Origin of the sequence: Legionella saoudiensis, assembly GCF_001465875.1 — a bacterium.
Classification (GTDB): domain Bacteria; phylum Pseudomonadota; class Gammaproteobacteria; order Legionellales; family Legionellaceae; genus Legionella; species Legionella saoudiensis.
The window spans coordinates 115343-156548 of the sequence record NZ_LN901321.1; the positions used below are offsets into that span (position 1 = coordinate 115343).

Genomic DNA, 41206 nt, shown 5'->3' on the forward strand with positions numbered 1-41206 from the left:
TAGGATGCCCATGGTACTACTACTTAAGCTCCAAGCAGGAAGTGTAGGCTGGTGCTGTGCATCGCGAAGCCCAGCATGGATGGGGCATTGAGCCTGGGCGCTGGGCTTCGTTGCACTCAGCACCAGCCTACAAAATCCCTTAAGTAAGTGCCATTAGGCTACAGCCAATGCCCTTTCTTTCGTGCTGTTCTATCCTCAGGAATGGCTTAAGGTTTCTCTGAAATTACCAATCACAACAATGTTGAAATAAATGCCAGCAGCAGTATAATCCTAGGATAATTTCAGTTATTCTGAGAGGAAAAATGCCGATTCCTCTGTAGTTTTAGCTACAGAAATTGGTGGCTTTGTTCAACTCAATAATCTAGTAACGACATTGTTGAATGTATGGATTTAGAACAAGTTACTATGAATCAGGTAAATAGGAGTTTTGTTTTTGGAGTATCTAGCCCAGCAATAATTCTTTGCTTATGCTTATAAAACAAGGCGAATTAGGGCTTTATTGAGTAGAGATTTATGAATAAAATGCATAATGCTAAAGTAGAAATCTATAATCGCAAGAGTTATCTAGGAGTTGCTTGGTTAGTTTGGGGTTTAGCTGCTGCTTTTTATTTTTCCGATTACATGGCGCGTGTTGCTCCAGGGGTTATGCACCGCTACCTACAAATGGATTTTGGAATAAATGAGGCTGGCTTTGGGATTTTAACCGCTTCGTTCTATATTCCTTATATTCTCATGCAAATTCCAGTGGGTCTTACTGTTGACCGTCTAAGTATTCGTGGATTATTAACCGTAATGTCTCTAGTTACTGCCTTTGGTTGCTGTGTTTTTGGCCTAGCTGATGGACTACTTATGGCATCAGTAGGACGAATGCTAATTGGTTTTAGCGCGGCATTTGCTTTTGTTTGTTCATTACGATTAGCAACTTCATGGTTCCCACCCACTATGTTGGGATTATTAGCTGGTTTGACTCAATCTTTGGGAATGTTAGGGGCTGCAGCAGGGGAAGCTCCAGTATCCTTTTTAGTAAGTAACGTAGGTTGGCGTCACAGTATGCTTATTATTGCCTTCTTATTTATTGCTCTGGCTGGTCTTCTTTATCAATTCGTGCAAGATACTCCGGCGGGACACCGCAGTGACGCCCATTCAGTTAATCGAATAAGTATTTTGCAAAGCTTAAAAATTATTTTATCCTGCCGCCAAACCTGGTTTAATGCATTATATGCCGGGTTTTTATTTGGACCTACAGCAGTAATCGGTGAGTCAATTGGACCTGCTTATTTGCAATTTGGTCATGGCTTAGGGGCTCATGCTGCAGCTTTTGCTACAGGTCTGATTTTTATTGGCTGGGGGATTAGTGGTCCTCTTTCTGGTTGGCTGTCTGATAAAATGGGCCGCCGTAAACCGCTAATGATTATTTCTGCCTTATGCGGAATAGTTTTGACTTCTATCTATGTTTACAGCCCCTCTTTAAGCCAGAATTACGCGTATTTTATCTTTTTCCTTTTCGGTTTGACTAATACTGGGGTTGCTATTGCTTACGCAGTATCCACAGAAATTCATCATCGTAATGTAATTGGTACTTCGATTGCCTTTACAAATATGATCTCTATTTTTGTCGGTGCATCCTTACAGCCCTTGGTAGGACGTTTAGTGGATATGGTATCAGGTGTTCGTGCCTATAACGTAGAAACCCTCTTGTTGTCTGATTTTCAAGCGGGTTTAAAAATATTACCTCTATGTTCTTTAATCGCGCTCATCTTAGCGCTACTGGTCAAAGAAACCTATTGTAAGCCTATGGAGCACGCTTAATCTCCAATTCATAAGCCTGGTTGTTTGCAAACCAGGCTTTCTTTAATGTCAAAAATCAAGAACAGATCCGGGTTGTAAACTACCCAGCTTCGTTACTTCTTAGGGTTCTATTTTATTCTTTATTTTCAACCACTAGTTTGTCGCACAATAAGACTATTTACTGTTATACTCTAGGCTGTAATTCGAATTACTAACATGGAGAGCACAATGAAAAAATTGGCAGGATTAATAATTATCCTGGCCGCTTTGGTTTTAGGCGGATATTATGGTATGGGCGTTCTAACTGAAAAAGCGATTAGAAACAATATTGAAGTAATTGACCAATCGAATGGGTTGCGAGCAGAAATCAAGCAATATAATCGAGGTTGGTTTAGCTCAGAAGCTCAGATCCAATGGCAGCTACATATTCCTGAACACGTAGTAGACACAAATGGGACTACGCAAACTGTTCCTGCACAAGATTATTCAATGGAAATGCCTTTAACGATTCATCATGGTCCCGTTATTTTTGCTAATAACTCAGTACGATTTGGACTTGGATATGCTGAGGCAGTGTTTCCATTCCCGAAACAATATGCGGATCAATTTAATGCCAATTTCACGGCAGAATCAACTAAACCACAATTAGATTTAAGTATCTTTGTAAATTATTTTAATCAAAGCACATTGGATTTTCACGTTCCTACGTTTAATTTAGTTTCCAAAGAGGGTGGTCGTGTTAACTGGTTGGGATTAAATGCGACAACAAAAATATCCCCAGGAATGAAAAAAATTGATGGTACTGTAGTTGTCGATGGTGTTCGTCTGACTAAAGATGATGCTCAAGTTGATTTAGGTAAAGTATCTAGTGATTATGACTTACATGAAACAAATTCTGGCTTGTATTTAGGTGATGCGAATTTTAACTTGCCTGCATTTAATATTCAGGTTAAAGGACAAAAAATATTCGAAATTGCTGATTTATTCTTTAAATCAAAAAGTGATATTGAGCAGCATTTATTTAATACAAGTTTTACCATGACGATTAAGTCAATTTTAGCGAATGCGAAAAATTATGGTCCAGGTGAGCTTGAAATTTCTGTAAGGAATCTTGATGCAGATGTATTGGCAAAAATTAATCAGCAAGCCAATGCAATGCAAAATGGTACCGAAGAACAGCGTCAACAAGCAATGATTGCCTTGCTTCCTGAACTGCCTAAATTATTCAACAAAGGTGCTGAACTTGAGATTTCTAAACTCAACTTCAAGATGCCGGAGGGGACAATTAATGGTACTTTGCTTCTTTCCTTGCCTAAGGATGAAAATGCTAATCCATTTGAATTAATCCAAAAAATTCGTGGTAATGCTAAATTGAGCGTTCCTGCTGCTACAGTAAGAGAGCTAATGAAGCAGGCAGTAGCTCAGCAAATGGCAAAACAACCTAATGCTCAGCCATCAGTTGCTAAACAGTTAGGCGCTCAACCAACTACTACGCAACCAGGTCAAGCGGCAACACCACAGCCAGCTCAACCTGCATCAGTGGATCAGCAAGTTGAACAACAGTTAAATACGTTAAAACAAGCTGGTTTAATTGTTGAAAAAGGCACTGATTATTTCATTGAAGTAACTTTAGAACAGGGCAAATTTATTGTTAATGGTAAGCCCTTTAATGAATCAATGTTAAAGTTTTAATTTGAATTCATTTTGTCAAAAGAGGGGAAATTGTCACTTCAATTTCCCCTCTTTATTTTTAAACGAGTCACTAGATGCCCCGCGTTTTAAAGCTCCCTTATCTATTACAATGAGTTTAGGATATTAAGAGCCAAAGGATTCGTATTCTATATTGATTTAACGTAGTTTTTTCAATTCGACCCTTGTCTGACAGGGTTTGATTCGGTAATATACTGTTTTTAAAAGGAGGAGCTAATAATAATGACAACAATCAGTAATGAAGTAGTGGATAACACCGCTTCACTAGCCGAGAGCGTAACACATTCAGTACAAAAATATTTTTCAGAGCTTAAGGGAACTGATCCTGTTGACTTATACCAGTTTGTACTTGAAGAAATTGAGACACCTTTATTTCGAGCAGTAATGGAACACTGTAAGTACAATCAGTCACGAGCTGCAATTATGCTGGGAATTAGTCGTGGAACATTAAGAACTAAGTTACGACGTTATTTTGACGACAAATATGTTGGTACGCGTGATTAATTGCGCAAGAGCAAATGAAAAAGGGAGCTGAGGCTCCCTTTTTCATTTGCTAAGTTTAGTGGCTTGTTGCTTGCAAGCGAGATAATTGTACACATTCACGCTGTATGTATTCTATTAAAATTAAATAAAAAACTGCTGTCATTGCGGACAAAGTGAAGCAACCCAGTACTGAGTCTTAACGAAGCATCGTTCTGGGTTGCTTCGCCATGGCTCGCAATGACGAAATTTACATATCTCATGAACGCTTACAGATAATTTCACGAGGTATGTTGAATTGCCACCATTGCTTTTCGTGAGCATTCATGAGAATCCCATGTTTATAACTTAGAGCCCTTTCGAAACTACTAAAGGATTACTTTCAGTATGCTCAGATGAGCCGAAGGGGCCGATATTTTTCCCAGTGATGCGGTACTTAAGGTAATCAATAAGGTGTAGGATAATATTTAATAAGTTTTTAGTGTTATGCTTTTCAAATTGTACCCAAGTTCTTTTCCTACCCTCAGCATCTTCGGTTACCCCAAAAAGAACTTCTTTTGAAATTGGATAAGAAAGAGAATATTGCTGGGTTACTGAATGGTGGGAGGAAACTCGTTTGCTAATGCTTAAGCTAAAATGTGTGACTAACTCGTCATAAAATTTACCATCATCGTCTAAATTCAGATGGCCACCGTTTAACATTTCTTGTAATACATCCTGAGCATGAGCAGGGTCTGTTGCATAATCAGAATTAAGGTGTAATGCAGCAATTAACCGCAGCAAAAAGTTAATCTCTTCAAAACTAGTCTCAATATGATACTGTTCCTTTTGTAATCCTGCATGGATGTATTTGAGCATATCCTTATACTTAGTTTCAATTTTGTCGAAAAATCTAAATAGATTAGAATAATTGGACATAGTGCTCTCTTTTTTATTAGCTGTGCCAATTGTAGCAATGCTAAATTAAGAGAATATTAATTATTATCCTGGGAAAAAATAGATTGTTTGATAAAGATCCTGGTTGCAAGCAACCAGGAAATAGGAGAGATTACTCGGCAAACATAGAACTAACTGATTCTTCTATATTCACGCGTTTCATAGCCTGCGCTAACATGTCAGAAAGGCTGACAACACGAATTTTATCGCAAGTACGAGCTTCTTCTGATAAAGGAATCGTATCGGTAATTACAACCTCATCAATGTGTGAATTTTTAATGTTTTTGAGTGCGGGGCCTGATAAAACGGGATGGGTAATATAGGCTCTAACACTTTTGGCCCCGCTTTTCTTTAATTCATGAGCTGCCGAGCAGAGTGTTCCTGCGGTATCAACAATATCGTCAACAATAATGCAGTTTTTATTGGCTGGATCACCAATAATATGCATTACTTCAGATTTATTAGGTCCGCTACGACGCTTATCAATAATTGCCAATTCAGCAAGTTCAATACGCTTAGCAACAGCGCGAGCTCTGACCACACCACCTACATCCGGTGATACAACCATAACATTTTGTAAATTTTGGGCGGCAATGTCTTCAAGCAGCATTGGCGTTGCATAGACGTTATCTACTGGCATGTAGAAAAAGCCTTGAATTTGATCCGCATGCAGGTCGACTGTAAGAACACGACATATACCTACAGAAGCCATCATATCGGCAACAATTTTTGCCGTAATAGGGACACGTGCAGAACGTACTCGTCTATCTTGTCGTGCATAACCAAAGTAGGGTACTACTGCAGTAATACGCGATGCAGAAGATCTTCTTAAAGCATCGGCCATAGCAAGCAACTCCATCAAATTATTATTTGATGGGGCACAAGTCGACTGAATAATAAATACATCCCGTCCGCGAACGTTCTCAAGGATCTCAACCATGGTTTCGCCATCGCTGAACGTGCCAACCGTAGCTTTGCCTATGGGGATCTGTAAGTGGGAAGAAATTTTTTGTGCTAATTCCGGATTCGCGTTACCGGCAAATATCATCATTGTGGACATGTGTAAAAAGCCTTAGATCTAGGTTCATCGTTTAACTTAAACACATAGCAGAAGACAGCCAAAAAGATATTATTATTATTTGAGCACCAACGAAATGCATCCTTCCAGGTTATCTTCTGCTGTCTGTTTACTTGTGAATCAACAAGAAAGTGGCAGGGGTGCTAGGATTCGAACCTAGGTATGCAGGGATCAAAACCCTGTGCCTTACCGCTTGGCGACACCCCTAAAAAATTGCAGATTCTATATAAAAACTTCCATAAATTATAAAAGCTTCCATCCTTGCGATGTGGGGGTATTTTGCAGTGGTTTTATTAACATGTCAACTTTGAAAGCAATAATTTTTATAATTTTTTTTTATTTATATCTTACATAGGCTCTTGCTTGTTAAATTAGTTCAATTTGAATTCAATGCGCGCGTCAATGAAGCCTAGAACTAAGGATTTCCCGAAGAGGATCCATGTTATTGTGTATATCTTCTTCAGGAAATTCTTTTATTACGAGATAAGGGTCTCGTTTGTTTGAGAGGAGCTTATTTTAAATAGCCCAATTTTTAATAACAACTTTTACCATCACACCATTCCCGTCTAAACGAACCATGCCAGGAAGAGCAACTCCTTTTACGGAAGTATAGTTGCCAAAGGTAATGGTATAACCGCTTTGCCTTAACATCACCAGATTATTAGCTGCATCACGTTTTTCGGAACTTACTTTTCCAGGGGCTGGGAGACCTCTAACCCAATAATAGAGGTTACTTACAGGAAGCCTTACCCCTGTTTGTTTTAGTAATAATTCATCGGCATTGGTGGATGTAATTCTCTTAGGGCCATCTTGAAAGGTAATCGTGCCTCCCTTTTTATTAATAAGAACTGCTCCTGCTCCTAAAGGGCCCATCAAACGGATTTGATAGGAGTTAGGCCCGTTTTGTGTCCAATGCATTGCTGCAGACCAACCTTTTGATTTATTTTTTGCTGCTAAGGCACCACGAATTTCCCAAGAGGAAACGGTTTCGGCTTTTGCGGCATGCTGCTTTTCTACAGGAGCTTTTTCTGCGGGCGCTTTTTCTGCTGGTGCTCCTTTAGGTAGTGCTTTGGTTACTTTGCTTGGCTGCTCTGGCATCATTACCGGTGGCCTTGGGGGCGCACAGGCGGTTAATAGAAAAATAGGAAGCACAATAAAACGTTTTAAATTATCCATACTCACCTCGGTCCGTGATCTGGTAAAGCATTGCATCCTACTGTTTTACCAGGATTATTATAGTTTTTTGTACAACAATACGCTAGACTGGTCGTCTTAGCAATCAGTCTTAAATCATATGAAAACAAAAGCAATATATCCAGGCACCTTTGATCCGGTGACTAACGGTCATGTGGATATTATAGGACGAGCCGCGAAAATTTTCCCTGAACTTATTGTTGCCGTTGCCAGTAATAAGGTAAAAAAACCATTTTTCTCCTTGGAAACCCGAATACGTCTTTTACAGGAAGCGGTAGCAGACTTTCCCGGGGTGCAGGTTATGGGGTTTGATAATTTATTGATCGAGTTCGCCCAAGAACAAAAAGCGACAGTTATTTTGCGTGGTTTACGTGCTGTTTCCGATTTTGAATATGAGTTTCAGCTTGCGGGGATGAATCGTAAGTTACATCAGAATATTGAAACTATGTTTTTAACACCATCAGAACATGCTATGTTTATTTCCTCCAGTCTCGTTCGTGAAATTGCGAATTTAAATGGAGAGGTTTCTCAATTTGTTCCTCCCTGTGTGGCGAAAGAATTACAAAAGAGACAGAAAGAATAATGATTTACAATAGAAAAAAGCCAAAGCATTTGCTGTGGTCTGCAGTATTAGTTGTCAGTTGTTTACTTCCTAGTTTTAATACCCATGCGAAAAAGACGCACAGTCACCCGCCTGGATATGCCGTTGCTACAGCTAATCCTTTGGCGACTAATGCCGCGCTAGATATTTTAGCTCATGGTGGAAATGCTTTTGATGCCGGGATTGCCGCAGCAGCGGTATTGGCCGTTGTTGAACCTTATCACTCAAGTTTAGGTGGTGGTAGTTTTTGGTTATTGCATCAAGAAAGTACCCGCTCCAATGTATTTATTGATGCACGTGAAACAGCACCGTCCGCCGCTCATAAAGACATGTATTTAAATGCCGCTGGAGAGGTTGTTCCTGATTTATCCTTAAATGGAGGTTTGGCTGCCGCAATCCCTGGGCATCCAGCTGCGTTGGCTTATCTGGCAAAGCATTATGGTCGTTTACCATTGAGTAAAACATTGGCCCCTGCAATTAAATTAGCTCAAGACGGTTTTTTAGTTGATAAGCAACTTAGTCATTTTTTCAACATGGAAGGTCGAATTGAACAGCTTAGAAAATACCCTGCAACAGCAGCAATATTTTTAAAAAAAGGACAACCTTATGAAATTGGTGAGCGTTTAGTGCAAACCGATTTAGCTAATACGTTGAAGCGTATTGCTGAGCAAGGCGAGAAGGGCTTTTATACTGGAGAAATTGCGCAGCGCCTAGTAAAAGGTGTTAATGCCGCGGGAGGGCAATGGACCTTATCCGACCTGGCTAATTATCAAGTAAAGCTTCGAGAGCCCCTAGTCGGTGCTTATCACAATATGCTTGTTATTACGGCTCCGCCTCCTTCGGCAGGTGGAATTGCTTTATTAACAATGTTAAATATTTTATCGCATTATTCGTTATCTTCTTTGCCTAAGGTGCAATGGGTGCATTATTTGACGGAGTCTATGCGTTTGGCCTATTGGCAACGTGAAGAGTTTTTGGGCGACCCCGATTTTGTGTCTGTGCCTGTAGAAAAATTAATCTCTGCTGAGAATGGGAAACAATTAAAAGCATTAATTCCTGAGAATAAGGCAATCTCAAGTAAGGTATTACAGGGAGCCGCCCAAAGTTCTACTAAAGAAAGCAATACTACTCATATATCTATCATTGATGCAGAGGGTAATCGTGTCGCAGCAACGATGACGGTCAATTTCATTTTTGGTTCCAGCGTAGTTGCTGAAGGAACAGGGGTGCTACTTAATGATGAAATGGATGATTTTACCTCTAAGGTAGGAGCACTAAACGTATTTGGTGTCGTAGGAAGTGAGAAGAATAGTATTGCTCCGGGCAAACGGCCGGTATCTACCATGACACCAACATTTCTTGAATTGCCAGGGCGGGTTGCCATTTTAGGCACACCTGGAGGGAGTCGCATTGCTACAATGGTTTTGCTTGCTTCATTGGTCTTTCACGATGATTTTGGGGCAATTAGTATGGTTTCCGCAATGCGTTTTCATCATCAATTTCTTCCTGATTTATTGCAGTTTGAGCCAGATACTTTTTCACCGGCAACCCAAGAAGCGCTTAAGGCTATGGGGTATATCTTGAAGCCTTTAGGACAATATTATGGTGATATGCAAGCAATTACTTGGGATAAGGATACTAATATTCTTACTGCGGCATCTGATCCTAGAGCGATAGGTTTAGCAGCCAGTGTAGTTACTAGTGCTAGTGGGTATGGGGTGAAGTATTAGGCGGCTATTTAAATTAGCTAGCCTGGTTGCGAGCAACCAGGCTGTGTCTAAATTTTTTACTCACCAAGCAATGCCTTAATCGAATCATAAGTCTGCTGAATTAATTCCGCTTTGTTTTCTATGTTAAATGCGGTTGTATCAATAGGCTTACCTATATGTATTTCTGCTTCTTGATTTAAATGGATATTAAACGTGCGTGCTGGAAGGATATTATTAGCACCGCGAATGCCAATAGGAATAATCGTCGCCTGCGATTCAATGGCTGTAATAAAGGCCCCTTTCTTAAATTGAGCCAATGTGCCATCTTTAGAGCGAGTTCCTTCAGGAGCTACCCAAAGAACAATACCACTTTCCATTAATTTTTTGGCATAAGCTAAATCTTTAATCGCCTGATAACGATTTTTACGATCAATAAATGGAAACTCCGCTGCATGCATGGCTTTACCCATTAACGGAATTTTTGATAATTCTTTTTTTGCCAGCATTCGAATGGAGTGGTTAGGAAAAGCTTTAAAACCAAGAGGGATATCATAGGCACTGGAATGATTGCACATAATAATGGTGGCTTTTCCTGCCTCCGGTTGCACCTGATGGGGGTTAACCACTTTATATTTTACTTGGACACTATTGAGTAATTGATCAACCCAATGATGCAGTGCTTTATCAGTCCATGCTCGGGTAATGGTACTGAAATAGTATTTGTAAATACAGCGAATGCTGGTTACCGCTGTATAAAAAAACAAGGAACCAACGACCCATGCTGTTCTTATCTGGTTTATTTTCATTATCATTATGCTAAGTTAAATTAGTCGCTAATATAACTTAAGTCGTTACAATTGCCCAGATACCTTGTTCTCCGGAGGTACTATTTGGCAGTTGGGGCAAAAAGCAGAGCTGCGGCCTCCGATCATAACGGTTTGGATCGGATGTTGACATTCTATGCAGGGTTGATTTTTACGACCATAAACTTTAAGCGAAATACTGAAATAACCAGGTTTCCCATCAAACGCATAAAAATCACGCAGAGTAGTGCCGCCACTTTTTATGGCTTGCTGTAACACGGATTTAATGTGTTTTGCCAACAGATGATAGGAGGTTTCGCTAATGTTCTTGGCTGGAGTGGCGGGGTGAATATTCGATAAGAATAAGCTTTCTGTAGCATAAATATTACCTACGCCCACAACAATTTCATTATCCATGACCAATGATTTTATGGGTTTATTTTTATTGCGAGCCCGTTGATATAAATAATGACCATCAAAGGCCTCAGAAAGTGGCTCGGGGCCTAAGTGCATCAGTAATTTATGCTGATGCGGGCTTTCATCTATATAGATAAATAAACCAAAGCGTCGAGGATCGCAAAATCGCAATGCGTTTCCGTTGGCTAAATATAAAGTAATATGATCATGCTTATCGGGTAAACTGTTATGGGGAACAATCCGTAAGTGCCCTGACATTCCTAAATGAATTAAAAGGTATCCTTCACTTAATTGCAGCAGAATATATTTTGCTCGACGTGTGACCGCAAGAATTTTCTTTTTGGCACATAGCTCATTAATATTGAGGGGCACAGGAATTCGAAAACCATGGTTACGGACTTCGATGTTCCGGATGATTTGCCCTTCGAGGTGAGGTTTAATACCTTCTTTGGTGGTTTCAACTTCGGGTAGTTCAGGCATTATTTTTTATCGTCATGTTCAATAATCCTGCCCTGAGTTTTTTTTATAATGGTAGTTTTTTTAGGGCTGGGAAAAAGTAATTCTTTAACAACAGAGATGAGCCAAAGAGCGCCACCAATAATTAATCCCCAAATAACAACATAGGAAAACATAAACAACAGACCGATAAATAGAGCAATAGCAATTCCGGCAATAATAAATGGAATTAAGGTCTCAAAGATCTTTGGTACTTGAAATTTATTGTTCATAGCATTTTTCCAAAAAGTGTATATGATGAGATAAAGTTAATTATCGACTACATCAAGAAATGTTGCAACGGAATGAGTAAAAATGTGTTATCCTTATACTATACTTGAAGGATCTTATGTAAAACACTGCCACAAGCCATGTGTTTTGCCTATGGAAATGGCTTTTTTTCATAAACTAGCATTTGACGCGGAGTGATTATGCTTTTTGGTTATCTAAACCTGTCTTTTTGGGGGTATGTGGTTGCGGTCCTTGTTTTGACGCAAATTACTATTGCCGCAGTAACACTGTACCTACATCGCTATCAAACTCACCGAGCCTTAACGTTACATCCTATCGTTAGCCATTTTTTCCGTTTATGGTTATGGTTAACTACCGGAATGGTTACCGCTGATTGGGTTGCTATTCACCGTAAACATCATGCAACGACTGATGTTGAAGGAGATCCTCATAGCCCCGTAGTTATGGGCATTAAAAAAGTATTTTGGGAGGGGGCTGAGCTTTACCGTGCTGCGCGTAAAGATCGAGACATGGTTGCTAAATACTCCCATGGCACGCCAACTGATTGGATAGAACGAAATATTTACTCGCGTTATTCTGCTAGTGGCGTTGCTTTAATGTTTCTTATGGATTTATTCTTTTTTGGTCTGCCGGGAATAACAATTTGGGCACTCCAAATGATGTGGATTCCGTTCCATGCTGCAGGCGTGATTAATGGAATTGGTCATTACTGGGGTTATCGTAATTACGAATGTCGTGATGCCGCAACCAATATAATTCCCTGGGGATTTTGGATTGGTGGTGAAGAGCTGCATAACAACCACCATACTTTCGCATCCTCAGCCAAGTTTTCTGTGAAATGGTGGGAGTTTGATATTGGTTGGATGTATATTCGTATTTTATCGTTCCTTGGTTTAGCAAAAGTTAAAAAATTACCGCCTAAATTAGCGATGGATGCAGGTAAATTAAATGTAGATATTGATACGGTAAAAGCAGTTATTTCTAATCGTTTCCAAGTTATGTCTAATTATTACAAAGGCGTGATTCGTCCTATATTAAAGCAAGAGCGCATTAATAGTGATGACAGTAAAGAAACAAAAAAAATGTTTGCTCGTGCCGGCAGCTTATTACGCCGTGAAGACTCTTTATTAAGCTCTAAAGCGAAAGTGCGTTTGTCTGCTTTATTAGAAGCACGAGAGCAATTACGTTTAGTGTATGCTTACAAACAATCGCTACAAAATGTTTGGTTAAAAACAGCCGCAACTCAAAAGGAGTTGATTGAAGCACTGCAACAATGGTGCCGTCAGGCTGAGGAGTCTGGCCTTGAAGTACTCAAGCAGTTTGCGCAGCAGTTAAAAGGTTATGTTCCTGTTTATCAAACACATTAGTTTGATTTCCTCTGCAGCCTGGTTGCCCGCAGCCAGGCTGCAAAATTCTTTATAATCCATTTGCTTACCTCTAAACTTCTTCTATACTCAAAATCCTTAGAAAGGTATTTTGCGGTTTTTAATAATAGTAGTAATATGCTAATTGGAGTAATAACAGGGAGTTATTTATGACTAAGAGTGTTGCAATTGTTACGGGTGGTACTGGAGGAATTGGTACTGCAATTTGTCAGCGTCTTGCTGCAGATTATCAAGTAGTTGCGTGCTATTTTAAACATGGTCGGCATGAAGAAGCCAAGCAATGGCAAGAAGAACAAAAAAAATTAGGTTTTGATATCGACATTATCTATGGTGATGTAGCGCAATTTGCTGATTGTGAAAAAATAACGGCGCAAATGATTGAGCGTTATGGACGCATTGATGTATTGATTAATAATGCAGGCGTTACACAAGATTGCAGTTTAAGAAAAATGTCCCCGGAACAGTGGCAGCAAGTTCTCGATGCCAATTTAACCAGTGTTTTTAACATGACTCGTAATGTGATCCCCCATATGTTGGATAAGGGATATGGCCGTGTCATTAGTATTTCTTCTATTAATGGACGTAAAGGCCAGTTTGGTCAATGTAATTACGCCTCGACCAAAGCGGCATTATTTGGTTTTACTAAGAGCTTAGCTTTAGAAGTAGCCAGTAAAGGGGTTACCGTAAATACCATATCGCCTGGATATATAGAGACGTCAATGCTAACTGGGCTTAAACCAGAGGTTCTTGATGCAATTATTGCTAATATTCCTGTTGGACGTTTGGGCAAACCTCAGGAAATTGCTGACGCCGTTGCTTTTTTTGCCTCTCCTGCCAGTGGTTTTATGACTGGAGCAAATTTGGACATTAATGGCGGTCAGTACATGTAATTTCTCTTCGCAAAATCTTGCAGTGAAACGCCTCAATTAGAAAAGAATGACTCCCAAAGTTGTTACTCTTGGGAGTTAAGTCTATGCTTAATTTAAGTAAACCAACAGTAGAGAGTCCTATGCACAGTCACAACGTTGTATTAATTACTGGGGGTACCGGTGATATCGGTACTGCAATCGCAAAACAATTAAATGCATCTTCTAAACATGTATTTGCCCTCGATCTTGCTTCTAAAGAGCATGGTATCGCCTGGGAAGAAGAACTGCGAGAAGCAGGTTATCGAAATATAGCGTTTCGGCATATGGATGTAAGTGATTATGATCAATGTGAAAAAACCATCCATTCCATTATGAAGGAGTTCGGTGATATTGATGTCTTAGTGAATAATGCCGGCATCACTCGTGATGCGGTATTTACTAAAATGACAAAACAGCAATGGGATGAAGTGCTGCGGGTCAATCTTGATGGGATGTTTAATGTAACTCGTCAGGTCGTAGAGAATATGAGAGAACATGAATCAGGAAGAATCGTTAATATTTCTTCGGTAAATGCGCAAAAAGGTCAGTTTTCTCAAGCAAACTATGCCGCCTCCAAAGCAGGTATCTATGGATTTACCAAAAGTTTGGCACAAGAGTTAATGAGTAAAAATATTACCGTAAATAGTATTTCTCCTGGCTATGTTGATACGCGTTTAATGAAGGGGATTCGCCCTGACATTTTGGAATCAATTATTGCGCAAATTCCTGCAAAACGCTTAGCACAACCTGAGGAAATTGCATGGGTAGTTGAGTTTTTAGTTAATGAGAAGAGCAAATACATTACAGGTGCCAACCTGAGCGTTAATGGTGGACTTCATATGTATTAGAAATTGTTCTTTAATTAGTATTAACAAGTTACCTGTTCTTCCCAATACAACTTTTTGATAAGATGGAGTATTGGGCTGAGAACAGATAACTCAGACTAGATCAATATTCATGAGAACGCTATGACTCGATTAATAAAAAAATATAAAAATCGTCGACTTTATGATACAGAAACCAGCCAATACATAACTCTCGAAGAACTGCAACGTTATGTTGTGGATGGGGTTCAATTTAGCGTTGAAGATTCTATGACTGGAAAAGATTTAACAAATACCATTTTGCTCCAGATTATTGTCGAGATGGAAGCCGGGGCAAATCAATTCTTATCCTCAGCCATTTTGCGCCAAATCATTTCTTTAGCGAATCATCCAATGCATGCTTCATTAAAAAAAATGATGGAGCAAATGTTTATGGTTATGGAAAAGCCATTACAAACTAACCCTTATACTCAAGCTACGGAAAACTGGAATCAGCAAATGCAAACGATGATGCAGCAGTGGCAGTCTTTATTTAAGTCTTAAGATATTTTTCCACCATTATTGCTGGAATCTGTCATTGCCCGCATTGCTAAGACATAGGATGCGCTAATGACTATCTTAAATCTTTTCGATAGGCAGGCCTTTCCTAAATGGGGCACGAATTAATACGCGCTATTCTTCGCGCTCCTTTCTCGAAAAACCTCGCCGGTGATGTTTTTAAGAAGCTTAGGATGGTGTTACTAGGCCGGCTTAATTCCTAATTATGTTGCACTGCAAAAAATAATTTTCTAAGGCATTGACAACAATGTTTACAATATACTATTATTAAATTGTGCGATGCAACATAATAGTGGAGAATATCATGAATCAACCTAATTTTGAAAAATGGAGCGATATGGCTAAAAAGTTACAAGAGCCTTTCCAAGCCATCGCTGAATTAAATGTTAAAACATTACAAGGTATTACTTATATTAAACCAGAAGAACTTGCTAATATAAAAAAGCCTGAAGAATTATTAGAAAAACAAATTAATTTGGCTGTTGAAAACGGTCATAAGGCTTTGGATTACATGCAAAAATCTTTTCAAATTGTTGAAAAGGCAATGTTAAGTCTGGTAGAGGAAGCTAAAAGAACAACATCTGATAAGCACTAATTATAAGTTTGTATCTTCTTGAAAAGCCGCTGTTAAGCGGTTTTTTTTGAGTTTAAACACTAGCTTATTATTAAGGCTCTAATAAACCACCTCATGCTGCGTTGCAGCAAAATAATTAGTTAATTAGTTGACAGAAAACGAGATCATATACTATTATTAAATTGTGCAATGCAACATAATGTGGAGACTATTATGAACCAACCTAATTTTGAAAAATGGAGCGATATGGCTAAGAAGTTGCAAGAGCCACTTCAAGCCATCGCCGGGTTAAATATAAAAACAATGCAGGCAATGACTTACCTAAAGCCAGAAGAACTTGCTAAGATTAAAAAGCCTGAAGAGCTATTTGAAAAGCAAATTAATTTGGCTGTGGAAAATGGTCATAAGGCATTAGAGTACATGCAAAAGTCTTTTCAAATTTTTGAAAAAGCGATGTTAGGCTTGGTTGACGAAGCTAAGAAAGCTTCATAGATTAAAAAGACGTAGCCTTGATTACGATATGTGCATCAAGGCTATGCTTTTAATACTACACTTATAACCCCCAATAACGAATATCTTTTCTTAGCTCTGAAGAATGAGCAAATACTCCTGGAATATCAATAAACACACCGTTTTCAACGAGTTTATTACTCATCTTGTACGCACCAAATTGAATAAACTCTTCATGGGCTTGGCAAAGGACAATTGCATCACATTGCTCTAACTCGTCTAAATCAATCCAATTCATATCCATTTTTTCATGAACGACTAAAGGGTCGCAGGCGAGAACATTGATGCCCATAGTTTTAAGATTATCGTATAAGTTAATTGATAAACTATGGCGTATATCATTAACATTTGCCTTAAAGCTCATGCCTAAAATCGCAATTTTAGCATTAGATACCAGTATTTTTTGCTTAATGAGCAAGGTAGTTAATTTATTAATTATAAAATAATAAAATTGTTGATTCGTTTGATAGGCACAGCTTATTAAATTGTGAATACAATCGGAGGTGCTGGCTTGGTAAATCAAATAATAGGGGTCTTCAGGAATGCAATGTCCTCCAACTAAACCTGGAGTATAGGGGTGGAAGTTGGATTTGGTTTTTGCAGCCTCCAATACATCATGAAATGGGATTTCCAGCTTATCCATGATCTGAGCAAATTCATTCATCAGAGATATATTAACACTGCGTTGGATATTTTCCAGGAGCTTACTAGATTCAGCCACTTCAAGGCTTGAAGCGCTATGCAGTTTTATCCCAGGAATTGATTGGTAGAATTGTTCTACTTTTTTCAACGCTTGTTCGTTTTGTCCTGAGATGACACGGACTGAAGTATTGAGTTGGGTCAAATGTTCATCCCCAGGAACGATACGTTCTGAGGCGTAGCCCACAAAAAAATCAGTACCGCTTGTTAATCCGCTGCGTGCATTAAGAATGGGGATTAATAATTCGCGAGTTGCACCGGGGAATACCGTTGATTCTAAAATAACGAGATCTCCCCTTTTTAAAACCTTAGCAACAAGTTTTGACGCGGTTTTTAATGGACGCAGATCGGGAATTTTGTGTGAGTTTATGGGGGTGGGTACAGAAATTAAATAACAATTTGCTTCTGTTAGTAGTTCTGGGTTGTAGGTGAAATTTATATTTTGGCTCTGAACTTCTGTAATTTCCATATTTTGGTCAACTCCAGAAGCAAGTTCCTTAATACGTTGCTCATTGATATCATAAGCAATCACTTTTATTCCTGCATTGGAGAGGGTAAGCGCACTGTGTAGACCGACATAACCAACCCCTATTATTGCAACGATTTGCGTCATAATGTCCCTTCCGTATGGCGTTCGTCTTATAGAAAGTATAGATTATATTTTATTAATTCTGTTTAACATTTGTTCGGCTACTGGTTTTATCAGATTACCAGGCGATATTTCATTAGGCACCATCCTCGGCGGCCTTACTATATTTACAATGCTCTATATAATACCTCTCATGGCAAATGTAAGTTCTAATAAAGCATTGCTAAGTCTCATTTAGTTAAGAAAAAATCGATAGTCTCTTGCAATCCTTCGGAGAATTTGGAGGTTGCTTCAAAGCCAAAAGCATGCATCTTTTCAACAGAGCCTAGCGAATGCATAATGTCGTAAGAACGTTTCGGGGCGTGTGTTGGATTAATATTTTTCCCCATTAGCTTGGTTATTTCCAATGCTAATTGACTGATGCTAATTCCTTTGCCTGTACATATATTAACAACCTCGCCATCAGCACTTACTTTATTCATTGCCTTAACTAAGGCATTAACCACATCATTGACAAAAATAAAATCTCTCGTTTGCTCACCATCACCAAAAATTACCGGAGACGAATTGCTTTTCAGCGCATTAATAAATTTAGTGATTACTCCGGAATAAAGCGAGGTGGGTGATTGTCTTGGTCCATATAAATTAAAGAGGCGCAGGCCCAGAGTTGGTAATTGGTAATTTTTCCCTAAAGCATAAGCATTTAATTCAACGGCCAATTTATCGCAACCATAAGAGGAAAGGGGCTTCACTAATTGGTTCTCTTTAAGGGGCAGTTGAGGCGTCTCACCGTACACAGCACAGGAAGACGTATAAACGACTGGAATATTACCCGCTTCAATGGCTAATTTAAAAACCACTAAACTTCCTTTCATGTTGGTGGCATGAAAGTGAAACCAATCTTCCATAGTCATAATTACTGAAGGAATGCCAATTAAATGAAAGCAACCCTCAATATTTTGGAAATAAGGGCGAACTTGTTCTTCATTAAGTATGTTAGTTTTAATTGTTCTTGCTTGTGGGTGTTCATAACTTCCCGTAGAGAAGTCATCGATGACTGTAACTTCATGTCCCGTTTTAATTAAATCATCAACCAAATGCGACCCAAGAAAGCCTGCACCACCGGTCACTAAATAGCGTCCCATTTTGTTATCCTTATATCGGGGTTATATAAGGGGGAGTATAGCCTAATCAACCATCATAAATATTTTAAAACTCGAGACTCTAAAGTTCCGATTTAAAAAAAAGAGTGCTGGTCTATGGTAAAAGCACGCTAGCAGATAGAAATAAAATTGTTATTACTAACGATTCTCCCCATGCTGCTAGCGTATTCTCATTTGTCATTCCATTTTCCACGCAGGCAATTTGTTTGGTATAAGCCTTTGAGTAATGAGTTTATTAACTCTTGTGCTGCGGTAGTCACGGCAATACGACTTCCTCGGCTTGAACTGCCTACTGCAGTCCATACGACGCGTTCTGTTTTCAGATCAATTAGTTGCAAGGCAATCCCGACAACCGGTTCCCCATCAAGGCCGATTTTGTAAGTCCATTCGTTAACGCTTCCGGTCATGGCATAACGAGCATGAACGCGGCGAGCCCATTTGAGTAGAGCTGCTCTTGTTTGGACCTGATTCATCCCAGGAAACAAAACTCTTCCTGACATGCTATTTTGATAAATCGCAAGGTGGCAAATGCCTTTGGATTCTAAAACCGAAGCGGTTATGGACATGGCTCGCTCATCGGCAAGCGGAGTTTCGGTATTATTTACAAAGGGAATAACGGCTATTTTTTCACTCAGATTAATAGGAACGCATGAGCTGTAATTGACGATACTTTTGGTGCATGAAAAAAGAAAAGGCAAAGCCAAAGTTAGTACAAAAATCCATTTTTTTGTCACAATAAAAACTCCTGTTTGTTTAACTAAAAAATATCACATACCGAGCGCCAATCATATAATTTATTGCATTAGTTGTGGCAGCCGCTGAACCGTGCTCTATTTTTTCTCTGCGTTAGAATCCAAGCAGATCGCCTCAATGCTGGTTAGATTGGTGGTGCATTTGCCTCCATCTTTTAGATCATAGTGCCAACGATGTCTTGGACAGACTAAGCAACCATTTTCAATCCATCCTTGCGACAGATCCGCTCCCTGATGTTTGCAATATCTTAAAATGGAATACTGCTTTCCTTCATAATGAACAATGATGCGTTCTCGACGCTCTAGATAAGATTTCATTAGTTCACAAAGCCTGCCAATACTGTTGGCATCTAACGTAATAAAGCCATGGATTAAGGTATTATACAAATCGGGTTTACGAGACAATTTTACCCTAAAGGTCAAAGCAAAATCGGGCCAATTAATTTCCTTTTGCAATACTTTATGTACTTGCCAAGCGGGTGCTTCGATCAAGTAATAATGGTGAGGGTCGGTGATGGTTTTGACCTTGGTTAAGCTTTTTTCTTTAAAATTAATCTGGTACATCCAATCATAATCTTGGATTTTCCAATAAAGAGGAACGGTTACCGCTTCATGAACTAATTTTAAGCCTTTAATTTTTTCCTCTAAATCTTTTTGTAAGGCCAAAAAAACCTGCTGTGGGTTTATGTGATTATTTTCAAGCTCACGCTGATAAAAATAATTAGTGTAATCAGCTGCATAAGTCTGCACCGTTTCATAAAAGTCAGCATCGTTGAGGCGCTTGGGTGCAAGATGAACCCATTGAGATGTCACCACATCCAGAGCATCGCCTGGCATAACCTCAGGCCATTGGGTATTTGAATTTTTACAACGCTTATTTAAAAACGTAATAAGTTCAGGAGCCCTGGGAAAAATATTAATTGGCTCAAAGTTTTTATGGATAAGCATTGGGTCAAGAAAGCAGGGAGGCCCGGCAGAGGGAAAATAAAAAGTAGGTTTTACGATTTCGATCGCGCGTGCCGTGAGTTCAAATTTGACGGTTTTTTTGCTTAGGGATATTTTTTCGTAAGTAAGTAAATCATAGTCATAGCAGGTTGGATGCCAAATGGCCCCAGAAAACTGGGCAGCAAAGACATCAATGGGGCCATACTCTTTAGTTATGTTTTCTAAGCGCTCGTTAATTTTGCAGTCGTTAATATTAAGAAAGCTCTTGGAGTTTGCTTTGATAAGGACCGCAGAATCGCATTCAAGTTCTGAGTCAATAACGAACATAGTGAAACTGGTGCCATCTTGAAATATCAGGTTTTCCTGGTCTTTTAATTCAATAATTTGTTTACATTGATAATTTTTTTGCAGTAAAGTTTCTTTGACAATTGGGTGTTGAAAATCGGCCAAAATAAAGGAGAAGTCTCTATTTTCAAGCGCGTTTAAAAAGGGAAGGTCAAAATGGTCTTTGTGTTCATGGCTGATGTAGAGGTATTTTTCTTTTTCGCTGTTATTAAATAAATTAATAACATATTGAGCCATGTGATGGTTTCTTGGATATTGAAACCAAGAGGAATCAAAAGCCCCAAATGCGGATAACCAAGGATCTAGAACGATAATCGTTGAGGTGGTTTCTACGCAAAATCCTGCATGTCCTAAATAAGTTATTATCATTTTATACCTATTTGTTTAAAGTAGGCGGCAATATCTGCAATGGTCGTATCTATATTCCATTTATAAGTATAGTGGGTCAGGCGCAAGAGTTTGCTAATGTCTGGTTTGCGATCGGCGATGTAGATAAAGTCATTATGATAAACCTCACTAAAGGGAATATGGGTGATGGTCGATTGGCTAGTACAAATTTTTTTTATCTTTTTTGCCAAGGTGTTAATACTTATGTCTTCATTGAAACCCACATTAACAATTTCGCCCACGGAGGCTGAATTGTTGGCGAGTCGATCAATTAAATTAACGGAATCTTCTACATTGCAGAAAGATCTTTTTTGCGTGCCATCACCAAATACAGTAATGGGATCATTATGCAGTGCTTGCTTAATTAATCGTGGCACCACCATACCGTATCGCGATAATTGATTGCGTCCAACGGTATTAAAAAGTCGAAGGATAATCGTTGGGATTTGATGCTTATGCCAAAAAGATAAGCCGATGGATTCATCACTAAGTTTGCTAATTACATAAGAAGCATGGCTGGTAATACTACTTTCAATAATCAATGGGGTATTCTCGCTCATGGTTTTATGTTGATTACCATAAACCTCGGAACTGGATGCGATAAGCACTAGGGGTTTACTACCGATGGAACGAATGGCCTCCATAAGCTTTAAAGTAGCAAAAATATTGCATTTTAAGGTTTCAACGGGGTGGTTTAAAACGTGAAACATACCGACGACTGCGGCCATATGATAGATTCTATCAACGCCCACTAGCGCTTGAGTAAGTCCTTTCCATTTAAGCAAGTCTTTTTTATAAAAAGTAAAATTAGATTGTTGTTGTAATGCTTTGATGTTTTCAATCCTACCGGTGGATAAATTATCAATAACAATAACTTCATCTCCTTTTTGCACATGATATTTTGCTAAGTTCGAACCTATAAATCCAGCACCGCCAGTTATTAGAACACGCATCATGATCTCCAACGCTTCATATCGTTTTGTCGAGTCCTGAATTTTTGCAGGATTTCGGTGAAGATATTTTTTTGCTGATTGTTAAATAAATTAATTAAATTATAGTCTAAGGTTTTTTAAATTTAATAAGTTATGGCGATTAGGAAATTTCTATCAAATCATCTAGCCTGGAGAAAACTTCGCCCGAAAGTAATTATTTAAAATCTAGAAAAAACTTTTTAAGTTGCGGGCAAGAGGTTACAATGTACTTTTTATCAGGGATGGTGTTTTCTCTATTACTAAGGGCTGTTTATATCCTCGATACAGGGGCATTGAGTGATCATTTTTCGTTATTTAGCTAAAGAAGTGTTCGTCACTTTGGTTGCGCTAACATCCATACTCGTTTTAATTTTTTTGAGTAATCAATTAATTCAATATTTAAATCGGGCAGCTTCAGGAAGTATTCCCGGAGTTATTATCATGAAGTTGATGATGCTCGAACTACCCACTTTGCTCAGCCTGTTGGTTCCCTTAGGCTTTTATATTGCGATGCTTGTCGCTTATGGACGCTTATATGCCGAAAGTGAGATGACTGTGTTAAGAGCTTGCGGTTATGGCTCAGGCCAGTTGCTGAAACATAGTTTCATTATGGCATCAGTGGTTGCAGTTATCGTTGCTGCAGTAATGATCTGGGCTAGCCCATATATCTATATTGAGCGTGCCAAACTATTACGTACTACCGGGATTCAAACTTTAGTGCAAACCATCATGCCAGGGCGATTTCATGGGATTGATGATGGACAACAAGTTTTTTATGTGCAATCAATGAGTCGTGATCATACAAAGGCGGAACAAGTATTTTTGGCAAAACGCAGCACTGATAAAGATAAAGTTCGTTGGGATGTTCTCTGGGCGGATAAAGCCTATGCTGAAACTGATACCAAAACAGGGGAAGACTATATTATCCTGCAAGATGGTAAAGAGTATCAGGGAACCCCTGGACATGCCAATTACCAAATAGCAGAGTTTGGGGAGTACAAAGCACGTTTGCCTCACCCAATTGTTAAAATCAGTGATGATTTGCGTACATTCAGCACTGCCAGTTTATGGCCATTAAATAATCCCGATCGCGGTAAAGCAGCGGAATTACAATGGCGCCTATCGGTACCATTAATGGTGCTCACCCTTACTTTAGTTGCGGTACCTTTAAGCCGTATTAATCCACGTTCAGGTAAATATGCTAAGTTATTCCCGGCAATTATTATTTACATCCTCTATGCCAACTTGATGTTCATTGGACGTAATGCAGTTGTTTCTGGAGCGGTTCCCCAATGGATAGGGCTGTGGTGGATTCATCTTCTCGTAGCGGCTCTGGGGTTATTCCTAATCTGGCGTAATCAGGTGAAATTAGCATGAACCTTCTCGATCGTTATATTGCAAAAACTGTTCTTATGTCCATTGGGATGGTTACCTTAATGTTGGTAGGGCTGCAGATTTTCATTTTATTTGTTGACCAGCTTGGTGATTTAGGGCGAGTTGATTATGGAATTATGCAAGCTGCATTTTTTGTTCTTTTGCAAATGCCTTATCAAGTGTATCTATTCTTTCCTATGGCCAGTTTGCTAGGCTGTTTGATTGGCTTAGGTATTATGGCCAATCACAGTGAATTGGTGGTGATGCGCTCTTCCGGAAAATCGATAATACAAATTACCGGCGCAGTTTTAAAAGCATCTGTTCTCTTAATTGTTCTCGTTACTATCTTGGGTGAAACGCTCATCCCGTTTCTATCCCATTATGCCAATGATTATAAAACGGCTGCGGTAAGTGGTGGGCAAACATTAAGAACTTCCAAAGGCTTCTGGTTACGTAATAATAATGATTTTATTTCTGTAGGCCAGGTTCTTCCAGGCTATGTATTGCATGATATATACCAGTTTCGTTTTGATGCTCAGCATCATTTAAAGGTTGCCCGTTTTATTCGAGAGGCTAAATACAGCAATCAAGCCTGGATGGCTTATGACGTGCAACAAACTGAATTTGGGGAGGACCGCACCGTTGCACAGACTTTTGCTATGATGCCTTGGGATGTGCCGGTAAAACCTAAAATTTTAACCATTAGCAGTATTGACCCCGATGAAATGACCTTACGTGAACTCAATCGCTATATCCGCGAACAAAAGCGTAGTCATCAAAATGTGCATACTTATCAATTTGCCTTTCTGCAACGTATCGTTCAACCCTTTACAACGATGGTGATGATGGTCTTGGCGATTCCGTTTATTTTTGGGCCTTTGCGTTCTTCAACTATGGGGTCCAAATTATTGGTTGGTGCTGCGGTTGGATTTGGCTTTCATATTTTAAGTCGTTTTTTTGGACCAGTGAGTACCGTATTTCAATTACCCCCTGCTTTAGCTGCCTTAGGCCCAACGGTGATTTTTGCCGTGCTGGGACTCTATTTGATGACTCGGGTGCGGTAGGTTATAACGGCATTCACCTTTTTTGACGTCACATTTTATGCTTATAAAATGCCCTCATGATTTCCAGAGGTCACGGCGTGGCAAAACTAAATGCCTGGATAATTTGAAAATAGGTCCTGCTGAGCTTGAAATAATTCATCCGCTGCCTGCTCTAATTCGCCTAGGGTGACCTCCTCTGAGAATGGAAGGGGAGCGGGATTGATAGGACGATGCTCTTGCAATAATGATCGTGCCTCATCTATTGCCTCATGACAGATCTCATTAAATTCCTCATCACGGCTGAAAAAGGAATAGTGATTAAGGCTAATCCTTATTTGTTGATGGAGCTCTTCTGCTGCATCTGCCGCGTCTGCATGCCCCTCTTCTCTAAATACATGCTCATTATGCTCCATTGCGTTTAATAATTCGTTTAAGTTATTGGCGAAATAAAGAACTTTAATAATTCGCTCACTGATTTGCTGTACTTTATCTTTGTAAGATGCCATCTCTTTCTTATTTTTAGGAAAAGGAATGGTATCGATGAGTTCTTTAGTTATTTGATGATAAATATTATCGCTATTAAAACTATTGATATAATGCAATAAATCGTCTGAAAGCCGATGACGCATTATCATGTTTTGATACAAAGGATTAATTGCCGGTGTAGATGTTTGTGCAATTATGGAAAGCTGTTCTTTAATGAAACCAAAAACCTCATCGGCTAACTCGTTGGGAATTACTTTACATTGTAAATTTTTTGGTAATAAAGCTGTAATACGCGTAATCTCAGTCTCATCTGTACTGGAAATTAAAATTCTACGTATAGGGCAGTTTGCAAAAGCCTGCTCACCTATGGACCTCAATCCTGCAGGAAGAATAACGGTTTCCAGGCTATGGCATCCATAAAATGCCTTATTTCCAATCAATGTAACTCCTTGAGGAATTGTGATGATGGATAATTTCTTACAATATAAAAATGCTTCATCACCAATAGAAGAGAGTCTCGCGGGAAGGTTAATGCGTTCCAAATAATAGCAATGGGCAAATTCTCTTGGACCCAAAATAAACTCATCAGGAAGGTCGATAATTTTTAGAGCCGGACTACTGCATTCCCTAAGTACTTCTTCCCTAATAGAATCTTTATGGATAATAAGAGTTTCTAAACTATTGCATCCTCTCAATGCACCTCTACCAATAAAAGATCCCTGAGGAAGGATAAGTATTTTAAGTTTGCTACAGTCGGCTAAAGCTTCGTTACCAATAGAAATAGGGGTTTCAGGAAAAATAAGCGTTTCTAGCTCAGTGCATCCCGAAAATACCTGCTCATCAATAGAGCGAAAGCCCTGGGGGAATATGACTGTTTTCACCTTTGAAAAGGGCGGAAACGTATTTCTCCGAATGGAGGTGACGGAGGCTGGAAGGGTAAGTGAGCCATCCTCGTTTATATCATGTTCATCAACCCTGACTAGCACGGTATTATTTTCGATTAATTTCATATTATTTCTTCGCCCCTTCCATTAGAAGTACTAAATAAGCCATGCGAATTATAAATGATCAATGTTAAGGGGGGATTAAGAAACGCCTTGGTTAACTACTATAGACTACACAACCTGCCCAGCCGCCCATCCTGAGGACCAGGCCCATTGAAAGTTGTAGCCGCCAAGCCATCCAGTCACATCTAATGCTTCACCGATAAAATAAAGTCCAGGAGTTTCATTGGCCTCCATCGTTTTTGAGGAAACGGCATTGCAATCAACGCCGCCAATAGTTACTTCGGCGGTGCGATAGCCCTCTGTTCCATTAGGTTTTATTTGCCAGGAATTAAGTTGTTTAGCTACTTGCTCTAAATCACGATTGGCTAAATCAGCTAATTTCTTTTCTGCCAGGGGGGCTGGAGTAAATAACTCAACAACTCGTTTAGGTAGATAATTAGTTAAAATAGAATTTAATTGTTTATGTGGGCTGCTGGTTCTTGCGGCTTTTAAGGTTTCTAACAGGTTGATTTCGGGGAGTAGGTTAATATTAATGTGCTCTCCTGCATGCCAATAAGAGGATAACTGTAAAATTGCAGGACCACTTAAGCCACGATGGGTGAATAGGGTATTTTCGCGAAATTCAATGCGCTCATTTTTGGCTATGCTATCGACGCTAACCCCAGAGAGTAAGGCTATTTTTTCTTTTTCACTAACATCCAGTGTTAGTGGGACCAAGCCTGCGCGGGTAGGCCATATTTTCATGCCAAATTGTTCTGCCACTTTATAGGCAAAAGGGCTGGCGCCCATAGTCGGAATAGATAAGCCGCCACTGGCAATAACCAATGACTCACAATGGACTATTCCTTTTGAAGTATGCAACTTAAACTTTTGGTCTTTTTGAATTTTTTCAATACTGGTTTGTAACAGGATCCTACTTCCCGCATTATCACACTCTTTTAGGAGCATATCGACAATGTCCTTTGATTTATTATCACAAAATAATTGTCCTAGAGTTTTTTCATGAAAGGGTATAGAGTGTTTTTTCACCAGGGAAATAAAATCCCACTGCGTATAGCGTGATAAGGCGGATTTAAAGAAATGAGGATTATGGGAATTATATTTTTCAGGTTCAATGTAGTAATTAGTAAAATTACAGCGACCACCACCTGACATTAAAATTTTTTTGCCTACTTTATTGGCATGATCAAGTACCAGGACCTTACGATGCCGTTTGCTGGCTTCAATTGCACACATGAGGCCTGCAGCCCCTGCACCAACAATAATGACATCTACATCTTCCATACCTTAGGTACTACTCTAATTCCAGCGATAATTCTACTTTTCTATGCCAAATAACCTGTGCTAACTCCGTAATTTCACAATTAATGAGGAACGGGGTAGTGGAACTGGTATCTAAATTAGTACAGATCAAATTATAACGTCCTTCTTCAGAGCTGGGTCTTAATTTTCTTACCAGCGTTTCTCCTGTAATTAATTTTACAATACAAAAAGTGCCAATATAGTGATCTGCGTAATCTACAGGAACTAATTTACCACCAACATAATCGCCAATTGCATAAAAAGGCTGCATTGAGTCGTCGGTAATTACTGTAATAATTGGATTTTTATTTTCTGATTCAAAGAAATTAATCTCTCGCAAAATTGCATCTTTTTCAGCAATGGAATTAAGTGAGAATTTATTAATTGGCCTTGGAGGTAGCCCCTCGCCATTTATAAACCATTCAGGAGATGTGATCAGGCCGCAATCAAATAAGGTTTTCACATATTTGATCATACTTTTTTTAGGCACAGGGTATCTTCCGTCTTCCCATGCTTGAAGTGTTGCAGCGGAAAAACCGCATTTATCTGCAAACTCGCGCCTGGAAAAACCCAACTGCATCCTTACGCTTTTAAGGCGTTCTCCAACAATTTTATAAAGTTCTCTATTCAAATCAAATTCAAATTTTAACATGGAAAGAATATTAAATATTATGATAAAATTGGATAGCCAAATTTTATTTTTAATATTTATCCATTACAGTACATAATCTATTGTAATAAGTGGGCTCTCGATGTCAATTTTTTTAAAGAAAAGATTACAGAAAATTAAGATTCTGCGACATAAGTATAGACTATTTTTAAAAACAAAGGATATTTTGTATATAAAATATACCAGAATAAAAAAATTAATCAGCTAATGAAATAATAAATTTCATTATTTTTATAGATGAAAACCATTGAATTTTACTAAAAAACACAATATTGTATTTTTTTAATAAAATTCAATTGGAATATATTTATGCTTAAAACTCTGCAAAGGACTGCGGCGTTTGTATTAATGCTATCTAGTTTGGGAACAGTTGCTGGCGATATGGGAAGGAATCCCCTGAATGCGGGAAGCTTGGCCACAAGTTCATCCGGGTTTAAACCCAATAATACGATGCCCCCAATGGAGGCCCCTGCTAATCTAGCGCTTAGCAGTGAGCAATTTGGTTTAACCGGGCCACTTAATCTAGGCGTAAATTACAGTGATCTCACTGGCACCTATGTAACAGCGCAATATATAAAAAAATTATCGGATATTTGGGCCTTTGGCTTATTAGGTGAGTATGGTAACGATCAATATCGATACAATGGTACGCTGGGCTTGCAATTAAGCCCATCCAGTTTAATCAAAGTTTCTGCAGAGCGTTTAAATCAGCGCTTACCCTTTATGTTTGATTCAGGTTCAATTTATCGCCGCATAAACCAGGATGCTGTAGGAGGGCGATATCAAAAAGTTTTTTATGAGAATTTTTTGGTTAAGGCTCTGGATTTTGGCGGTTACTATGCTGCGGCACATAATATGCAGTTATCGCCAGTTGTTTATATGTCTAATGGAATGAATTGTTTGGGTAATCCTACGGGGTTAGCTTGTATTAACGAACGTAATATCGCTGGGGGAATCAGTTCTGGAGCTGATTTGGGCTTTACCTTGTTACTTAGTCCGAAAACATTGCTGCAAGCACGGTTAAATTATGATCAGCTGCATTACAGCACCATATTTTCCTCAAACTCACGATATAACCGCCAGGGATTTGGTACTACGGTTAATCTGGAGCAGCTGCTTACTTCACGCTTGAAATTTACTGGTGGCTTTGAATATCGGGCTATTTATAATTCATTTAATGCTGCTTTGTCTTGGCTGTCCCCATTCTTTTCGTCAGCGCAAACAGAGATTTCTCTTTTTGCCCAGCGCATTGTGTCGAAAAACCCCACGCCGGATAATAATATGGTTGGGGTGAAGGTCGCATTTTTAGGAGATATAGATCGCTCAAGAGAAAAAGATTATCAAATTAATCCAAACGCCTTTCTTTCTGATTTGACAACCTGGGTAAGAGAGCCTGCGGTGAAAATGAATCAGGTACTTGCGATTGCGGAACAAATTGTCCGCCTACTTGCTCCCAGCGTGCAATCTCTGAATCCTAATAGTGGACCATTAGGGGGTGGTAATGTGATTACCATTAATGGGACAAATTTTAATGGCGATCCTCCCAGTGTACTGATCGATGGGCAATTTGCCTCCGTAAAATATATTTCACCTGTGCAATTGTCAGTAACGATACCCGCGGCTTTATCGCGAGTGGTTACTCTTGCAGAATCTACGCACAAATCGGTGCCTGTTATTGTCATAGTCAAAAATGAGGACGGGCAACAGACAACAATAACTAATGGGTATACCTATACTACCGCTGCTTTTGGTATTCCACAAATCACCTCAGTAGCTCCAAGCACAGGAAATACTGGAGGCCATACTTTAATAAGTATAGTAGGGCAGAATTTTACTAACGATGCCACAGTTACTATTGGTGGGATTAATGCAGAAATTATTAGTATTTCACCTACGCTAATTGAAGCAGTTACTCCCGCACATGCAGCAGGAGTCGTTGCAATTGTAGTAACAACTGCCGCAGGAAGTACTACATTTTCCAATGGATTTACATATACAAGCACTACTCCTGAAATTAACAGTATTACTCCTAATATCGGTTCGGTCGATGGTAACACAACGACAACAATTACAGGGATCAATCTGGATGCGATTACTTCCGTTTCTTTTGGTGGTGTGCCGGCAAGCAGTTTTGTGGTTAATAGCAGTACCTCAATCACAGCGGTTACTCCCGCGTACAATGGAGGCACGTTAACTGTTAATGTATTGGTTAGTGATGGAACATCAAATGCTACTTTAGTTAATGGCTTTACCTATCAGTTGGGTAACCCATCGATCAGCCATATTTCACCAAACCAGGGATCGACGGCAGGGGGGACTACAATTACCGTTACCGGTAGTGGTTTTGCAACAGGAACCACCATTACTATTGGCGGCATACCGGCAACCAATATTACGGTCATTAACCCAACAACTTTAATGGCTACGATACCGGCTTATATTAGTGGTCCTTTAGTGAAAGATGTTCAGGTAAATAATGGCGAAGGCGTTTTTACTTTGACCGGGGGATTTACCTACATAGCTAGTGCTCCTGAATTATCCAGTCTGGCACCAACCAGTGGAGCTACTGCAGGTGGGACAACGATTACATTAAGAGGTAACGGTTTTGTTACGGGCACAACCGTCACTTTAGGAGGGACTAGCGCCACAGATGTGCATATTCTTGATGCAACCACATTAACTGCAGTGACCCCTGCACATGCCAGTGGCACTGTAGATGTGATTGTTAATAATGGTGTTGGTAGTGCCACCTTAAGTGCTGCCTACACTTATCTTGCTAATGCTCCTACGCTTACTGCAATTAATCCGACTACGGGTAGTGTTGCGGGTGGTTTTCCCGTAACATTAACAGGAACTGGTTTAACTGGAATGACTAATGTCCATTTCGGAGGGGTTGCCGCTACAGATGTGGTGGTGGTAAATGATACGACAGTAACGGCTGTAGCTCCTGCTTACATCAGCGGGCCTTTAGTCGTCGATGTAATTGCGAGCAATAATAGCTCTAACGCAACTTTAGTGAGTGGATTTACTTATCAGGCAGGTCCACCAACACTTAGTTCCATTAGTCCCAACACAAGTTCTGTTGCCGGAGGGGTGGTTGCTACTATTCATGGGACTAATTTTGTTCCCGGGATCACTGTGGCCATTGGTGGTGTAGCGGCAACAAATATTAATGTAGTTAATGCAACAACGGCTACCTTGACCATTCCTGCCTACGTGAGCGGGCCTTTAATAAAAAATGTGGTGGTTAATAATGGGGTAGGTAGTGTGACTTTAGTAGGGGGCTTTACCTACACACCTAATGCTCCTACTCTCAACAGCATTAGTCCAACAATAGGTTCGATCGCGGGCGGTACTCTAGTAACACTAACTGGAACCGATTTTACACCCGGTACAATAGTGACTTTTGGTGGTGTGGCGGCAACTAATGTTACGGTCAGTAGCGCTACCACCTTAACGGCGGTAACACCTGCTTATATCAGTGGACCACTAACGGTTGATGTGATGGTGAATAATGGTGTGTCCAATGCTGTTTTATCGCAAGCCTTTACTTATCAATCCATTGCGCCCACGCTGACTAGTGTTACCCCTAATAGCGACTCAGTTACGGGCGGTGCGAACATTACGGTGAATGGCAATGGTTTTGTTCCTACAACTTCCTTAACAATTGGGGGCATTGCGGCAACTAATATTCATGTTAGCAATGCCACTACCCTAACTGCTACAGTTCCAGCCTATATCAGCGGTTCATTAATTAAAGATGTCATTGTAAATAATGGAGCAGGTAGTGCCACCCTTACTGCTGGATTTACCTATATTGAAAGTGCCCCTAGCTTAACCGGGCTTACTCCTGGAACCGGTTCCATTTTAGGCGGCACAACCGTAACGCTAACAGGTAGCGGCTTTACACCGGGCACCACGGTTACTTTTGGAGGGATGGCAGCAACGGCGATTACGGTGGTGAATTCTACTACGCTGACTGCGATAACGCCTGCTTACAGCAGTGGTCCTTTATCCGTTGATGTTGTGGTTAATAATGGGATTAGCAGTGCCACGTTAGCGAATGGGTTTGCGTATCAGCCCGAAGCTCCCAGCATCAGTAGTGTGAGCCCTAACACGGGCCCAGCTACAGGCGGTACGGTAATAACTATTGCTGGAAGTAATTTTGTACCGGGTACTACGGTAACCATCGGTGGCATACCCGCCAGTTCCATAACGATTTCGAGTACAGGTTCTCTTACTGCAGTGGTACCAGCTTATGTGAGTGGTGCTTTGGCTGCTGATGTGACGGTGACAAATGCCGAGGGCAGTACCACGTTAGCAGGGGGATTTACTTATACAGCAGCAGCACCCACATTCACAGCGATTACACCAGGCAGTGGAACTACAGCAGGCGGAACAACCATTACTTTAACGGGCACAGGTTTTGTCCCTGGAACCACAGTACTTTTGGATGGTATCGATGCCGTAAATGTGCAGGTACTTAATAATACGACCTTAACGGCAGTAACCCCGGCGCATGCCAGTGGTGCTGCTGATGTCACGGTGAACAATGGTGCAGGCGTTGCAACGCTAACTGCAGCCTTTACTTATGTAGGTGGCGACCTAAGCCTAAGCGGGGTTAGTCCCTTCACCGGTAGCGTGGCTGGTGGTACGGTTATAACTTTGAGTGGGACTAATTTATCAGGCACTACCTCAGTAACGGTGGGCGGTATCCCGGCAACGGATGTGGCGGTGGTTGATGCCAATACGGTGACGGCAATTGTGCCAGCGTATGTAAGTGGTCCATTAGCGGCGGATGTGACGGTTAGCGACGGCAGTACCAATGCCACCTTAGTTGGCGGATTTACCTATCAAGCCATGGCGCCGAGTATTATCAGTATTAGCCCAAATACCAGTACGGTGGCTGGCGGAGTTACCGCAACCATAAGCGGCACCAATTTTGTTCCAGGCACTTTAGTGATGATTGGAGGGGTTACTGCGAATAATATTACAGTAGTGAATGCAAGCACAATTACTCTGACCGTGCCTGCTTACGTGAGCGGCTCACTAGTTAAAGATGTACTGGTTAATAACGGTGTTGGTACTGCAACTTTAACTGCTGCTTTTACTTATACCGCAGTAGGTCCCACGATAACTGGAGTTATACCAAGCGTTGGCCCTTTGGCGGGAGGCACATTTATTACGGTTTCAGGCTCAGGGTTTACGCCTAATACCACTGTTTCTGTAGGCGATATTCCTGCGACTAATATCACAGTAAACAATGCTCATGTGCTTACTGCAGTGACTCCAGCGTATATTAGTGGTCCTTTAACGGTCGACCTGGTGGTTAGTAATAGTGTGTCTAATGCAACCCTAAGCGGAGCCTTTACCTATCAGGGGATAACACCTACATTAGAAAGTATTACACCTAATAGCGGCTCTGCAGCGGGTGGGGCTACAGTGACCGTATCTGGCAGTGGCTTTGTTCCGGGGACTACTTTAAATATAGGTGGCGTTGCGGCAACTAATATTAATATAACCAATGTAAACACTCTAACCGCAACGATTCCTGCTTATGTGAGTGGTTCCCTAGTGAAGGATGTAACTCTTAATAATGGAATAGGTAGTGCTACCTTGCCAGGAGGCTACACCTATATAGCAAATGCGCCTACGTTAACAGGTATTACGCCAAGCACGGGCTCAGTTACCGGTGGAACCGTAGTGACCTTAACCGGTACAGGTTTTACTCTTAATTCAACGGCTAGTTTTGGTGCTATCCCGGCAGCAAGTGTCACCTTCATTAGTCCGACCTCAATGACAGCAACGATCCCTGCATATATTAGTGGCTCATTAGTTGTAGATGTCATTGTGAATAACGGAACATCGAATGCAACGCTGGCTAATGGGTTTACCTATCAAGCTACCACGCCTGTAATAAACAGTGTGAGTCCAAATACTGGCTCAGTACAAGGCGGAACCTTATTTACCATTAGTGGTAATGGTTTTGTTCCGGGTACAACGGTAACTCTGGGCAATATTGCTGCTACTTCGGTTATTGTGCTTAACTCTACTACCTTGACAGCGGTTGCTCCTGCTTATGTAAGTGGCTCTTTAATTAAAGATGTGACAGTAAGTAATAGCGCGGGCAGTTTCACACTTCATAGTGGATTTACCTATATTGGCGTTGCCCCCATCCTTTCAACCATTAGTCCAACATCAGGGGCGGTTACTGGGGGAACCACAGTTACTATTACTGGTGCTGGTTTTATACCGGGGATGACAGTAACATTTGGGGGCGTTGCTGCCGCTAATGTGCAAGTTATTGATGCAACCACACTTACCGCGGTGACTCCCGCTCACACTGCTGGTATCGTTGATGTTGTAGTTAACAATGGCGTGGGCAGTACTACGTTGGCTGGGGCATATACTTATATTGCTAATGCTCCTGTTTTAACTGCAATTAGTCCTGCGACCGGAAGTGTTACTGGAGGTTTCTCAGTTACCTTAACTGGAACTGGTTTAACTGGAATGACCGGCGTTACGTTCGGCGATGTATCTGCTACGAATGTTGTTGTAGCCGATGACACAACGATAACCGCCGTAGTTCCTGCCTATATCAGTGGTCCTTTGGTAGTTGATGTCATTGTTAGTAATGGCAGTACAAATGCCACTTTAGTTGGGGGTTTTTCTTATCAACCTACAACACCAACAATTAATACAATTAGTCCCAATAGTAGTCCTATTACGGGAGGGATAACTGCAACCCTAAGTGGATCTGGTTTTGTTCCTGGAACAACAGTAACAATTGGCGGGGTAACGGCTAGTACTATTACTGTAGTTAACTCCACGACCTTAGTTTTAACGGTTCCTGCTTATGTCAGTGGTCCTTTAGTTGCGGATGTAGTAGTTAATAATGGCAGCGGTAGCGCAACCTTAACAGGGGGATTTACTTATGTGGTGGGCGCTCCTACTTTAAGCGGTCTTAGTCCATCTATAGGTTCAAGTGCGGGTGGTACTTTAGTAACCATAACTGGAACCGGTTTTACACCGGGTACCACAGTGGCTTTTGGTGGTGTGGCGGCAACTAATGTTACGGTAGGTAGCGCTACCACCTTAACGGCGGTAACACCTGCTTATATCAGTGGACCACTAACGGTTGATGTGATGGTGAATAATGGTGTGTCCAATGCTGTTTTATCGCAAGCCTTTACTTATCAATCCATTGCGCCCACGCTGACTAGTGTTACCCCTAATAGCGATTCAGTCGCCGGTGGTGCAAGCATTACGGTAAGTGGCAGCGGTTTTGTTCCTACAACTTCCTTAACAATTGGGGGCATTGCGGCAACTAATATTCATGTTAGCAATGTCACTACCCTAACTGCTACAGTTCCAGCCTATATCAGCGGTTCATTAATTAAAGATGTCATTGTAAATAATGGAGCAGGTAGTGCCACCCTTACTGCTGGATTTACCTATATTGAAAGTGCCCCTAGCTTAACCGGGCTTACTCCTGGAACCGGTTCCATTTTAGGCGGCACAACCGTAACGCTAACAGGTAGCGGCTTTACACCGGGCACCACGGTTACTTTTGGAGGGATGGCAGCAACGGCGATTACGGTGGTGAATTCTACTACGCTGACTGCGATAACGCCTGCTTACAGCAGTGGTCCTTTATCCGTTGATGTTGTGGTTAATAATGGGATTAGCAGTGCCACGTTAGCGAATGGGTTTGCGTATCAGCCCGAAGCTCCCAGCATCAGTAGTGTGAGCCCTAACACGGGCCCAGCTACAGGCGGTACGGTAATAACTATTGCTGGAAGTAATTTTGTACCGGGTACTACGGTAACCATCGGTGGCATACCCGCCAGTTCCATAACGATTTCGAGTACAGGTTCTCTTACTGCAGTGGTACCAGCTTATGTGAGTGGTGCTTTGGCTGCTGATGTGACGGTGACAAATGCCGAGGGCAGTACCACGTTAGCAGGGGGATTTACTTATACAGCAGCAGCACCCACATTCACAGCGATTACACCAGGCAGTGGAACTACAGCAGGCGGAACAACCATTACTTTAACGGGCACAGGTTTTGTCCCTGGAACCACAGTACTTTTGGATGGTATCGATGCCGTAAATGTGCAGGTACTTAATAATACGACCTTAACGGCAGTAACCCCGGCGCATGCCAGTGGTGCTGCTGATGTCACGGTGAACAATGGTGCAGGCGTTGCAACGCTAACTGCAGCCTTTACTTATGTAGGTGGCGACCTAAGCCTAAGCGGGGTTAGTCCCTTCACCGGTAGCGTGGCTGGTGGTACGGTTATAACTTTGAGTGGGACTAATTTATCAGGCACTACCTCAGTAACGGTGGGCGGTATCCCGGCAACGGATGTGGCGGTGGTTGATGCCAATACGGTGACGGCAATTGTGCCAGCGTATGTAAGTGGTCCATTAGCGGCGGATGTGACGGTTAGCGACGGCAGTACCAATGCCACCTTAGTTGGCGGATTTACCTATCAAGCCATGGCGCCGAGCATTATTAGTATTAGCCCAAATACCAGTACGGTGGCTGGCGGAGTTACCGCAACCATAAGCGGTGCAGATTTTGTTCCTGGAACAACGGTAACTATAGGAGGAATAGCAGCCAGTAACATTACTGTCATCAATGAAAGTACAATAACCCTGATGGTACCCGCTTATGTAAGTGGTGCTTTGATTAAAGATGTGGTAGTGAATAATGGCGTGGGTACCGCGACTTTAGCTGCAGGCTTTGTTTATACGCCAATGGCTCCAACCTTAAATTCCATCTCACCTGCATCAGGATCAACTGCTGGTGGCACGACAATTACTCTAACAGGCACTGGATTTACACGAAGTTCTACCGTAACAATTGGTAGTATCACTGCCACCGGTATAGTCATGGTGGATTCCACAACTATAACCGCAATTACCCCAGCGTATGTTAGTGGTGCATTGGTTGCGGATGTAACCGTAACTAATGGGGTATCTAATGCAACCTTATCGGGTGGATTCACCTATGTGCCTTCATCACCAACCATAGCCAGTATTACCCCAGACTCTGGAACTGTTGATGGTGGAACAGTTTTAACAATCACAGGAACTAATTTTACGCCAGCAACTACATTGAGTATTGGCGGTATTACTGCATTTAATGTCTCAGTTCTTAATGCGACAACCTTGACTGCGGTAACACCTCCTTATCTCAGCGGCTCCCTAATTAAAAACGTAACCATTGCCAATGAAGCGGGCGCAACGGTACTTCCGCAAGGATATACCTACATTCCTAATGCACCTACTTTGGTAAATAGCGCACCAAGCGTGGGATCCACTGTCGGGGGAACCGTTGTCACGTTGACCGGTACTAATTTTACCCCAGGTACTACCGTAACTTTTGGTGGTATTGCTGCAACTAATATTACGGTTATTACGGTGACCAGTGAAACCAGCATGACTGCTGTAACGCCTGCTTATGTTAATGGGCCATTAAGTGTTGACATCATGGTAAATAATGGAGTTTCCAATGCTGTTTTAACGTCAGCCTTTACCTACCAGGCGGCGAACCCAACTATTGTTTCAATTAGCCCAAATGCGGGATCAATTAATGGTGGCACGGCAATAATTATTATGGGGTCTAATTTTACTCCTAATACCACAGTAACCTTAGGCGGCATTGCGGCAACTAATGTTAGCGTGGTCAATGCCAATACCTTAACTGCAATAACTCCGGCCTATGTGAATGGCTCACTTACGGTTGATGTGGAAGTGAACAATGGTGTGGCAACTGCCGTGTTGCCTTCGGCATTCACTTATACCGCATTGGCGCCTACTTTAAGCAGTGTGATCCCTAATAGTGGTTCTACTTCCGGTGGTACAACGATTACCTTAACTGGTAGTGGTTTCATTCCTGGAACTACTGTAACAATAGGGGGTATTGCGGCAACAGGTGTGCAAATAATTAGTGCGACCAGCCTAACGGCCGTAACACCTGCTCATGCCAGTGGGCAAGTGAATGTTGTGGTTGATAATGGCACCAGTACTGCAAGTTTAAATAATGCATTTACTTATACTTCTAGTGCTCCGACACTTACAGGTATTACCCCTGCTACTGGTAGTGTTAATGGTGGTACAGCAATTACTTTAACTGGTACTAATTTAACTGGGGTTAACGCGGTTACTGTTGGAGGCATTGCAGCAACTAATGTTACTGTGGTCAATGATACTAGTGTAACTGCCACGGTTCCCGCTTATGTGAGTGGCCCATTAGTTGTTAATGTTACGGTAAGCAATGGTGCTGCTAATGCAACCTTATCTGATGCCTTTACTTATGTTGCAACAATACCCACGATCAGCACTGTTTCTCCTAATAATGGTTCTATTGCTGGAGGTACAGCAGTAACGATTATAGGAACAGGTTTTGTACCCGGTACAACGGTTACTGTTGGCGGAGTTGCGGCAACGAATGTAAGCCTGATTAATGCGGACAGCTTAACGTTCACAACACCTGCCTATGTGAGTGGTCCTTTAGTGGTTGACGTAGTAGTGAGCAATAGCGCGGGTAGTGCTACTTTAACTGCGGGGTTTACTTACACTGCAATTACCCCGACATTAACGCACATTAGTCCCGCTACAGGCCCCGTTAGCGGGGGAACCACTATTACGTTAACTGGATCTGGATTTACTCCAGGAACAACGGTAAGCATTGGTGGTGTTGCAGCTACTGGGATTGTGGTCACTAGTGCTACTAGCCTGACGGCTGTAACACCAGCCTATGTTAGTGGCTCTTTAACTGCTGACGTAGTAGTAAATAATACCGTATCTAATGCAATATTAAGTGGCGGATTTACTTACCAAGCCGCTGCGCCCACGATTACAGGCATTACGCCAAATAGTGGTTCGATCGCCGGCGGTACTGCAGTGACTGTAAGTGGCACCAATTTTACTCCAGCAACGAATCTGACTATTGGTGGTGTGGCGGCAACCAGTATTCAGGTGATTAATGACACAACCTTAATTGCAGTTACCCCTGCTTATGTTGGTGGGGCTTTAGTCAGTGATGTAGTTGTTACTAACAGCGTTGCCAGCGCAACTCTAGCTGGAGGATATACTTATGTGGCGATTGCTCCAGCGCTCACCAATGTTACACCCAGCTCAGGCCCTATGGTTGGAGGTACAACCATTACACTGACGGGTACAGGATTTACTCCTGGAACGTCAGTAACTGTCGGTGGAGTCGCTGCGACCTCGATCATCATTGAAAATGCTACAACCTTAACGGCTGTTACGCCTGCTTATGTTAATGGGCCATTAGCAGCAGATGTAGTTATTGATAATGGGATCACCACTGCGACCTTAACTGGTGGTTTCACCTATGAAGTTTCGTTACCAGCAATAAGTACGATTTCGCCAAATACGGGCCCTGTATTAGGAGGAACATCGGTAACTGTGTCAGGAGATAATTTTACGCCGAACACCACGGTAACGATTGGAGGCGTTGCTGCTACCAGCATAGATGTACTTAATGCATCAACCTTGGTGATTACTACCCCGGCCTATATAAATGGTTCATTAACCAAAGATGTAACAATTTATAATGAAGCGGGTAGTACCACCTTAACGAACGGATTTACCTACACTGGAGTTGCTCCCGGATTAACAGGGATTATCCCCAATGTTGGCTCAATGGCGGGTGGTACAGTAGTTACTTTAACGGGAACTAATTTTACGCCAACAACTACGGTCAGTTTTGGAGGCGTTGCCGCAACGAATGTGGTTGTTAGTGGTTCAACTACTTTAACTGCAGTCACGCCGGCCTATATAAGCGGTTCTTTAACCGTTGATGTCGCTATTAATAATGGTGTTGGCACAGCAGTCTTAGTCAATGGTTTTACTTATCAGGCAGCCGCACCAACCCTAAGCTCTATTGCTCCCAATAGTGGCCCAGTTACAGGTGGTACTTCGGTTGTGATTACGGGCACTAATTTTACACCAAGTACTACGCTGACTATAGGCGGAGCGACAGCAACTAATATTACTGTCGTCAATGCCACCACTATTACTGCATCCACACCGGCTTACCTAGCGGGTGCCTTAGTTGCCGATGTGGTAGTAAATAATGGTATTTCTAATGCAATATTAGCGGGTGGTTTTACCTACACGGCAGTTGCCCCAAGCTTAAGCGGCATTACACCGGCGAGTGGCTCCATCGCAGGGGGTACGACCATTACCTTAACGGGCAGTGGCTTTGTTCCAGGAATGAGTGTGACTTTAGGTGGTACCGCCGCCACTAATGTAACGGTGGTCAATAGCACGACATTAACCGCCGTCACCCCTGCTCACACTAGTGGGGCAGTGGATGTGGTTGTGAGCAACAGCGTGAATAGCGCCACCTTAAGTGGAGGCTTTACCTACGTGACTCTAGCGCCAACCTTAAGCGGCTTAAGTCCTGTGACTGGAAGTGTTGCGGGAGGTACGAACGTGACGCTGACGGGCGCGAATCTGACGGGCACTACCGCAGTTACTTTTGGCGGTGTTGCGGCGACCAATGTCGTGGTGGTGAGCGACACCAGCATCACTGCCACCGTGCCGGCGTATGTGAGTGGTCCTTTACTGGTTGATGTTGGCGTCAGTAATGGCACGGCGAATGCTACGTTAACCGGAGCGTTTACTTATCTGGCAGCAGCTCCGACGTTAAGTACGATTTCTCCCAATACGGGTTCCATTGCCGGAGGCACGAGTGCCACAATTACGGGTACGGGCTTTATACCGGGTACGACGGTTACCATTGGCGGTATCCCCGCCACCGTGACCGTCGTCAATGCCACGACGATTACGTTAAGCACCCCAGCTTATGTCAGTGGTTCACTGGTAAAAGATGTGGTGGTGACCAACACGGCAGGTAGTGCGACACTAAACGGAGGCTTTACGTATACGGCGATTGCGCCTACTTTGGCAAGTATTAGTCCAAGTACTGGTCCTGTCGCAGGGGGTACTACCGTAACCTTAACTGGTACCGGCTTTACGCCAACAACTACGGTCACCATTGGCGGTATTGCGGCTGCAGGCGTTATCGTGAACAGCGCAACCAGCATTACGGCCGTAACCCCAGCTTATGTGAGTGGGGCCTTGGCGGTGAATGTGGTGGTCAATAATGGGGTATCCAATGCGGTATTAAGCGGAGGCTTTACCTATCAACCGGCTGCTCCGACCATTACCAGCATTAGTCCAAACAGTGGTTCAATGGCTGGGTACGGC

28 protein-coding genes and 1 tRNA gene are annotated in these 41206 nt (G+C 41.5%); 14 read left to right on the forward strand and 15 right to left on the reverse strand.

Annotation, left to right across the window (positions count from 1 at the left end):
* Positions 1-513: 513 nt before the first annotated feature.
* The 3 genes from BN3124_RS02925 to BN3124_RS02935 all read left to right on the forward strand — a co-directional run bounded on the left by BN3124_RS02925 (position 514) and on the right by BN3124_RS02935 (position 4002).
* Positions 514-1809, forward strand: a complete 1296-nt coding sequence (locus BN3124_RS02925; protein WP_058533379.1) for an MFS transporter — start codon at positions 514-516, stop codon at positions 1807-1809.
* Between the two features lie 207 nt (positions 1810-2016).
* A complete protein-coding gene (locus tag BN3124_RS02930) occupies positions 2017-3480 on the forward strand; it encodes a YdgA family protein (RefSeq protein WP_058533380.1) in 1464 nt (487 codons plus the stop codon).
* A gap of 240 nt (positions 3481-3720) precedes the next feature.
* The gene (locus tag BN3124_RS02935) at positions 3721-4002 is read left to right on the forward strand and encodes a helix-turn-helix domain-containing protein (RefSeq protein WP_058476721.1); all 282 of its coding nucleotides are present in this window, start codon (positions 3721-3723) and stop codon (positions 4000-4002) included.
* A gap of 324 nt (positions 4003-4326) precedes the next feature.
* Here BN3124_RS02935 and BN3124_RS02940 read toward each other — a convergent pair whose 3' ends face one another.
* The 4 genes from BN3124_RS02940 to lolB all read right to left on the reverse strand — a co-directional run bounded on the left by BN3124_RS02940 (position 4327) and on the right by lolB (position 7168).
* Positions 4327-4896 (reverse strand): hypothetical protein, encoded by a 570-nt coding sequence (locus BN3124_RS02940; protein ID WP_058533381.1) that lies wholly within the window; start codon positions 4894-4896, stop codon positions 4327-4329.
* Between the two features lie 130 nt (positions 4897-5026).
* Positions 5027-5974: a ribose-phosphate pyrophosphokinase gene (locus tag BN3124_RS02945; protein ID WP_058533382.1), complete on the reverse strand. Its 948-nt coding sequence runs from the start codon at positions 5972-5974 to the stop codon at positions 5027-5029.
* Positions 5975-6124: 150 nt separating this feature from the next.
* Positions 6125-6199: transfer RNA gene (locus tag BN3124_RS02950), tRNA-Gln, on the reverse strand.
* Between the two features lie 309 nt (positions 6200-6508).
* Entirely contained in the window at positions 6509-7168 is a 660-nt protein-coding gene (gene lolB, locus BN3124_RS02955; RefSeq protein ID WP_058533383.1) for a lipoprotein insertase outer membrane protein LolB, read from the reverse strand.
* A 118-nt stretch (positions 7169-7286) separates the two neighbouring features.
* On the opposite strand from lolB, the gene coaD reads away from it, so the two are divergent.
* On the forward strand, positions 7287-7769 hold the full coding sequence (gene coaD, locus BN3124_RS02960) for a pantetheine-phosphate adenylyltransferase (RefSeq protein WP_058533384.1): 483 nt from the start codon (positions 7287-7289) through the stop codon (positions 7767-7769).
* Positions 7769-9517 (forward strand): gamma-glutamyltransferase, encoded by a 1749-nt coding sequence (ggt, locus tag BN3124_RS02965; RefSeq protein ID WP_078061458.1) that lies wholly within the window; start codon positions 7769-7771, stop codon positions 9515-9517. Before coaD ends, ggt begins: the two co-directional genes overlap by 1 nt.
* A gap of 56 nt (positions 9518-9573) precedes the next feature.
* Here ggt and BN3124_RS02970 read toward each other — a convergent pair whose 3' ends face one another.
* The 3 genes from BN3124_RS02970 to BN3124_RS02980 are packed head-to-tail and all read right to left on the reverse strand — an operon-like array spanning position 9574 to position 11444.
* Positions 9574-10302 (reverse strand): lysophospholipid acyltransferase family protein, encoded by a 729-nt coding sequence (locus BN3124_RS02970; protein ID WP_058533385.1) that lies wholly within the window; start codon positions 10300-10302, stop codon positions 9574-9576.
* A 45-nt stretch (positions 10303-10347) separates the two neighbouring features.
* On the reverse strand, positions 10348-11196 hold the full coding sequence (gene mutM, locus BN3124_RS02975) for a bifunctional DNA-formamidopyrimidine glycosylase/DNA-(apurinic or apyrimidinic site) lyase (protein ID WP_058533386.1): 849 nt from the start codon (positions 11194-11196) through the stop codon (positions 10348-10350).
* The gene (locus BN3124_RS02980; RefSeq protein ID WP_058533387.1) at positions 11196-11444 is read right to left on the reverse strand and encodes a hypothetical protein; all 249 of its coding nucleotides are present in this window, start codon (positions 11442-11444) and stop codon (positions 11196-11198) included. Before BN3124_RS02980 ends, mutM begins: the two co-directional genes overlap by 1 nt.
* A 198-nt stretch (positions 11445-11642) precedes the next feature.
* On the opposite strand from BN3124_RS02980, the gene BN3124_RS02985 reads away from it, so the two are divergent.
* The 6 genes from BN3124_RS02985 to BN3124_RS03010 all read left to right on the forward strand — a co-directional run bounded on the left by BN3124_RS02985 (position 11643) and on the right by BN3124_RS03010 (position 16204).
* Positions 11643-12830 carry a DesA family fatty acid desaturase gene (locus BN3124_RS02985; protein WP_058533388.1) on the forward strand — a complete coding sequence of 396 codons (1188 nt, stop codon included), beginning with the start codon at positions 11643-11645 and terminating at the stop codon, positions 12828-12830.
* 167 nt (positions 12831-12997) lie between these two features.
* Complete coding sequence (gene phbB, locus BN3124_RS02990; protein ID WP_058533389.1) at positions 12998-13738, forward strand: acetoacetyl-CoA reductase; 741 nt, start codon at positions 12998-13000, stop codon at positions 13736-13738.
* Between the two features lie 119 nt (positions 13739-13857).
* Complete coding sequence (phbB, locus tag BN3124_RS02995; RefSeq protein WP_058533652.1) at positions 13858-14604, forward strand: acetoacetyl-CoA reductase; 747 nt, start codon at positions 13858-13860, stop codon at positions 14602-14604.
* 120 nt (positions 14605-14724) lie between these two features.
* Positions 14725-15123: a polyhydroxyalkanoate synthesis regulator DNA-binding domain-containing protein gene (locus tag BN3124_RS03000; RefSeq protein ID WP_058533390.1), complete on the forward strand. Its 399-nt coding sequence runs from the start codon at positions 14725-14727 to the stop codon at positions 15121-15123.
* Between the two features lie 319 nt (positions 15124-15442).
* A complete protein-coding gene (locus BN3124_RS03005; RefSeq protein ID WP_058533391.1) occupies positions 15443-15733 on the forward strand; it encodes a phasin family protein in 291 nt (96 codons plus the stop codon).
* 192 nt (positions 15734-15925) lie between these two features.
* Positions 15926-16204, forward strand: coding sequence for a phasin family protein (locus BN3124_RS03010; protein WP_058533392.1), 279 nt, complete (start codon positions 15926-15928; stop codon positions 16202-16204).
* 61 nt (positions 16205-16265) lie between these two features.
* Here the strand turns inward: BN3124_RS03010 and BN3124_RS03015 are convergent, their stop codons facing one another.
* From BN3124_RS03015 to BN3124_RS03040, 5 genes are all read right to left on the reverse strand, one after another.
* Entirely contained in the window at positions 16266-17534 is a 1269-nt protein-coding gene (locus BN3124_RS03015) for a nucleotide sugar dehydrogenase (RefSeq protein WP_058533393.1), read from the reverse strand.
* A 206-nt stretch (positions 17535-17740) separates the two neighbouring features.
* Positions 17741-18655, reverse strand: coding sequence for an NAD-dependent epimerase/dehydratase family protein (locus tag BN3124_RS03025; RefSeq protein WP_058533395.1), 915 nt, complete (start codon positions 18653-18655; stop codon positions 17741-17743).
* A 188-nt stretch (positions 18656-18843) separates the two neighbouring features.
* On the reverse strand, positions 18844-19407 hold the full coding sequence (locus tag BN3124_RS03030; protein ID WP_058533396.1) for a hypothetical protein: 564 nt from the start codon (positions 19405-19407) through the stop codon (positions 18844-18846).
* Between the two features lie 96 nt (positions 19408-19503).
* Complete coding sequence (locus BN3124_RS03035; RefSeq protein WP_058533397.1) at positions 19504-21084, reverse strand: Rieske 2Fe-2S domain-containing protein; 1581 nt, start codon at positions 21082-21084, stop codon at positions 19504-19506.
* Positions 21081-22058 (reverse strand): NAD-dependent epimerase/dehydratase family protein, encoded by a 978-nt coding sequence (locus BN3124_RS03040; protein ID WP_078061459.1) that lies wholly within the window; start codon positions 22056-22058, stop codon positions 21081-21083. The genes BN3124_RS03035 and BN3124_RS03040 overlap by 4 nt, the downstream gene beginning before the upstream one ends.
* Before the next feature lie 312 nt (positions 22059-22370).
* Here BN3124_RS03040 and lptF point away from each other — a divergent pair, with 312 nt between their 5' ends.
* Entirely contained in the window at positions 22371-23450 is a 1080-nt protein-coding gene (lptF, locus tag BN3124_RS03045) for an LPS export ABC transporter permease LptF (RefSeq protein WP_058533399.1), read from the forward strand.
* Positions 23441-24511: an LPS export ABC transporter permease LptG gene (gene lptG, locus BN3124_RS03050; protein WP_058533400.1), complete on the forward strand. Its 1071-nt coding sequence runs from the start codon at positions 23441-23443 to the stop codon at positions 24509-24511. Before lptF ends, lptG begins: the two co-directional genes overlap by 10 nt.
* A gap of 86 nt (positions 24512-24597) precedes the next feature.
* Here lptG and BN3124_RS03055 read toward each other — a convergent pair whose 3' ends face one another.
* The 3 genes from BN3124_RS03055 to BN3124_RS03065 all read right to left on the reverse strand — a co-directional run bounded on the left by BN3124_RS03055 (position 24598) and on the right by BN3124_RS03065 (position 27937).
* Positions 24598-25986 (reverse strand): leucine-rich repeat domain-containing protein, encoded by a 1389-nt coding sequence (locus BN3124_RS03055; protein ID WP_058533401.1) that lies wholly within the window; start codon positions 25984-25986, stop codon positions 24598-24600.
* A 105-nt stretch (positions 25987-26091) separates the two neighbouring features.
* Positions 26092-27267, reverse strand: coding sequence for a BaiN/RdsA family NAD(P)/FAD-dependent oxidoreductase (locus tag BN3124_RS03060; protein ID WP_058533402.1), 1176 nt, complete (start codon positions 27265-27267; stop codon positions 26092-26094).
* A 10-nt stretch (positions 27268-27277) separates the two neighbouring features.
* On the reverse strand, positions 27278-27937 hold the full coding sequence (locus BN3124_RS03065) for a helix-turn-helix domain-containing protein (protein ID WP_058533403.1): 660 nt from the start codon (positions 27935-27937) through the stop codon (positions 27278-27280).
* A 327-nt stretch (positions 27938-28264) separates the two neighbouring features.
* On the opposite strand from BN3124_RS03065, the gene BN3124_RS16955 reads away from it, so the two are divergent.
* A partial coding sequence (locus BN3124_RS16955) for an IPT/TIG domain-containing protein (protein ID WP_058533404.1) occupies positions 28265-41206 on the forward strand: 12942 nt, incomplete at its 3' end.

Bases quoted from the DNA above. Each gene is read 5' to 3' on its own strand.
- BN3124_RS03005 (WP_058533391.1), top strand. From the start codon at position 15,443: ATGAATCAACCTAATTTTGAAAAATGGAGCGATATGGCTAAAAAGTTA.
- BN3124_RS02945 (WP_058533382.1), bottom strand. From the start codon at position 5,974: ATGTCCACAATGATGATATTTGCCGGTAACGCGAATCCGGAATTAGCA.
- BN3124_RS02970 (WP_058533385.1), bottom strand. From the start codon at position 10,302: ATGAAAATAAACCAGATAAGAACAGCATGGGTCGTTGGTTCCTTGTTT.
- BN3124_RS02980 (WP_058533387.1), bottom strand. From the start codon at position 11,444: ATGAACAATAAATTTCAAGTACCAAAGATCTTTGAGACCTTAATTCCA.
- BN3124_RS03015 (WP_058533393.1), bottom strand. From the start codon at position 17,534: ATGACGCAAATCGTTGCAATAATAGGGGTTGGTTATGTCGGTCTACAC.
- BN3124_RS03040 (WP_078061459.1), bottom strand. From the start codon at position 22,058: ATGATGCGTGTTCTAATAACTGGCGGTGCTGGATTTATAGGTTCGAAC.
- BN3124_RS02940 (WP_058533381.1), bottom strand. From the start codon at position 4,896: ATGTCCAATTATTCTAATCTATTTAGATTTTTCGACAAAATTGAAACT.
- coaD (WP_058533384.1), top strand. From the start codon at position 7,287: ATGAAAACAAAAGCAATATATCCAGGCACCTTTGATCCGGTGACTAAC.
- BN3124_RS03035 (WP_058533397.1), bottom strand. From the start codon at position 21,084: ATGATAATAACTTATTTAGGACATGCAGGATTTTGCGTAGAAACCACC.
- BN3124_RS02935 (WP_058476721.1), top strand. From the start codon at position 3,721: ATGACAACAATCAGTAATGAAGTAGTGGATAACACCGCTTCACTAGCC.
- BN3124_RS03010 (WP_058533392.1), top strand. From the start codon at position 15,926: ATGAACCAACCTAATTTTGAAAAATGGAGCGATATGGCTAAGAAGTTG.
- ggt (WP_078061458.1), top strand. From the start codon at position 7,769: ATGATTTACAATAGAAAAAAGCCAAAGCATTTGCTGTGGTCTGCAGTA.
- BN3124_RS02985 (WP_058533388.1), top strand. From the start codon at position 11,643: ATGCTTTTTGGTTATCTAAACCTGTCTTTTTGGGGGTATGTGGTTGCG.
- BN3124_RS03000 (WP_058533390.1), top strand. From the start codon at position 14,725: ATGACTCGATTAATAAAAAAATATAAAAATCGTCGACTTTATGATACA.
- BN3124_RS02925 (WP_058533379.1), top strand. From the start codon at position 514: ATGAATAAAATGCATAATGCTAAAGTAGAAATCTATAATCGCAAGAGT.
- BN3124_RS03065 (WP_058533403.1), bottom strand. From the start codon at position 27,937: ATGTTAAAATTTGAATTTGATTTGAATAGAGAACTTTATAAAATTGTT.
- phbB (WP_058533652.1), top strand. From the start codon at position 13,858: ATGCACAGTCACAACGTTGTATTAATTACTGGGGGTACCGGTGATATC.
- mutM (WP_058533386.1), bottom strand. From the start codon at position 11,196: ATGCCTGAACTACCCGAAGTTGAAACCACCAAAGAAGGTATTAAACCT.
- BN3124_RS03025 (WP_058533395.1), bottom strand. From the start codon at position 18,655: ATGGGACGCTATTTAGTGACCGGTGGTGCAGGCTTTCTTGGGTCGCAT.
- BN3124_RS02930 (WP_058533380.1), top strand. From the start codon at position 2,017: ATGAAAAAATTGGCAGGATTAATAATTATCCTGGCCGCTTTGGTTTTA.
- BN3124_RS03055 (WP_058533401.1), bottom strand. From the start codon at position 25,986: ATGAAATTAATCGAAAATAATACCGTGCTAGTCAGGGTTGATGAACAT.
- phbB (WP_058533389.1), top strand. From the start codon at position 12,998: ATGACTAAGAGTGTTGCAATTGTTACGGGTGGTACTGGAGGAATTGGT.
- lolB (WP_058533383.1), bottom strand. From the start codon at position 7,168: ATGGATAATTTAAAACGTTTTATTGTGCTTCCTATTTTTCTATTAACC.
- BN3124_RS03060 (WP_058533402.1), bottom strand. From the start codon at position 27,267: ATGGAAGATGTAGATGTCATTATTGTTGGTGCAGGGGCTGCAGGCCTC.